Origin of the sequence: Haloarcula sp. JP-L23, assembly GCF_011602445.1 — an archaeon.
In the GTDB taxonomy this organism is placed as follows: domain Archaea; phylum Halobacteriota; class Halobacteria; order Halobacteriales; family Haloarculaceae; genus Haloarcula; species Haloarcula pellucida.
This window is the reverse complement of record NZ_CP050014.1, coordinates 1233388-1288802: the sequence shown is the minus strand read 5'-3', so window position 1 is coordinate 1288802 and position 55415 is coordinate 1233388. Positions and strand designations below refer to the sequence as shown.

At 64.8% G+C, this 55415-nt stretch carries 56 protein-coding genes, 1 tRNA gene and 3 pseudogenes (2 of these 60 only partly in view); 28 read left to right on the top strand and 32 right to left on the bottom strand.

Annotated elements, in window-relative coordinates:
* Positions 1-208, bottom strand: the beginning of a protein-coding gene (locus G9465_RS06575) for an HAD family hydrolase (RefSeq protein ID WP_166968400.1). It extends 431 nt beyond the left edge of the window; 208 of the gene's 639 nt are visible here — the first part of the coding sequence; the start codon lies at positions 206-208; its stop codon lies beyond the left edge, outside the window.
* Between the two features lie 118 nt (positions 209-326).
* A complete protein-coding gene (locus tag G9465_RS06570) occupies positions 327-575 on the bottom strand; it encodes a PRC-barrel domain containing protein (RefSeq protein WP_166968399.1) in 249 nt (82 codons plus the stop codon).
* 118 nt (positions 576-693) lie between these two features.
* On the opposite strand from G9465_RS06570, the gene G9465_RS06565 reads away from it, so the two are divergent.
* Positions 694-1353, top strand: a complete 660-nt coding sequence (locus tag G9465_RS06565) for a helix-turn-helix domain-containing protein (protein WP_166968398.1) — start codon at positions 694-696, stop codon at positions 1351-1353.
* Positions 1354-1469: 116 nt separating this feature from the next.
* On the opposite strand, the gene G9465_RS06560 is transcribed toward G9465_RS06565, so the two are convergent.
* Both G9465_RS06560 and G9465_RS06555 read right to left on the bottom strand, forming a co-directional pair.
* The gene (locus tag G9465_RS06560; RefSeq protein ID WP_227015741.1) at positions 1470-2255 is read right to left on the bottom strand and encodes a YihY/virulence factor BrkB family protein; all 786 of its coding nucleotides are present in this window, start codon (positions 2253-2255) and stop codon (positions 1470-1472) included.
* Between the two features lie 438 nt (positions 2256-2693).
* Positions 2694-3682: pseudogene (locus G9465_RS06555) on the bottom strand (aldo/keto reductase).
* 585 nt (positions 3683-4267) lie between these two features.
* Between G9465_RS06555 and G9465_RS06550 the strand changes: the two are divergent.
* The gene (locus G9465_RS06550) at positions 4268-5449 is read left to right on the top strand and encodes an alanine--glyoxylate aminotransferase family protein (protein ID WP_166968397.1); all 1182 of its coding nucleotides are present in this window, start codon (positions 4268-4270) and stop codon (positions 5447-5449) included.
* A gap of 53 nt (positions 5450-5502) precedes the next feature.
* On the top strand, positions 5503-6027 hold the full coding sequence (locus G9465_RS06545) for a GNAT family N-acetyltransferase (RefSeq protein ID WP_166968396.1): 525 nt from the start codon (positions 5503-5505) through the stop codon (positions 6025-6027).
* A gap of 217 nt (positions 6028-6244) precedes the next feature.
* Here G9465_RS06545 and G9465_RS06540 read toward each other — a convergent pair.
* Positions 6245-6318: transfer RNA gene (locus tag G9465_RS06540), tRNA-Tyr, on the bottom strand.
* Between the two features lie 124 nt (positions 6319-6442).
* On the opposite strand from G9465_RS06540, the gene G9465_RS06535 reads away from it, so the two are divergent.
* The 4 genes from G9465_RS06535 to ftsZ all read left to right on the top strand — a co-directional run bounded on the left by G9465_RS06535 (position 6443) and on the right by ftsZ (position 9012).
* Positions 6443-6661 (top strand): hypothetical protein, encoded by a 219-nt coding sequence (locus tag G9465_RS06535; RefSeq protein ID WP_166968395.1) that lies wholly within the window; start codon positions 6443-6445, stop codon positions 6659-6661.
* A gap of 83 nt (positions 6662-6744) precedes the next feature.
* Positions 6745-7374, top strand: a complete 630-nt coding sequence (locus G9465_RS06530) for a zinc ribbon domain-containing protein (protein ID WP_166968394.1) — start codon at positions 6745-6747, stop codon at positions 7372-7374.
* A gap of 217 nt (positions 7375-7591) precedes the next feature.
* Positions 7592-7780 carry a ribbon-helix-helix domain-containing protein gene (locus G9465_RS06525; protein WP_166968393.1) on the top strand — a complete coding sequence of 63 codons (189 nt, stop codon included), beginning with the start codon at positions 7592-7594 and terminating at the stop codon, positions 7778-7780.
* A 2-nt stretch (positions 7781-7782) separates the two neighbouring features.
* Positions 7783-9012: a cell division protein FtsZ gene (gene ftsZ, locus G9465_RS06520; RefSeq protein ID WP_166968392.1), complete on the top strand. Its 1230-nt coding sequence runs from the start codon at positions 7783-7785 to the stop codon at positions 9010-9012.
* A gap of 60 nt (positions 9013-9072) precedes the next feature.
* Here ftsZ and G9465_RS06515 read toward each other — a convergent pair whose 3' ends face one another.
* The 3 genes from G9465_RS06515 to G9465_RS06505 all read right to left on the bottom strand — a co-directional run bounded on the left by G9465_RS06515 (position 9073) and on the right by G9465_RS06505 (position 11883).
* Positions 9073-10068, bottom strand: coding sequence for a TIGR00269 family protein (locus tag G9465_RS06515; RefSeq protein ID WP_166968391.1), 996 nt, complete (start codon positions 10066-10068; stop codon positions 9073-9075).
* A gap of 58 nt (positions 10069-10126) precedes the next feature.
* Positions 10127-10825 carry an alpha/beta hydrolase gene (locus G9465_RS06510; RefSeq protein WP_166968390.1) on the bottom strand — a complete coding sequence of 233 codons (699 nt, stop codon included), beginning with the start codon at positions 10823-10825 and terminating at the stop codon, positions 10127-10129.
* Positions 10826-10890: 65 nt separating this feature from the next.
* Entirely contained in the window at positions 10891-11883 is a 993-nt protein-coding gene (locus G9465_RS06505) for a DUF2332 domain-containing protein (RefSeq protein WP_227015740.1), read from the bottom strand.
* A gap of 156 nt (positions 11884-12039) precedes the next feature.
* On the opposite strand from G9465_RS06505, the gene G9465_RS06500 reads away from it, so the two are divergent.
* The 3 genes from G9465_RS06500 to G9465_RS06490 are packed head-to-tail and all read left to right on the top strand — an operon-like array spanning position 12040 to position 13734.
* Positions 12040-12732 (top strand): hypothetical protein, encoded by a 693-nt coding sequence (locus tag G9465_RS06500; RefSeq protein WP_166972930.1) that lies wholly within the window; start codon positions 12040-12042, stop codon positions 12730-12732.
* A 41-nt stretch (positions 12733-12773) separates the two neighbouring features.
* The gene (locus tag G9465_RS06495; RefSeq protein ID WP_166968388.1) at positions 12774-13211 is read left to right on the top strand and encodes a CopD family protein; all 438 of its coding nucleotides are present in this window, start codon (positions 12774-12776) and stop codon (positions 13209-13211) included.
* Positions 13204-13734 carry a hypothetical protein gene (locus tag G9465_RS06490; RefSeq protein WP_166968387.1) on the top strand — a complete coding sequence of 177 codons (531 nt, stop codon included), beginning with the start codon at positions 13204-13206 and terminating at the stop codon, positions 13732-13734. Before G9465_RS06495 ends, G9465_RS06490 begins: the two co-directional genes overlap by 8 nt.
* Here the strand turns inward: G9465_RS06490 and G9465_RS06485 are convergent.
* The 4 genes from G9465_RS06485 to G9465_RS06470 all read right to left on the bottom strand — a co-directional run bounded on the left by G9465_RS06485 (position 13715) and on the right by G9465_RS06470 (position 17014).
* Complete coding sequence (locus G9465_RS06485; RefSeq protein ID WP_166972928.1) at positions 13715-14458, bottom strand: class I SAM-dependent methyltransferase; 744 nt, start codon at positions 14456-14458, stop codon at positions 13715-13717. The genes G9465_RS06490 and G9465_RS06485 overlap by 20 nt on opposite strands.
* Positions 14459-14576: 118 nt before the next feature.
* Positions 14577-15410, bottom strand: a complete 834-nt coding sequence (locus tag G9465_RS06480; RefSeq protein WP_166968386.1) for a deoxyribonuclease IV — start codon at positions 15408-15410, stop codon at positions 14577-14579.
* Between the two features lie 47 nt (positions 15411-15457).
* Entirely contained in the window at positions 15458-16252 is a 795-nt protein-coding gene (locus tag G9465_RS06475) for a biotin/lipoate A/B protein ligase family protein (RefSeq protein ID WP_166968385.1), read from the bottom strand.
* An 87-nt stretch (positions 16253-16339) separates the two neighbouring features.
* A complete protein-coding gene (locus tag G9465_RS06470) occupies positions 16340-17014 on the bottom strand; it encodes a helix-turn-helix domain-containing protein (RefSeq protein WP_166968384.1) in 675 nt (224 codons plus the stop codon).
* Between the two features lie 82 nt (positions 17015-17096).
* On the opposite strand from G9465_RS06470, the gene G9465_RS06465 reads away from it, so the two are divergent.
* Positions 17097-18740 (top strand): NADH-quinone oxidoreductase subunit D, encoded by a 1644-nt coding sequence (locus tag G9465_RS06465; RefSeq protein ID WP_166968383.1) that lies wholly within the window; start codon positions 17097-17099, stop codon positions 18738-18740.
* A 14-nt stretch (positions 18741-18754) separates the two neighbouring features.
* Here G9465_RS06465 and G9465_RS06460 read toward each other — a convergent pair whose 3' ends face one another.
* The 5 genes from G9465_RS06460 to G9465_RS25560 form a co-directional block, all read right to left on the bottom strand.
* A complete protein-coding gene (locus G9465_RS06460; RefSeq protein ID WP_166968382.1) occupies positions 18755-19303 on the bottom strand; it encodes a hypothetical protein in 549 nt (182 codons plus the stop codon).
* 21 nt (positions 19304-19324) lie between these two features.
* Positions 19325-21013 (bottom strand): b(o/a)3-type cytochrome-c oxidase subunit 1, encoded by a 1689-nt coding sequence (locus G9465_RS06455; RefSeq protein ID WP_166968381.1) that lies wholly within the window; start codon positions 21011-21013, stop codon positions 19325-19327.
* On the bottom strand, positions 21013-21540 hold the full coding sequence (locus tag G9465_RS06450; protein ID WP_166968380.1) for a cytochrome c oxidase subunit II: 528 nt from the start codon (positions 21538-21540) through the stop codon (positions 21013-21015). The genes G9465_RS06455 and G9465_RS06450 overlap by 1 nt, the downstream gene beginning before the upstream one ends.
* A gap of 6 nt (positions 21541-21546) precedes the next feature.
* Positions 21547-21927: a signal peptidase complex subunit 2 gene (locus tag G9465_RS25565; RefSeq protein ID WP_255491968.1), complete on the bottom strand. Its 381-nt coding sequence runs from the start codon at positions 21925-21927 to the stop codon at positions 21547-21549.
* 91 nt (positions 21928-22018) lie between these two features.
* Positions 22019-22741 (bottom strand): halocyanin domain-containing protein, encoded by a 723-nt coding sequence (locus tag G9465_RS25560; protein ID WP_227015737.1) that lies wholly within the window; start codon positions 22739-22741, stop codon positions 22019-22021.
* A gap of 159 nt (positions 22742-22900) precedes the next feature.
* Here G9465_RS25560 and G9465_RS06440 point away from each other — a divergent pair, with 159 nt between their 5' ends.
* The 8 genes from G9465_RS06440 to G9465_RS06405 all read left to right on the top strand — a co-directional run bounded on the left by G9465_RS06440 (position 22901) and on the right by G9465_RS06405 (position 29105).
* On the top strand, positions 22901-23077 hold the full coding sequence (locus tag G9465_RS06440) for a hypothetical protein (protein ID WP_166968379.1): 177 nt from the start codon (positions 22901-22903) through the stop codon (positions 23075-23077).
* A 1-nt stretch (position 23078) separates the two neighbouring features.
* The gene (locus G9465_RS06435; protein WP_166968378.1) at positions 23079-23852 is read left to right on the top strand and encodes a sulfite exporter TauE/SafE family protein; all 774 of its coding nucleotides are present in this window, start codon (positions 23079-23081) and stop codon (positions 23850-23852) included.
* Position 23853: 1 nt separating this feature from the next.
* The gene (locus tag G9465_RS06430) at positions 23854-26226 is read left to right on the top strand and encodes a heavy metal translocating P-type ATPase (protein WP_166968377.1); all 2373 of its coding nucleotides are present in this window, start codon (positions 23854-23856) and stop codon (positions 26224-26226) included.
* 54 nt (positions 26227-26280) lie between these two features.
* Entirely contained in the window at positions 26281-26805 is a 525-nt protein-coding gene (gene msrA, locus G9465_RS06425; protein WP_166968376.1) for a peptide-methionine (S)-S-oxide reductase MsrA, read from the top strand.
* Entirely contained in the window at positions 26802-27224 is a 423-nt protein-coding gene (locus G9465_RS06420; protein ID WP_166968375.1) for a thioesterase family protein, read from the top strand. Before msrA ends, G9465_RS06420 begins: the two co-directional genes overlap by 4 nt.
* Positions 27224-27496, top strand: coding sequence for a VOC family protein (locus G9465_RS06415; RefSeq protein WP_166968374.1), 273 nt, complete (start codon positions 27224-27226; stop codon positions 27494-27496). The genes G9465_RS06420 and G9465_RS06415 overlap by 1 nt, the downstream gene beginning before the upstream one ends.
* Entirely contained in the window at positions 27487-27627 is a 141-nt protein-coding gene (locus tag G9465_RS06410) for a hypothetical protein (RefSeq protein WP_166968373.1), read from the top strand. The genes G9465_RS06415 and G9465_RS06410 overlap by 10 nt, the downstream gene beginning before the upstream one ends.
* Positions 27628-27773: 146 nt before the next feature.
* The gene (locus G9465_RS06405; protein WP_166968372.1) at positions 27774-29105 is read left to right on the top strand and encodes a nitrous oxide reductase family maturation protein NosD; all 1332 of its coding nucleotides are present in this window, start codon (positions 27774-27776) and stop codon (positions 29103-29105) included.
* 45 nt (positions 29106-29150) lie between these two features.
* On the opposite strand, the gene G9465_RS06400 is transcribed toward G9465_RS06405, so the two are convergent.
* From G9465_RS06400 to G9465_RS06385, 4 genes are all read right to left on the bottom strand, one after another.
* Positions 29151-29297: a DUF1328 family protein gene (locus G9465_RS06400; protein ID WP_166972926.1), complete on the bottom strand. Its 147-nt coding sequence runs from the start codon at positions 29295-29297 to the stop codon at positions 29151-29153.
* Positions 29298-29536: 239 nt separating this feature from the next.
* Positions 29537-31966 carry a DUF2309 domain-containing protein gene (locus G9465_RS06395; protein WP_166968371.1) on the bottom strand — a complete coding sequence of 810 codons (2430 nt, stop codon included), beginning with the start codon at positions 31964-31966 and terminating at the stop codon, positions 29537-29539.
* Complete coding sequence (locus tag G9465_RS06390) at positions 31956-33443, bottom strand: proton-conducting transporter membrane subunit (RefSeq protein WP_166968370.1); 1488 nt, start codon at positions 33441-33443, stop codon at positions 31956-31958. The genes G9465_RS06395 and G9465_RS06390 overlap by 11 nt, the downstream gene beginning before the upstream one ends.
* A gap of 463 nt (positions 33444-33906) precedes the next feature.
* Positions 33907-34368, bottom strand: coding sequence for an Lrp/AsnC family transcriptional regulator (locus G9465_RS06385; protein WP_166968369.1), 462 nt, complete (start codon positions 34366-34368; stop codon positions 33907-33909).
* A 151-nt stretch (positions 34369-34519) separates the two neighbouring features.
* Between G9465_RS06385 and G9465_RS06380 the strand changes: the two are divergent.
* Positions 34520-35426, top strand: a pseudogene (locus tag G9465_RS06380) (serine/threonine-protein kinase RIO2).
* Between the two features lie 473 nt (positions 35427-35899).
* Here G9465_RS06380 and G9465_RS06375 read toward each other — a convergent pair.
* Genes G9465_RS06375 through G9465_RS06365 form a run of 3 tightly spaced genes read right to left on the bottom strand, consistent with a single transcriptional unit; the run spans position 35900 to position 37902 of the window.
* Positions 35900-36337, bottom strand: a complete 438-nt coding sequence (locus G9465_RS06375) for a VOC family protein (RefSeq protein ID WP_166968368.1) — start codon at positions 36335-36337, stop codon at positions 35900-35902.
* Positions 36330-37295, bottom strand: coding sequence for an NADP-dependent oxidoreductase (locus tag G9465_RS06370; RefSeq protein ID WP_166968367.1), 966 nt, complete (start codon positions 37293-37295; stop codon positions 36330-36332). The genes G9465_RS06375 and G9465_RS06370 overlap by 8 nt, the downstream gene beginning before the upstream one ends.
* A gap of 10 nt (positions 37296-37305) precedes the next feature.
* Positions 37306-37902: an NADPH-dependent FMN reductase gene (locus G9465_RS06365; protein WP_166968366.1), complete on the bottom strand. Its 597-nt coding sequence runs from the start codon at positions 37900-37902 to the stop codon at positions 37306-37308.
* Positions 37903-38076: 174 nt separating this feature from the next.
* Between G9465_RS06365 and G9465_RS06360 the strand changes: the two genes are divergently transcribed.
* From G9465_RS06360 to G9465_RS06345, 4 genes and pseudogenes are all read left to right on the top strand, one after another.
* Positions 38077-38967 (top strand): ArsR family transcriptional regulator, encoded by an 891-nt coding sequence (locus G9465_RS06360; RefSeq protein ID WP_166968365.1) that lies wholly within the window; start codon positions 38077-38079, stop codon positions 38965-38967.
* 36 nt (positions 38968-39003) lie between these two features.
* A pseudogene (locus G9465_RS06355) lies at positions 39004-39639 on the top strand (IS6 family transposase).
* Positions 39640-40840: 1201 nt separating this feature from the next.
* Positions 40841-43711: a TIM-barrel domain-containing protein gene (locus G9465_RS06350; RefSeq protein ID WP_166968364.1), complete on the top strand. Its 2871-nt coding sequence runs from the start codon at positions 40841-40843 to the stop codon at positions 43709-43711.
* 181 nt (positions 43712-43892) lie between these two features.
* Positions 43893-44213 (top strand): cupin domain-containing protein, encoded by a 321-nt coding sequence (locus G9465_RS06345; protein ID WP_166968363.1) that lies wholly within the window; start codon positions 43893-43895, stop codon positions 44211-44213.
* Between the two features lie 5 nt (positions 44214-44218).
* Here the strand turns inward: G9465_RS06345 and G9465_RS06340 are convergent, their stop codons facing one another.
* Both G9465_RS06340 and G9465_RS06335 read right to left on the bottom strand, forming a co-directional pair.
* Positions 44219-44815 (bottom strand): riboflavin synthase, encoded by a 597-nt coding sequence (locus tag G9465_RS06340; protein ID WP_166968362.1) that lies wholly within the window; start codon positions 44813-44815, stop codon positions 44219-44221.
* Between the two features lie 658 nt (positions 44816-45473).
* A complete protein-coding gene (locus G9465_RS06335; RefSeq protein ID WP_166968361.1) occupies positions 45474-45884 on the bottom strand; it encodes a hypothetical protein in 411 nt (136 codons plus the stop codon).
* 83 nt (positions 45885-45967) lie between these two features.
* Here G9465_RS06335 and G9465_RS06330 point away from each other — a divergent pair, with 83 nt between their 5' ends.
* Positions 45968-46393: an NUDIX domain-containing protein gene (locus G9465_RS06330; RefSeq protein WP_166968360.1), complete on the top strand. Its 426-nt coding sequence runs from the start codon at positions 45968-45970 to the stop codon at positions 46391-46393.
* Positions 46394-46767: 374 nt separating this feature from the next.
* On the opposite strand, the gene G9465_RS06325 is transcribed toward G9465_RS06330, so the two are convergent.
* Positions 46768-47640: a class I SAM-dependent methyltransferase gene (locus G9465_RS06325; RefSeq protein ID WP_166968359.1), complete on the bottom strand. Its 873-nt coding sequence runs from the start codon at positions 47638-47640 to the stop codon at positions 46768-46770.
* Positions 47641-48190: 550 nt separating this feature from the next.
* Between G9465_RS06325 and G9465_RS06320 the strand changes: the two genes are divergently transcribed.
* The gene (locus G9465_RS06320; protein WP_166968358.1) at positions 48191-48598 is read left to right on the top strand and encodes an ester cyclase; all 408 of its coding nucleotides are present in this window, start codon (positions 48191-48193) and stop codon (positions 48596-48598) included.
* A gap of 385 nt (positions 48599-48983) precedes the next feature.
* Here G9465_RS06320 and G9465_RS06315 read toward each other — a convergent pair whose 3' ends face one another.
* On the bottom strand, positions 48984-49991 hold the full coding sequence (locus tag G9465_RS06315; RefSeq protein ID WP_166968357.1) for a transcription initiation factor IIB family protein: 1008 nt from the start codon (positions 49989-49991) through the stop codon (positions 48984-48986).
* 110 nt (positions 49992-50101) lie between these two features.
* Positions 50102-50887 (bottom strand): helix-turn-helix domain-containing protein, encoded by a 786-nt coding sequence (locus G9465_RS06310; protein WP_166968356.1) that lies wholly within the window; start codon positions 50885-50887, stop codon positions 50102-50104.
* 94 nt (positions 50888-50981) lie between these two features.
* Between G9465_RS06310 and G9465_RS06305 the strand changes: the two genes are divergently transcribed.
* A complete protein-coding gene (locus tag G9465_RS06305) occupies positions 50982-51356 on the top strand; it encodes a hypothetical protein (RefSeq protein ID WP_166968355.1) in 375 nt (124 codons plus the stop codon).
* A 7-nt stretch (positions 51357-51363) separates the two neighbouring features.
* Here G9465_RS06305 and G9465_RS06300 read toward each other — a convergent pair whose 3' ends face one another.
* The 3 genes from G9465_RS06300 to dgoD form a co-directional block, all read right to left on the bottom strand.
* A complete protein-coding gene (locus G9465_RS06300) occupies positions 51364-52326 on the bottom strand; it encodes a C-terminal binding protein (RefSeq protein ID WP_166968354.1) in 963 nt (320 codons plus the stop codon).
* A 414-nt stretch (positions 52327-52740) separates the two neighbouring features.
* On the bottom strand, positions 52741-53772 hold the full coding sequence (locus tag G9465_RS06295) for an NAD(P)-dependent alcohol dehydrogenase (protein WP_166968353.1): 1032 nt from the start codon (positions 53770-53772) through the stop codon (positions 52741-52743).
* A 46-nt stretch (positions 53773-53818) separates the two neighbouring features.
* The gene (gene dgoD, locus G9465_RS06290) at positions 53819-54970 is read right to left on the bottom strand and encodes a galactonate dehydratase (protein ID WP_166968352.1); all 1152 of its coding nucleotides are present in this window, start codon (positions 54968-54970) and stop codon (positions 53819-53821) included.
* Positions 54971-55098: 128 nt separating this feature from the next.
* On the opposite strand from dgoD, the gene G9465_RS06285 reads away from it, so the two are divergent.
* Positions 55099-55415: the beginning of an SDR family NAD(P)-dependent oxidoreductase gene (locus tag G9465_RS06285; RefSeq protein ID WP_166968351.1), read on the top strand. It continues 457 nt past the right edge of the window; the window shows 317 of its 774 coding nt (coding positions 1-317); the start codon lies at positions 55099-55101; its stop codon lies beyond the right edge, outside the window.

Sequence of the window (55415 nt, the reverse complement as noted above, 5' to 3'; positions counted from 1 at the left end):
CGCGGCTCGCCAGCGCGAGGCGGACGTGTTCGTCCAGCGGCGCCTCCCGACCGCGCTCGTACTCGCGGTGGGAACTCCGGTAGGCGGCTTCCCAGTCGTCGGGGACGCGGACGTCCCGCGCAGCGAGGCTGTCGGCCACGGCGTCCCACGGCGCGTCGGGCCGGTCGGCGTCCACGAGCGTCCCGAACAGGTCAACGGAGAGTGCCACGTCCGTGTGGTTACTGCAATCACACTTGAACTGTGCGGTGGCGTGGAGGAGTCGACGAGCGAACCGCTGTGCTAGCGGCGTCGAAGCGCGTCGAAAACGGAGTGCACCGTAGACGGCGTTACAGGTCCGACCGCAGTCGCACCTCGTCGTCTGTGACGGTGGCTATCGACGCTTCCTGGAGCGGATAGCCCTCCTCCTCGTCGGTATCTTCCCAGCCGAGCGCCGTCTTGAGTTTGGTCGTTATTCCCGGGTCGGGGTCGACGTAGGCCGTCCCGTATCTGTAGCCGCTGACGAGGCCGACCGCGGTGCCGTCGGCGGCGACGACCTGCTTCCCGATGTCGTCGTTCGTGAGTTGGGCTGTCGACATTGCACTCGACAGGAGGAGTGCGCCGTACACCACAGTGGTGCCTGCACACGCAACTCCACCAGCGGTGACCCAGCCAACGGAAAGTTGTAAACGCCCGCCAGTCGCATATCGGCCACTGATGCCCACCATCGTATCCGGGACGGTGCCGGCCAGTGATCTGGCGCTCAACCACTCGCTGGAGGCGTTACCGGAGTTGCTGTTCGAAGTCGAGCGAATCGTGACCAGCGGCGACGACGCACTCATGCCGATGCTGTGGGTTCGGGGGAGTTCACGGGCGGAAATCGAGGCGACGCTGGAGGAAGACCCGACGGTCGACGAGGTCACGCTCCTCGGCGACTTCGACGACGAGTGTCTGTTCAGGATGGAGTGGGTCAGCCGCATCGACCTCATCATGCAGATGCTCACGAACTCCGAGGCGACTGTCCTCGACGCCGTCGGACAGGGCGATCGCTGGAAGGTTCGGGTCCTCTACCCTCGCCGGTCGCTGTTCTCGAAGACGCACGACTTCTGTACGGAACACGGCGTGGAGTTCGAGGTGTCGTCCATCCGCGAACTGGACGAAGGCCCGGCAGGTCGCTACGGGTTGACCAGCGCACAGTACGAAGTGCTCTCGGAGGCGTCGCGACAGGGATACTTCAAAGTCCCGCGGGAGGTGAGCCTCTCGGAACTCGCCGACGACCTCGACATCTCACATCAGGCGGCGTCCGAGCGTCTCAGGCGGGCGACGGACGCGCTCGTCGAGGACACGCTGTTCGTCGGGATGGCCGAACTGGAGTGAGCGCTCCGAGACGACGAGACGGGTGCCGCGAGGAGGTGCGTACTGCTTGCCAGCGCAAGTCACGAGTGGTGCTCAGTGAACGGTGTCCCGTCTCGCTCTCGGGCATGCGGCGAGCGCTACCAGTCGAGCGCGGCGTTGATCACGACGCCGAGGAGGAGCACGATGGCGGCGAGATAGAGCGCAGTGACGAACAGGAGAATCGCGCCGATGTACCCGTAGGCCGCGTACTGGCCGACAGCCCCGGCGTAGTAGCGGAACGCGACCGGAATAGTGACCCAGCCAAGGGCGGCGACGACGGTCCCGGGGAGCACGTGACGGAGGGTCGTGTCGACCGGCGGGATGACGTAGTAGATGGGGACGAACGCGACGACGAGGACCGCCAGTGCCGCGACCGCACCGACGAACAGCGGGTGGGGTATCCGGAGGTCGGCGTAGGTGAGGACGACGGCGGTCGCAGACAGGAGGCCGACGGCAGCGAGCAGCAAGCCCATCACCAACAGGCTCCGAGCCAGTCGAGCGGGGAGCGAGACGTTCGAGACGCTGCCGTACACCTCCGTGAAGGCGATGGTGAGGCCACGAAACACCTTGCTCCCGCTCCAGACGGCAGCCGCCAGTCCGAGCAGCCCGGCGGTGCTGTGACCGCGGGTGTTCGCCAGTACCTGCTCGAACACGGCCTGCCAGTGTTCCGTGAGCGCCGACCGGAGCAGGTCCAGCAGGGTCTGCGTCCCGCCGACCACCGAGAGGAGGGCCAGCGAGACGACGAGCAGCGGTACGATGGAGGCGAGGCCGTAATAGGCGATACTCGCCGCCATGAACGGGACGTTCTCCTCGCGGACCGTCCCGACGACGTCGCGCCCGGTCTCGAAGACACTCATCGTCGAGACCGGGTGGTGTCCAGACACCGGATATCGTCGCCATACGACGGCCAGACAGCGTGCATAGGTCGACGTGGATTCGTAGGGAAAAGTGCGGACGGCAGGCGCTGGCAAGCACAGGGAGCGCCCGACAGAACGGGACTGTGTCGGCCGCCGAACCGACGCGGGCCACGCCGAACTCGTCGCCGACCGAGACGGCAACGAGTCCGACGGCGACTGTGAGTACAGCCACCACTGTCGCGGGGAGCAGGACTCGACCGGCGTCCGACAAGTGTCTGTATTAGTATATAACCAAGCGGATAAACTGTCTGATTTCGTATGTATGTCCTGTCGTATACAGTCAGAATTCGTAAATGAACCACCCGACTAAGGAAGGTCTCGGGGGCGGCCCTCCAGACGAAACAGTGGTTTCTGGGCCGCGTGAATCTCTGATCTCAGAATGATACGTAAACTGATTAGAACTCGCTACCAGCGGTGGTGGACGGCGTCGAAGACGTACTCCTCGTAGACGTCGCGTACCGCCCGTGGGTCTGGTGAGGGAGTGGGTCCATTTCGCTGACAGCCGCGTTGGCCTCGATGTGCTCGGGCGTCGTCGATCCGGGGATGACCGTCGACACCGCGTCGTGGTCGAGAATCCAGCGCAGCGCCATCTGGGCCATCGACATCCGCTCGGGGACGTGGCTACGCAGTTCGTCGACGGCGTCGAACCCGTCGTCGACCGGCAGGCCCGCGAACGTCTCGCCCCGGTCGAACGCCTCGCCCTCGATGTTGAAGTTGCGGTGGTCGTTTTCCGGGAACTCCGTGTCCCGAGAGAGCTCCCCGGTCAGCAGGCCCGACGCGAGCGGGACGCGAACGATGACGCCGACGTCCCGTCGCGCTGCCTCCTCGAAGAACAGCTCCGCGGGACGCTGGCGGAACATGTTGAAGATTATTTGGACCGTCTCGACGCCGGGGTACTCGATTGCCTTTAGCGCCTGTTCGACCTTCTCGACGCTGACGCCGTAGTGGTCGATCCTCCCCTCGTCTTTGAGGCGGTCCAGCGCCTCGAACGTCTCTGGCTGGTAGTACGCCTCGGTCGGCGGGCAGTGGAGCTGGACGAGTTCCAGCGAGTCGACGCCGAGATACTCTCGCGAGCGATCGACGAACTGTGAGAGGTTTTCGTAGTTGTACCGGTCGGCGGTATGCGGGTCCAGCCGCCGTCCGGCCTTCGTCGCGACGGTCACCTCGTCGCGAACGCCACGTTCGTCGAGCACCTCGCCGATGCGCTGTTCGCTGAAGCCGTCGCCGTAGACGTCTGCGGTGTCGATGAAGTCGATACCCGCATCGAGGGCGGCCCGAACCGCCGCACGGCCGTCCTCTTCGTCGACGTCGCCCCAGTCGCCGCCGATGTTCCAGGTGCCGAAGCCGACGTCTGTCACGTCGTAGCCCGTCGTCCCGAGTTGGCGTCGATGCATATCTGGCGGTACGATTTCCGGACACTTGTGGCTGTGGCAAGCGGCACGCTAACCGTCGTACACGACCGAAAAGGGCAGTGAAGCCCGATAGCGTTGGCAGGGACGTGCCAGCGTGGACGCCGAGGGCTACTCGACCCACTTGGCCCGGCGGATGTCGTATCCACCGCAGACGGGACAGGAGTGGTGCTGGACTTCCAGTGACGCCTCACATACGATACATATGTACGGACGTCTCGTTCGCTCCCCGAGTTGGGAAACGGTGCGTGCTTTGTCAAAGACTCCCATCGACGACCACAGCCACGCTTAGACCCACACTGTCAAAAAGAGCGAGGATAGTTTACGCCGCTCGTCCGGCCGCAGTCTGGTGGTTCTCGGATTCGGGATGGTCCGGGTTTGGGCGCGTGCACTGTCTCGCTACCCGCCCGAATACGTAGAAGTATGTACACCACACCCGCACCGTTCTCCGAGCAGATATCCCACTATCCTTACACGACAGTCCACATAGTATGTGATCTGATATGTCCGACGGCGATGAGTTGGTCCCGAACCACATTGTTCATAAAAATTGGGCCGTATTCGCCGAGTATGGTGGAGAAACCAGACGTCGGAGAGTTGGTACCGCCGAACCGCACACTGATGGGCCCCGGTCCGAGCGACGTCCACCCGCGCGTGTTGCGGGCGATGAGTACGCCACTCGTCGGCCATCTGGACCCCTCGTTCATCGACATCATGAACGAGGTACAGGAACTACTGCGGTACACCTTCCGCACCGACAACCAGTGGACGATTCCCGTCTCCGGCACCGGGTCGGCGTCGATGGAGGCCGCCGTCGGCAACCTCGTCGAACCCGGCGATACGATGCTCGTCCCGACGAACGGCTACTTCGGCGACCGGATGGCCAGCATGGCCGAACGCGCCGGCGGCGAGGTCGTCACCGTCGACGCCCCGTGGGGCGAACCGCTGGACCCCGTCGCCGTCGAGACGGCCTTCGACGAGCACAGTCCCGACGTGTTCGGCTTCGTCCACGCGGAGACGAGCACCGGCGTCCTCCAGCCGTCGGTCCCGGAACTGACGAGCATCGCCCACGAGAACGACGCGCTCGTGGTTGCGGACACGGTCACCTCGCTGGGCGGCGTGGAGTTCCGCGCCGACGAGTGGGACGTCGACGTGGCCTACTCCGGCCCGCAGAAGTGCCTCTCGTGTCCACCCGGCGCGAGTCCGCTGACGCTCAACGACGCCGCGATGGACAAGGTGCTCTCTCGCGAAACCCAGCCACGCTCGTGGTACCTCGACCTCTCCCTGCTCGAAGGCTACTGGGGGGACGAACGAGCCTACCATCACACGGCACCCATCACCAACGTCTACGCGCTGCGCGAGGCGCTCCGACTGGTCGCCGAGGAGGGTATCGAGGAACGGTGGGCGCGTCACCGCTCGGTCGCGAGCGCGCTCAAGGCCGGCGTCGAAGCGATGGGACTGGAGATGAACGCCCCCGAGGACTACTGGCTCCCGAGCCTCAACACCGTTCGCGTCCCCGACGGCGTCGACGACGGTGCAGTCATCGAATACCTGCTGGAGGAGTACGACCTCGAAATCGCGAGCGGCCTCGGTGCGCTGGCGGGCGACATCTGGCGTATCGGCTGTATGGGCCACTCCGCCCGTGCGAAGAACGTCAGCTACCTCATGACCGCACTCGGCGACGCGCTCACCGAACAGGGCGCCGACGTGGACGTCGAAGCCGGGCTGGCCGCGACCAGCGACGCGCTGTGACGCCCTCGCACTGGGGTACCAGTTTTGAATAGTCGGTCGCCGTCGAGTCGCCCGTGTCAGACAGCGACGACGCCCCCGTCACCGTCCGCCGCTATCAAGCCGGCGACGGCGACCGGGTCCGCGAACTGAACGAGATTGCGATGGCAGAGACACCGGAGTACGTTCCCGAAGCGCCCGACGACGACTTACGAGCGGTCCGCGACCACTACCTAGACGGCGAGGGCGAGTTCCTCGTCGGGACGCTCGACGGAACCGTGGTCGCCACCGGTGCCTACACCACTCCATCCGAGTGGAAACGAGACCACGTCGCACTCGACGACGAGACTGCCGAACTGACGCGGATGCGCGTCGACCCCGACCGACAGGGGCGCGGCGTCGGAAGCGCCGTCTACCGTGCCCTCGAACGGCGTGCGCTGGCCGAGGGCTACCGTCGGTTCGTGTTGGACACCGGGACCGAGAACGACACCGCACGGGGATTCTACGAGTACCTCGGTTTCACCTGTGTCCGGGAAGTGCCGGTCGACTTCGGCCCAGTCACGCTGGACTTGGCGCTGTACGAGACGGCGATTGATAGATAGCGTACCGACACCAGCATCGCACCGCGTGCGGGGTCAGACGGGGACGGCCATGGTGGCCCAATTCGAACGCCCGAGACAGCCTTGTTCGGTCGCACCGCGCTCTACATCACCCGTGCGGAGACAAGCCGAGCTACGCTCGTCGGCGCGCGCTGCGACTCTCGTGTTCAAATCGTCGCGAGAACGACTCGTCACTGCCCACTAGCGTTCGCAGGAAGAGTCCGCCCTCCCCGATTTGAACGGGGGACAAGTCGATCTACAGTCGACTGCTCTACCAGTCTGAGCTAAGGGCGGGCTGTACCCGAAATTACCCCGCCGTCCAGACTTAAGGATTGTTATTCGGCGGAGGTTCGCGGAGCAGTCACACGGTCCGCCCACGCAACACGTAAACCACCGCTCGTTGTAGCTGGATGTACACGTGCTCACCGACTGCCCATACTGTGGTGACCCGCTGACCAACGAGCAACAGTCGGTGATGTGTGACCACTGCGACGAAGGGTTCCACGTCCCGTGTGCTCGTGACGCGGGTGAGTTCGCTGTCGAGGAAGAAACACACTTCCTGCGGTCGAACACCTATCGCATCGACTGTCCGAACTGCGGCGACGCTTGGAGCGTCGGGTTCGACCCCCGCGAGTAACTGTTTCGTCAGCATCGGCAGACGCCCGTCAGACACAGCGGGAAGATTGAAATACTCGGGTGACAACGTGTATGACGAGTCGGATGAGCAAGATCACGTTCCGCGCTGACGACGACCTCATCGAGCGGCTCGAGGCGTTCGACGCCTCGAAGAGTGAGGTCATGCGGGAGGCGCTCCGAGCGTACCTGAACGACGACACGGAGTCGTCAGACACCCGCTCGCCCGATGCACAACCGGTGACCGACACCGAGAGCATCGACGAACTCATCGCGGACCGTGTCGACGCCATCATCGCCGACCGACTGGAGGAGGCGGTCCCGGACCGCCGGCCACAGGACGTCAACGTAAACATCAGCCTCGATGGGGATACAGGCGCTGTATCGGCCAATCAAGGTGAGTCAGCCACCGCGTCAGACCGCGTGTCTAACGACGCGTCGGGAGACGTATCACACGACCGCGACGGTCGTAAGACAGCGGCCGGCGGACGTGAAAACGCGCCGGAAGTGGAGCCCCAACCGTGCGCCCAATGTGGCGAGAACCTGTCTCCAGACCACGTTTACTGCCCGAACTGTGGAGAGAAGGCGTCCCGGCGCGTGTTCTGTGATTGCGGGGACGAACTCCGGTCGGACTGGGGCTTCTGCCCGAGCTGTGGTCGACGGACGCCAGCCGCCGACGTCCTCGAGCAGACGCGAAGTGGTGCAAACGAACGGTAGCGGGCGTTCTAAACTCGTAAACGCGATTTTGTCATACACTCGGCGGTAGTTTTAATATCCCCCAGTCTGTGGTACCTTGTGCGTAAGACGGTCGTCTTACACAGCGGGCGTCGGGGTGGCATCCCCGTCACCGTCCGGCGGTTTCGCTGTGTAAACGGTCGTGCGGGTCGTAAACACGCCCCGTTCGGACCGTCTTACCCAAAGGGGACAACTAACCATGGAGCGTGTGACACTACGGATTCCGAAGCAGCAGATCGAAGAGGTCGAACAGATGGTCGAGACGGGGGAGTACCCCAACCGGAGCGAAGCGATCCGGTCGGCCGTCCGTGAGATGCTCGCAGAACAGGACGGTTCCGAACGTGCCTCCGAGAAGGGCAAGCGAAAGCGAACCTGGGCGAGGGCGTAACGATGCAGGACATCGTCAACGAGGCCCTCGAACGCGACGAGCAGGAACAGAAGCAACTGTCCGACGAGGACGTCGACGGATTCGGTGACCCGCGCATCGTCATCGTCGGCTGTGGTGGTGCCGGTAACAACACCGTCAATCGGCTCTACAACATCGGCGTCGAAGGTGCCGACACCGTGGCCATCAACACGGACAAGCAGCACCTGAAGATGATCGAGGCCGACACGAAGATTCTGGTCGGCAAGTCCCTCACCAACGGCCTCGGTGCCGGTGGCGACCCCTCGATGGGCGAACGCGCCACCGAGATGGCACAGGGGACCATCAAGGAGGTACTCGGCGACGCGGACCTCGTGTTCGTCACCGCCGGGATGGGTGGCGGGACCGGCACCGGTGCCGCCCCCGTCGTCTCGAAGATCGCGAAAGAACAGGGCGCAATCGTCGTCGGCATGGTGTCGACGCCGTTCAACGTCGAGCGTGCCCGCACGGTCAAGGCCGAAGAAGGGCTGGAGAAGCTCCGCAACGAAGCGGACTCCATCATCGTGCTGGACAACAACCGCCTGCTCGATTACGTCCCGAACCTGCCCATCGGCAAGGCGTTCTCGGTGATGGACCAGATCATCGCCGAGACCGTCAAGGGCATCTCGGAGACCATCACCCAACCGAGCCTCATCAACCTCGACTACGCCGACATGACCTCCATCATGAATCAGGGCGGGGTCGCGGTGATGCTCGTGGGTGAGACCCAAGACAAGAACAAGACAGAAGAGGTCGTCAAGGACGCGATGAACCACCCGCTGCTGGACGTGGACTACCGCGGTGCCAGCGGTGGGCTGGTCCACATCACCGGCGGTCCGGACCTCACCCTGAAGGAGGCAGAGGGCATCGCCCAGAACATCACCGAGCGCTTAGAGGCCTCGGCGAACGTCATCTGGGGTGCCCGGATTCAGGAAGAGTACAAAGGCAAGGTCCGCGTCATGGCCATCATGACCGGCGTCCAGTCCGCGCAGGTACTCGGTCCGACCACCCAGAAGCAGGCCAACAAGTCCCGCGAGGCTATCCAGGAGGTCGGCGACGACACCTCCTTCGACGCGAGCGACAACGTCGAGAGCTTCGACGGTGCCAGTGCCGGCGGCAGCAGTTCCGGCGGTCACACCGGCTACGGCGAGACCGACGGCGGCCGCGACCAGCGTGAGAAGAACAACGGCCTCGACGTCATCCGGACCAGCGAGTAACGTTCGGCCTCGGTTCTGTTCTCCGTTTTCTCTCCGTTCGACCGCGACGACGGCGTCGAATCAGACCGCTTCGAGCGCGTCCAGCAGATTGCACTTCCGACACAGGTCCCGCGCGGTCGGTGCGCCACACCGCTCGCACTCGCCGAAGTCGGTGTCGGCGTTCTCGCCGCCGTATGCCTCGGCCGCGAGCGCCGCGAGTTTCTCGTAGCCGGCCATGATGGAGTGGCGGGTCCCGGGGTGGTTTTCCTCCAGACCGAGCATCAACTCCTGAATCTCACCGCGATAGGCCTCCTCGGCGTGTGGGCACTCGGTGATGTGAGCCGGGAGGTCGCGGAACCGGGCGTACAGCGCGATTTCCTTCTCGGGGACGTCCCGGAGCGGTTTCGCGCGCGGGACGTGGTGGTCCTGTGCTTCGCGTGTCTGCTCGGTCGGCGCCCCGTCGTGTGCCTCGAACGGGCCCAGCGAGGCGTCGAAGTGTTTGGCTATCTGGTCGACGTCGCCTTCGAGGAAGTTCATCAGCGCCGTCTCGGCCTCGTCGTCTAGGTTGTGGCCGGTCAGCAGTTTGTCCGCACTCAGTTTCTCGGCGTACCGCGAGAGGACGTCGCGGCGGAACACCCCGCAGTACGCACAGGCGGCCATCCCTTCGGGGTCCTTCTCGACGACGTCGTCCATCTGCACGTCGAACTCGTCGGCGTAGGCGACCACCTCGTGGCGGATACCGAGGTCGTCTGTCAGTTCCTCGCAAGCCTCCAGGCTCTTATCGCGGTACCCCTCGATGCCCTCGTGGATAGAGAGCGCGACGAGTTCGATTCGGGGGTCCTGTTCGAACACGTCGTGGAGAATCTCCGTGAGGACGACGCTGTCCTTCCCACCCGAGAGGCCGATGACCCACGTCTCGGGGTCCTCGGGCGTGGCGTCGTCCGGGACCAGTCCGTCCTCGCGGATGCGTCGTCGGACGCGCTTCTCGACGGCCCGACAGAGGTGGTCCTCACAGAGGTAGAGTCCAGAGTAGGCCGCGTGCAGCACCGCGTCGTCCCCGCACTTGTCACACTCCATTGTCTGGGATATTCGTGCGGGCGGTGGTGAGAGTTTCGTCTCGGCACAGACGCCCGACTCAGAGCGCCGCCGGCCCCTCGGCGAGGGCATCGAGAACGGCGTCGACGTGTCTCGTTCTCGCACTCGAACTGAACAGTTCGTGGCCGCCGTCGTACAGACGGATGCGGTCGGCGGGCAGTCGCGCGCCGATGGCCCGCGGGTCAACGACCTCGTCGGTAAGCGTACAGAACGCGACGGCGTTCTCGCGGGCGGGCGGCAGGGTGGCGTGGGCCCGCCGAGTCGTCCGCAGGAACGCGGGCGAGGCGGCGTCGGGGCCGTCGGCTAACTGGGCGTCGGTGGCGAGGTCACCGATGGTCTCGGCCTCGATGTTGCCGGTCGGGATGCACGGCGTGCGCACGGGGAGACTCGCGATGGCGTCGACCACCGGGTCGGGCAGGGGAAAGTCGCTCCCCCACCACGGGCTCAGATACACGCGGTTCGTGACGCCGTCGAGGTCGGCGTGGGCCGTCGTCAACCCGCCGGCGCTGTGGGCCAACACCGCGAACTCGTCCAACTCGGCGGCGTACTCGCGGACCGGGTCGACCCACTCGCGCTGGACGTCGGTGATGTGGGTCGGCAGTTCGACGGCGTGGACCCGGTACCGCTCGGCGACGCGGTCGACGAGCCACTGGACGTTCTCGTGGCGACAGCGGTTCCCCCACCCGAGGACGAACAGGCAGTCCCGTTCGGCGCCGTCGTCGTAGACCCGGACCTGCATAGCCCACCGTTCAGCCGCGGACGACAAAAACGCACGTGAACGCCCGACACAGGCCACTGAGTTTCCTACGCCCGCCAGTCGACCCACGCGCCGTGGGGCTCGTAGTCGGCGAGACGCGTCCGCTCGACGCCGTTCCCTTCGGCCCGGACCCAGTCGAGCCGCACCGACTCACCGCCCGACAGCTCCGTCTCGCCGGTGAGCCAGTGGAGCGGCCGCCGGGTCATCCGTTCGGTGAGGTACGTCTCCAGTTCCGCACAGACTGCCTCGGGAACCTGATACAGGACGAGCGTGTTGACCACACAGACCGGTACGTCCTCGGGTATCTCGTCGAGGACACCGGGCAGGTCCTCCAGCAAGTCGCCCGCGACCAGCCGTGGCGGGTCCGTGCGGGCGACGGTGAGCGCGGCGTCGAGGACGGCCCGCCGGTCCTCGTGGGCGGGCCAGACGAGCGCGCGAAGCCAGTCCGCGTCGGCGTCGTCGGTCACGTCCAGCGGGTTCAGGTCGACCCCGACGCGCGAGTGGAGGGTGGGCGGGTCGGTCGGGAGCGGCGGGTCGCCGCCGCAAATCTCGCTCTCGATAGTGACAGGTGACTCCGAGGCCCCGACCACACGGTCGCCGTAGTCGTACCGATAGCGGTCGAACAGGAGGTTCAACCCGGCACTCGGGCCGAGTTCGACCAGCGCGAGGGGACCGTCGACGCGCGAGGCCACGTGCGCGATAGCCGGATACAGGACGGCGGTCCGTCGGACCGAGTTCGTCTGCGTGCGACGCCGCCGAAGGAGCGAGCGGACCTCGTCGGCGTGGTCGAGACAAAAGTCACGGAACGCCGGATAGCAGTCGTCGTCGGGGCTCCGCGCGTCGTCGGTGAGGGTCGGATAGTAGGCGGCGAGGGGATGGTCCGGAGACCGCTCGAGGAGGAAGTGGACCGCGGCGAAAAGGAGGTTCGCCGTCGCTCGGTCCTCGGGGGCCGCCTCGGCCACGGCCAGCAGGTCCGGGTCGGCGTCAGCGGCGACGCGGCGGGCGAGATGGACATAGAGCGGGTCGACCCCTCGGCCCACTCCACGAACGACCGGAACGTCTCGGCAGTGTCGGTCATACGCGTGCATCCAGTGCCCACTGTATCAGCATTTCGTCCGTGGCGACCGGACAGAAAGATTCCCCGGCCCAGAGCGTCAGCGATTTGCCCGCCCGTCCACTAGCCAGCGACGATGAGCATGGACCGCGCGGCGGCCGTCGAACGGGTCGAGGACATCGTCGCGACCGTCGAGGACGAGACGATGCCGGTTCCGGTCCGCGAGGTGTGGGTGTACGGCGACGTGGCGCTGGGACTGGACCCCATCGAGCGACTGGACGTCTACGTCACCAAGGACATCCTGTTCAAGGACGCCCCGGAGCGTGCCGAAGAGTTCCAGCGGAGCCACGGCGTCGACGGCGTCGGGAAGACGGTCCGAGCGGCGTGGGCCGACGAGTACCCAGAGTACCTCCGGGCCAACACGAACGGCCACGCCGCCCCGGAGAAGTGCCTCGCCGCCCACCTCCTGCCGGACGACGAGGACGAACCCATCCACCTCGAAGTGTGTAACGCCTCCTTCGACGACAACGTCACCCAGCGTCTGAAGGGCGCGATGGCACGCGACGACTACGAGCAGATTCTGGACCCGCGCGGGGCCTGTCTGTGGGTCGACGGTGAGTCGAGCGGACGATCCTCGTCGGACACGTCGGACGGCGGCCAGCGGTCCGAGGACGCCTTCCAGAAGTTGCGCGACGGCGAGTTCGTCCTGCCGACGCTGTCGGGCGCACTGGAGATGCTGGGGATGGACGCCGAGGGGGCCGACGAGGCGGCCGACGCGGTGCGGGCCTACCGGGAGCGTCAGGAAGGGGCGACGGTGCGCGGCGACGTCGTCTGAGTCGACCCAGCTATTTTGTGTCGGCCGTCGTAGAGCAACCGATGGCCCAACTGGTCTCCCTCGCGATACGGACCCTCCACGTCCTCGCGATAACGGTCGTCGTCGGCAGTACCGCCGCCCTCTGGTACGGCTACCGCACCGGTGTGACAGAGGGCATCGCCGCCGCTCGGCGGTACGAGTGGCTGTTCTGGGGTGCCCTCGGCGTCGTCGTCCTCACCGGCGTCGGCAACCTCGGCGCACTCGGGCCGCCCGGACCGGCAACCGACTGGGGGCGGACCCTGCTCGCGAAACTTGCCCTCGTCCTCGCCCTCGTCGTGGGGTCGGCCGTCCGGACGCTCGTGGTCGTCAGAGCCGACGACGACGATTATTCCCACGAAGGTATTACCCGGGTGCGGCGAGCGCTCGGCAAATACTACGGCGCGACGACGGGAGTATTGCTCGTCCTCGTCGTTCTCGCGGAGGTGCTGGCCCATGGCTGAGGCCGACCCCGGCGACCCTGCGCTCTCGCTCACCACGTGGGCGCTCGCGACGTTCGACGTCGCCCTGTTCGTCCTCGCCGCTCTTCTCCCGATTCACGCCGCCGGTGCGCTCGCGGACCTGCTCTCGGGGTTGAACACCCTGCTTGGCGTCGCGGTGTTCTGTTACCTGTGGGCGCTGTTCGTCCTCGCAGTGCGCTGGGTGTTGTCGGACGCGGTGCTGTCCGACCCACTGCGGTCGCTGGTCCCGCGCGGCGTCGCCGCCGGGAGCGTCGCCGGCGTCGTCTTCCTCCTCGGCGTTCTCGTCGTCGCGGCGGGGCCGGGCGTCGTCACCGGCCGCATCGAACCGCTGTCGGCGTTCCTCATCGCGCTCATCGGCGGCGCCGTCGCCGCGGTGGTCGGGAGTCTGGTCGGTCTCTTGCTGGGCGCTGTCGACGTGGCGCTCTACAAGATTGCGAGCGCCGCACTCCCGGACCCGCCGACTCGCCGCGAGGACTCGGCGTCGGCTACACCCGACCGACCGTGACGAAGAAGGGGACCGTCTCGCGGCGCTCGTAGGCCTCGTCTTGCATCTGTGCGACGACGGTCCGACCCATCTCCCGCCAGCGCTGGCGGAGCGCGTCGTACTCTTCGGGCGTCGTCTCGCCGTCGAGGATGGTCGCCCGGTCGGTCGCGAGTCCCTCGCCCGTAGCCTTCCGCCGAGCGGCCCGGACCGCCGCCTCGTCGTACGGTGGCTCGACGGTCCGGTGCTGGTCGTAGCGGCGCGTCGACACCACGTCCAACCCGGCGGCGTCGAATACGTCTGCGGCCCCGGCACCGAGCGTCACGTCGGTCCGCACCCCGTCTAAGAAGTAGCGTCTGGCACGTCGAGCGAGACGGGGTTCACTGTCGACGGTGGACTCGACGGTGACCGCGCCGTTGTCGGGTTCGACGGCGGCGACCCGGCCGCTGGCGACGCGGGCGAACTCCCGCACCGCCGCCTCGGGGTCGGGCAGGTTGATGAGGAGCGCCTGGCACACCACGAGGTCGAAGGCGTCCTCGGCGAAGGGGAGTCGGGTGGCGTCGCCCTGCGCGACGGGGCCGGGCACCGATTCGAGGAGGGCCGCGTCGGCGTCCAACCCGACGACGGTCCCGTCGGTCTCCTCGCGGAGGACGCGCGTGAGTTCGCCGGTGCCACACCCGACGTCAAGCACCCGGTCGCAGTCCTGCAGGTCGAGGTCCGCGAGCGCCTCGCGGGAGTCGGCCCACATCCCCGTGCGGGTGGCGTCGAGGTAGTCGGCGGAGAACGTTCGCACTATCGGAGACAGTCGATTCGGCGGCAAAAAGTTCGCGGTTAGCCATCGAGAGACGCTAGTCCCTCGTGGGAATCTACTCCTCGCGCAGTTCCCGGACCCGCTGGATGTTCCACTCGAAGCTCTTGCCGTTCTCGGTCGGCGTCTCCAACACGAGCGGGACGTCTTCGACGGCGTCGTGATTGACGAACGCGCGCATCCCCTCCTCGCCGATCTCGCCCTCGCCGATGTGGGCGTGTTCGTCCTTGTTCGTCCCGCAGGCGTGTTTGGAGTCGTTGAGGTGGACACACGCGAGGTCGTCCAGGCCGACCACGTCGTCGAACTCGGCGAACGTCTCGTCGACGCCCGCCGCCGTCGAGAGGTCGTAGCCTGCGGCGAACATGTGGGCGGTGTCCAGACAGAACTCGATGTCCTGGTCGGTGCGTTCCCGGACCGTCGCTAGGTGCTCGAACTGGCCGCCCAACTTCGTCCCGCTTCCGGCGTCGGACTCGACGAGGACCGTCACCCCGTCCGGGATATCGAGGTCGTCCAGCACGCTCGCGGCGTTGTCGAGGCCGCCGTCGACGCCGGCGCCGGTGTGGGCGCCCAGATGGACGTTGACGTACTCGATGTCCAACTTGGCGGCGGCGTCGACCTCCTTCTGCATGGAGTCGCGGGACTTCTCGCGGAGGTCCTCCTTCGGCGTACAGAGGTTGACGAGGTACGACGAGTGGATGACCCACGGGCCGACCCCGTTCTCTTCGCTCAGCGCGCGGAACTGTTCTGCCTCCTCGTCCTCGATGTTCGGGTCCTGCCAGACCTGTGGCGAGTGGGAGAAAATCTGGCCGCAGTTGCCGCCGTACTCGACCTGTTCGTCGACGGCGTTGTACGCGCCGCCGGCGATAGAGGTGTGTGCACCGACTCGTACCATGTCACGGGGTCGGGTTCGGGTCGGCAAAGCGGTTTCGGAGTCCGCAATCAGGGCGACCGGCGGACCCACTCGTCAGTTTGGTATTTCGACTCCGCGCGCTCGCGTGCGCGTGAAAGTTCGTCGTCAGTCCACCCGCCCGCGTCGGCGTCGACCCACTCGGCAAGCGTCTCTCGGAGCGCCTCGACGACCGTTTCGCGGTCGATATCGACGTACGCGTCGATAGCCCCGACACGCTCCCGGAAGGCCTCGGGGTCGGGCTTGCCGGTGAAACAGTCACAGTGACGCTCGGGACGGGTCGACACCGAGAGCGACCCGTGCTGGATGACCGCGTCTTTCTGGCGGTACTGGGCGTTGCCGGCGAGTTTTCGGCCGTCGGGACCGACGACGTCGTGGGCGGGGTGGAGCGCTCGGAGGTAACAGGCCGGTTGGTGGACGGCATCGCGTTCAGACTCGACGAAATCGGCGTCGACCCCGATACTCTCGAAGGCATCGAGTATCGGCTCACAGAACAGTTCGTAGCACGCCATCAGGTCCCCCGGCACGGCGTCGGCCGGCGCGACGATGCCGTAGGAGAAGTCCGCGTAGTGGTCGTGGTAGATGGCGCCGCCGCCGGTCGGCCGCCTGGTGACGCCGATACCCTCGCGCTCACAGAACGCCCAGTCGATGCTGTCGGGGTCCTGACGGTATCCCAGCGAGAGCGTGTCGGGCCACGTGTACACCCGAACCGTCGCGGGGCCTCCCTCGGCCGCCGTCTCGGCGGCTATCTCTTCGAGCGCCATCGTCAGCGGTCCGTCGTGGGACTCCTCGCCGACGACGCGCCACTCTAAGTCCGCGAGTGTCATCGACGGCGGTAGGGAGCGGTGCGCGTTAGGCGTTGCGGGCCGCGGGTGGGTATCGATTCGGTTCGCTCGTCGGCTCTCCCGACTCGTTCAGTCCGGACCGCTGTATTCCTCGACGGCGCGTGCCATCACGCGGGACTCGGCCTTCCGGAGGTGTTCGGCGGCCGTCCCCGGCGCGCAGTCCAGTCGCTCGGCGACGTCCTCGGTCGTCCCGCTTCGCGGGTCGTCGTAGTAGCCACACTCGACCGCGGCGGCGACGGCCGCGAACTGCCGGTCGGTCAGCGTCGCGGCCGCCTCGAAGCGCCGGCTGTCGTACTCGCTGACCGCTCGGACGTCCACCCCAATGCCGTCGGGGACGGCCTCGATAGCCCGCTGGACGGTCCGCCCGGGACCGACGAGCGCGAGGCGAATGGTCCCATCGGCACGGTACGCGATGGGAGAGACGACCACGAGCCCGGCCTTGATGAGCGCGTCGACGAGTTCGTGGTCTTGCTCGGACGGGTTGCCCCGCACGTAGAGGTAGAACGTCTCGTCCGGGCAGGTCGATACGGCGTACTCGACGACGTTCTCGGCGGCTTCTAGGGCTTCGCGGTAGGGTTTGACAGGGTGACCGTCGACGTGGAAGAGGAAGGTCTGTACGTCCTCGCCGAGCGCGTTGCCCCGGACGAGGTAGCTGGCGTCGTAACCGTCGTGCTCGACGACGAACTGGTGCATCGGATGGCGCAGGTCGGGTGCCATCGAGAGGGAGAGCCTGACGTACTTCACGTCGGCAGTTCGGACACTCGGTATAAATGCACCTCGCAACAGAGGCAGTAAGGCGAGGAGGGATCCGGCTGACGACTCGCGTATGTCACGGACAGTCGGTGTCAGAGAGCGCGACGCACACGCGGACCTCGTCGAACCGATACGCGAGTACGTCACCGACGAGGAGACCCACGAGAACGCACCAGCGGTCGTGATTCGCGCCGACGAGGTGCAGACGGTGCTCTCGACGCTGAAAACCGAAGCGGGGCTGGACCACTGCGCCTGCGTCACCGCACAGGAGTACGCCGACCGCTTCGAGACCATCTACCACCTCCGAAGCTACGACGACCCGACCCGCGAACTGTCGGTGGTCGTCCCCACGACGTCGGACCGCCCCTGCAGCGAGTCGGCCGCACCGGTGTACCGAACCGCCGAGTGGCACGAGCGCGAGGCCTACGACCTGCTGGGCATCGAGTACGACGACCACCCGGACCTGCGGCGCATCCTCTTGCCCGAGACGTGGCAGGGCCACCCGCTGTCCCGTGACTACGACCAGAGCCAGCCCCAAATCGTCACCTTCCGCGAACACCAACACCTGCTCGAAGACAGGCGCACCGGTCCCGATACGATGTACCTCAACATGGGGCCACACCATCCCTCGACCCACGGCGTCCTCCACCTCAACGTCGAACTCGACGGTGAGGAAGTCGCCGCCGTCGACCCGGACATCGGCTTCATCCACCGCTGTGAGGAGCAGATGTGTCAGTCCAAGACCTACCGCCACCAGATAATGCCCTATCCCGACCGGTGGGACTGGAGCGGTGCCGGCCTCCTGAACGAGTGGGCCTACGCCCGCGCCGCCGAGGACTTAGCGGATATCGACGTGCCCGAGTACGCACAGGTGATTCGGACGATGTGCGCCGAGTTCAGCCGGATGCTCGGACATCTGCTGGCCTTCGGCACCTACGCGCTGGACGTCGTCGGCGAGTTCAACGTCGTCTGGCAGTACGCGGTTCGCGACCGCGAACTCGTCCAGGGGATTCTCGAAGACCTCACCGGCCAGCGCCTGATGTTCAACTACTTCCGGTTGGGCGGCGTCGCCTGGGACCTCCCCGACCCCTGCGAGGCGTTCTTCGAGAAGATATACTCGTTCCTCGATTCGCTCCCCGAGAAGGTCCAGGAGTACCACGACCTGATGACCAACAACGAGATACTCCAGATGCGAACCGTCGATACTGGATATCTCTCACCCGAGACGGCCAAGGCCTACGGCTGTACCGGCCCGGTCGCCCGTGGCTCCGGCGTCGACTACGACCTCCGCCGCGACGACCCGTACGGCTACTACGACGAACTCGACTGGTCGGTCGCCACCGAGGACGGCGGCGACAACTTCTCCCGCCTGCTGGTCCGGATGCGCGAAGTCGAGGAGTCCGCGAAGATAATCGAGCAGTGCGTGGACCTACTGGAAGCGTGGCCCGAGGACGACCGGGAGATTCAGGCCAACGTCCCGCGCACGATTCGGCCCGATCCCGACACGGAGATTTACCGTGCCGTCGAGGCCGCGAAGGGCGAACTCGGCATCTACATTCGCTCTGACGGCACCGACACGCCGGCCCGCTTCAAGATTCGTGGCCCCTCCTTCTCACACGTCCAGACGCTCCCGGTGATGGCCGAGGGCGAGTACATCCCGGACCTCGTAGCGACCATCGGGAGCCTCGATCCGATCATGGGTGACGTCGACCGGTAGGCCGTCGACGGGCCTCAGGAGGAGACCGGGACGTCCCCGATGTCGACGGTGTACTGCTGGGCCGAGGCGGTGCCGTCGTCTGGGGTGGTCACGACGGTGACGACGACGCTGGCCGGACGCTGGCCCTTCGGGAGCATCCACGACCCGGTGACCGACCCCGTTTCGCCGGGCGCGAGTCGCCCCGTCGTGGCGTCGCTTCCCTCGACGGTCCGGCCTGCCCGTGTCGTCGCCGTCCCGAGTCGGAGTTCGTAGGTGCTGTTACCACTGTTGTCGACGGCCACCGAGAGCGTGAATCGCCAGCCGTCGTTGCCGGTGACGACCGAGGCGCTGTCGACGCGTTCGACGGCGGCCGTCTCGGGCAGTATCTCGTCGCCGGCCGTCGCCCCCTCGATGTCCGGCGTCGGTGTCGACGCCGCACCACCGTCGCCACCGCCACCGGCGACGTAGTGCCCCAGTAGTCCGCCGAACGTCACCACCTCGATGAGTATCGGGATGCCGATAGCGAGGACGATGAGTATCCGTACCCAACTCGTCTGCTCCGGACCCTCGACGTCGTCTAACATGATGGAGTAGGGAAGTCGGCCTCAGACCGGTATCGGCGGACTGCCGGGCATGGTGATACCGTCGGCGAGCATGGCCGCCAGCGGCGGCCCGTACGCGATGACGATGAGCACCAGCGCGATGGCCGTCCAGAGCTTGTAGTTGTCGAGGATGCGCGGACTGTGTTCCGGTCCGGAGAGCGGCGCCGGGAAGTCGCTGTTGACCGACAGCGTACCGCCGCGGTGGGCCACCCACGTCTCGGCCATCACCGCGAGGAACATCACGGCGCCGAGGAACAGCAGGAGGCCACCGATAGCTATCTGGAGGCGCATCTCGGCGACGGTGCCGACGAGACCTTCGAAGGCAAATTCGTCGTAGGTCGGCTCTGCGGTCCGTCGCGGGATGCCCGCGAGGCCGGCCCGGTGCATCGCGTTGGACATCAGCGCCATGCCGACGAACCAGACGTACGGCTGTGCGATGGCGACCGACCGGCGCTGTAGCTGCTTGCCCGTAATCTGGGGCACCAGCCAGTAGCTAATCGCCATCGCCGTCAGCGCGAACGCCGTGCCGACGGTGAGGTGGAAGTGGCCGGGCACCCACAGCGTGTTGTGGATGAGGTAGTTGATGTTCATCCCGGCGTTTATCATCCCCGAAAAGCCGCCGGCGGCGAACATCAGGCCGGCGAGCATACACCCCGCGAAGGCCGGTTCGCCCCACGGGAGGCTCCGCAGCCATTTGAAGTACCCCTGTCCGCCGCGCTGGCGTGCCCCGTGTTCGACGGACGCGACGACGGTAAAGGCCGTCAACAGCGACGGCAGGAGGAGGAACATCGTGTTCGTCATCGCGATGAACTTGAACCCCTCCGGGATGCCGGGGTCGACGTACTGATGGTGGAACCCGACCGGCGTCGACAGCAGGAGGAAGAGGACGAACACGACGCGGGCCAGCGGGTCGCTGAACAGGCGCCCGCCCGCGAGTTTCGGCAGGATGGTGTACCAGACGAGGTACGCGGGCATCAGCCAGAAGTAGACGACCGGGTGGCCGAAGTACCAGAACAGCGTCCGGGTCAGGAGCGGGTCGACCTGACTGATGAGCCCAAGCGACCACGGGATGAGGAAGACGACGACCTCGACGGCGACGCCGATGGTCGAGATGTACCACATCAGCATCGTCGTCACGATCATGAACGTCTTCAGCGGGATGCGCTCGTCGGGGTTCTCGGCCCGCCACCCCCACAGCGCCTTGAAGTAGGCCAGTCCCGCTATCCACGACCCGACGATGATGAGCGCCGCGCCCACGTAGAACGCCGGGTGGGCCTTCATCGGCGCGTAGAACGTAAACAGCACGTCGGCTTCGAGGTCGTGGCCGAGGATGGTCGGCGCGCCGAAGACGCCGCCGAGGATGGCGACGGCCGCCAGCACCGTCCCGGTCAGCATCAGCCAGAACGCCGACCACGCGATTCGCTGTGGCAGTTCGCGGTCGAGGCTGTTCGTGACCCCCCACGCGAACAGGCCGGCGATGAAGAACGTCGTAAAGACCAGCGCCAGCAGGACGCCGTGGCCCGTCAGGAGCGTGTAGTAGTCCGCCGAACTGACGAACCCGCGGAACATGCCGGTTCGGTGGAGCGCCTGCACGATGCCGAAGAGGGCGCCGATACCCAGCGCGACGAACGCGACGATGAACTCGCTGCGAACGAGTTTCGACGTCTCCGGATACTCGTCGACGAACACCATCAGTTGGTCACCTCCGTTGCGTTGTACTGAGATTGTGGGACGACTTCGACCGAGCCACCCATCGTGTGGTGGCCGGCGCCGCAGTACTCGTGACAGACCAGCCCGTAGGTCCCCGTCTCGTCGAAGCGGGCCGTGACCTCGGCGACCTGTCCCGGGATGACCATCGTGTTGATGTTCGTCCCCGTGATGGCGAAGCCGTGCATCACGTCGGCGCTGGTCACCTTGAACGTGACCAGCGTGTTCGCCGGGACCCGGATGGGGTTGTCACCGCTGCCCGGGACGAACTGGAACTGCTGGGCCACCACGTAGACGACGTAGTGGCTGTCGTTTTGCTTGACGACGCCGGGGTCGTCGAAGGTGGTCCCGGTCTCGCCGCTCTGGACCGCTTGCGGGTCTATCTGTCCCCCCGAGTCGTCGACCATCGCGATACCAGCACCGACTGTGCCGTACGATATCGTCGCGATGAACCCGACGATGAGGAGCAACGCTGCACCGAGCCAGACTTTCTCGAAGTTGTGAACCTGCATGGTGAATCACCCGATGACCGAGACGCGGCCGAGGAACTCGACGAAGTACATGAACACCCACAGCAGGGCGATGAGCACGAAGTAGAACGCGACAAGCGCCGCAGTCCCCGTCGGGTCGAACTCCTCGTGGCCGAGTTCGACTGCCGGGTCCGCCTCTGTCGCTTCCTCGACGGGCACCGTGCCGTCCTCGCCGACGAGGTCCTGCGGTGGCCGCGTCGACTCACGGTGACGCATCGCCGCCGTGTACAGCAGCGGCGTGAAGAACGCGAAGAGGACGGACCCGGTGAGTAGCCACCGCGGGCCGGAGACGGGAAGGCGCTGTGTCCCGCCGCCACCGCCCCCACCACCGCCACCGGGCGGCCCACCGACGACGACGGCACCTTTCATCCCGAGCGAGAGGTGTGGTTCGCAGACGTACTTGTAGATGCCCGTCTCCTCGAAGGTGTAACTGTACGTGGTCCCGGCCTCGGCGACCGGGTCACCCGAATCGAGGGGCCGTCGCCGTCGGAGACGACGTTGTGGCCGCCGCCCTCCCCGTCCACGTCCAGACGACTTCCGTGCCGGGCGAGACGCGCACCGCGGGGGGGTCGAAGGCGAACGCGCCGTTGTTGCCCTGCGCGCCGACGGCTATCTCGACGCTGTCCTGTCCGGTCCGGTCGACCGTCTCGCCGTCGTAGTTCGAGACGTCGTCGAACCAGCCACCGTAGTCGGGGTTGGCCGGCGGTCCCTGCTGGGCGGTGCCGCCGCCGCTACTGCCGCCACCGGGTCTGACGACGACGGCGCCTTTCATCCCGAGACCGGCGTGTGGTTCACAGACGTACTTGAATATGCCCTCGCTCTCGAAGGTGTAGCTGTAGGTCGTACCCTGTTCGGAGACGAGTTCGCCGGAGTCCAGCGGCCCGTCGCCGTCCGAGACGACGTTGTGGCCGCCGCCCTCGCCCGTCCACGTCCAGACGACTTCCGTGCCAGGACTGACCATCACTGCCGGCGGAGCGAAGGCGAACGCGCCGTTGTTCCCCTGTGCCCCGACGGCGATCTCGACGGTGTCCTGGCCCCGTTTGTCGACGGTGCCGTCGTAGTTCGAGACGTCGTCGAACCACCCGCCGTAGTCGGCTTCTTCCTGTGCTGTCACCGTTCCGGCCGCGCCCAGCGCGGCCCCCGCGACCGCCGTCTGGACGAACTCGCGGCGTCTCAGCGCCATCGGTGACCCTCCCCGGGCGTAACCGACGGCGTCCGTCCGGTATCAGTTCCACTACCCATGTTCGTGGCGACAGTAGAACAGGGTAAAAAGCACGTACCGGCTTTTCAGCGGGTAAGAACTGGCGACGGTTTTTATGCACCCTCTATCGTACGGCAGACCATGTCCACGTCCAGCCCGCGACTGGTCACGGTGCTCGCCCTCCTCGGGCTCGCACCCGTGGCCTACTACTTGCTCGGAACCGGCCGGACAATCGTGGCGCTCTCGCTTGTCAGCGTCGTCCTCATCGCCGGGAGCCTCCTGCTGATGACCGGCCCGCACGAGGGACAGACAGCCTGAGATGGGTCCCGCGACGGCCGGCCTGACCGCTGGCGAGACGGCCGGACTGGCTGCTTTCGTCGGCCTCGGCCTCCTCGGGAGCGTCCACTGTCTGGGGATGTGTGGCCCCCTCGTGACGACCTACGCCGAGCGCCTCGACTCGGGTGGCCCCGTCTCGGGCCACGAGATTCGCCAGCAGGCGCTGTTCAACGTCGGCCGCGCCGTGAGTTACACACTGCTGGGTGCCGCGTTCGGTGCCGCTGGGGGGCTGCTGTACGACGTCGCCGGCCTCGCGCAACTGGCGACCACCGTCCGTGGCGTCGTCGGCGTCCTCGTCGGCCTGTTCGTCCTCGCCGTCGGGATAGGCTACCTGACGCGGGGGCAGGCCGTCGACGTGGCGGCCTCCCTGCCGGTCGTCGGCGGCCTGTTCCAGCGCGTCTCGGCGACGCTGGTCGCGCGACTCGACGACCTCGTCGATGGCCCCGGGATGGCCGCGCTGGGTGCGATGCACGGCCTGTTGCCCTGCCCGCTGCTGTATCCGGCGTTCCTCTACGCCTTCGCGACGGGGTCGGCCGTGACCGGCGCGCTCTCGCTTTCGGCACTGGGCGTCGGCACGGTTCCGCTGGTGTTCGCCTACGGCACCGCGTTCGGGTCGCTGTCGCCGGGCCGCCGGTCGTCGCTCCACCGCGCCCTCGGCGCCGTCTTCCTCGTCCTCGCGCTGGTACCGCTCGCCAACGGACTGGCGGCGTTCGGCGTCGCTGTCCCGAAACCGCCCCTGCCGATGCCGTGGACCTGACATGACCGACTGCACGCTCTGTGGCCTGCCCGCCGACGCGCCCGTCACCGACAGCGCCGTCGACGGCGCGTTCTGCTGTCGGGGCTGTCTGGAGGTCGCTCGGACGCTGGATGACCCCGCCGAGAAAGACGTCGACACCGTCGACAGCGGCCCCGACCCCGAGACGGTCGACGGCGAGACGGCCTTCCTCGCGGTCGACGGGATGCACTGTGCGACCTGCGAGACGTTCCTCGAAGCCCGGGCCACCGACCACGAGGGCGTCCGGGCGGCGGCGGCCAGTTACGCCACCGGGACGATGAAACTCACCTACGACCCCGAAGCGGTCACCGAGGACGACCTGCCCGAGGTGGTGGCCGGCACCGGCTACGAGGCGGGGTTCCAGACCACCGACCGCGAGGACGACTACGAACTAGAAGGTCGCCTCGTCGTCGGCGGGTTCTTCGGCATGATGACGATGCTGTGGTACGTCCTCTTCCTCTACCCGGCCTACCTCGGCGTCGACCCGGGACTGCTGTTGCTCGACCCGACCGGGCCGGCCGGCGACTACCTGCTGTGGAACATGGCGGTGATGACCGCCGTCGTCGTCGGCTACACAGGGTGGCCGCTCCTGCGCGGCGCCTACGTCAGTCTGCGGGCCGGCCGGCCGAACATGGACTTACTGGTGGCGATGGCCGCGACGACGGCCTTCACCTACAGCGTCGTCGCCGTCGGCCTCGGCGAGACGGAGGTGTACTTCGACGTGGCGACGGTCATCGTCCTCGCGGTGTCGGTCGGCGACTACTATCGGGACCGGGTCCGGCGGGCGGCGGCCGGGCGGTTGACCGACCTCACGGCCCAGCGCGCCGACTCGGCCCGCCGCCGGACCGAATCGGGCACCGAGACGGTCGACCTCGCGGCGCTCGACCCCGGCGACGAGGTGATCGTCAAGTCCGGCGAACGGGTGCCGGTCGACGGCAGCGTCGTCGAGGGGACCGGTGCCGTCGACGAGTCGCTGGTCACCGGGGAGTCCCTGCCCGTCCGCAAGACCGAGGGCGACGAGGTCGTCGGCGGCGCGATGGTCACCGAAGGCGCACTCGTCGTCGAAGTCGGCCCCGACGTCCGGAGCACGGTCGACCGCCTCACCGAACTGCTGTGGACCGTCCAGAGCGACCGCGGCGGCGTCCAGCGACTCGTCGACCGCATCGCGGCCGTCTTCGTCCCGCTGGTGGTCGCGCTGGCCGGACTGGCTGCTGTCGGACACCTCCTCGCGGGCGCGGGCGCGACCGACGCGCTGCTGACTGGCCTCGCGGTGCTGGTCGTCTCCTGTCCCTGCGCGCTGGGGCTGGCGACGCCGCTCGCCACGGCGGCAGGGGTCAAGACGGCACTGGAGGAGGGCATCGTCGTCACCGACGGCGCGGTGTTCGAGACGGCCACCGACGTCGACGTGGTCGCCTTCGACAAGACGGGGACGCTGACGACTGGCGAGATGACGCTCGTCTCCCGACCCGACGACGAAGTGATGCGTCGGGCCGCGGCCGTCGAACAGTTCGCGGACCACCCGCTGGCCACGGCCGTGTCCGAGGCCGCGCCGCCGCCGGACGCCGCCGTCGACGCGTTCGAGCGCCACCCCGGCCGCGGGGTCAGCGCCAGCGTCGGTGGGGAGCGCGTCGTGGTCGGCACGCCGTCGCTCCTCGGCGACAGCGGCCTCTCGGTGCCCGAGGACCTGCGAACGCGCTGTGCCGAGGCGCGAGCGAACGGCCACGTCCCCGCACTCGTCGGGTGGGGCGGGTGCGCCCGCGGCGTCGTCGTCGGCGGGGACCGCCCCCGCGACTCGTGGGCGTCGGTCGTGACCCAGCTCTCGGCCGACCACGAAGTCGTCGTCGTCACGGGCGACAGCCCCGAGGCCGCCGCGCCGTTCCGCGACCACGAGGCCGTCGACGAGGTGTTCGCCGGCGTCCCGCCCGAGGCGAAAGCCGAAGTCGTCGAGCGCTTGCAGTCGAGGGGGGCCGTGGCGATGGTCGGCGACGGCACCAACGACGCCCCGGCGCTGGGGTCGGCCGACCTCGGTATCTCGCTGGCCTCGGGCACGAAACTCGCCGCCGACGCGGCCGACGCCGTCGTGACGACCGACGACCTCCGGGCGGTGCCCCGCGTGTTCGACCTGACCGCGGCGACCCGCCGACGCATCCGAGAGAACCTCGCGTGGGCGTTCTGCTACAACGCCGTCGCGCTCCCGCTTGCACTGCTGGGCCTGCTGAACCCGCTGTTCGCCGCGCTGGCGATGACCGCAAGCAGTCTGCTCGTCGTCGGGAACTCCGCCCGGTCGCTCGGAGGCGAGCGGGCGGTGGGACCGGACGTCGGACCGACCGACGCAGTGGCCGTCGACGCCGACTGAGCGGCCTCGCAACCGTCCGTCTGCTTTTGTGCGTGCCGCGCCTACAGCGGGACGATGACCGAACAAGCGACCTTCGCCGGTGGCTGTTTCTGGTGTACCGAGTCCGTCTTCAAGCAGGTGCAGGGGGTCGAAGACGTGGTGTCGGGCTACGCCGGCGGCCACGTCGAGAACCCCTCCTACGAAGCGGTCTGTCGCGAGGAGACGGGCCACGCCGAGTGCGTCCAGCTAACGTTCGACCCCGACGTCGTGAGCTACGAGGACCTCCTCGCGGTGTTCTTCACGACCCACAATCCGACGACGCTGAACCGGCAGGGCAACGACGTGGGCACCCAGTACCGCTCGGCGGTGTTCTACCACGACGACGCCCAGCGGGAGACCGTCGAGGCGTTCATCGAGGAGATACGACCCGGCTACGACGACGACATCGTCACGGAAGTCGAACCGCTGGAGACGTTCTACCCCGCCGAGGAGTACCATCAGGACTACTTCGAGAAGAACCCGAACCAGGCCTACTGTCAGATGACCATCCCGCCGAAGCTAGAGAAGTTGAAACAGAAGCACGCGGAGTTGCTGGCATGAGCTTCGAGTTCACGACGACGGTGGACGTCCGCTACGACGATTTGGACACCTACGGCCACGTCAACAACGTCCGCTACGGGACCTACCTCGAAGAGGCCCGCATCGACTACCTCGCTGAGGTCGTCGCCCGCGGCGACCGGTCGTACCTCTCGGCAGAGGGTGAGGGGACCGGCATCGTCATCGCGAACCTCGAACTCGACTACGAACGCCCCGTTCGGTCGGCCGAGGCGGTCACCGTCGGCGTCCGGGTCCCCCACCTCGGCACCAAGAGCTTCCCGTTCGAGTACGAGGTCCGTGACGGCGACGCCGTCGCGGCCACGGGCGAGACGACCGTCGTCACCTACGACCGCGACGCCGGGGCCCCGCAGGAGATCCCCGACGACTGGCGCGAGGCCATCACTCAGTTCGAAGGCCTCTGATGCGCTCGGACACGCCGGGCGTCCACCACGTCTCGGCCATCGGCGGCGACCCACAGCGCAACGCGGAGTTCTACGTCGCGGGGTCGGGGCTCCGGCCGCTGGTGCAGAGGGTCGACGTCGAGGACGAGTTCACCCACCACCTCTACTACGGCGACGACGCGGGCCGGACCCTCTCGCCGACGCCGCCGAATCGGGGTCGCTCGCGAGGACGTCTGTCTTCGTCGGGTGTGGCGACGAGGACCCGAACGTCTCGCCGGACCGCGTGCGCGTGACGGCCGCGGCGTTCCGGGAACTGGACGCGACCGTGACCGAACGGGTGTACGAGGAGCTGGGCCACGCCACCAACGACGACGAGATAGCGGTCGTCGACGCCCTCGTCGCGGCCGTCGCCGACGGGTCATAGCCCCGCGACGCTGATGGCCGCGCCCAGCGAGACTATCGCCATCACGACCTCCGTCGACATCTGCGGCCCGTTCCTCCGCTTAATCCTGTTTTAACCACTCTATATAATAGATAGTTACAGTCCCGCGAGTAGTTGTCACAAAGGACATGAAACTACGCACACCAGTACTGCTCGCCATTCTCGTCCTCGCCCCGGTGGCCGCGACGCCGGTGGTCGACGCACAGGCACAGGCCTCCGGTCCGACCGCGATAACCGAGTGTCGGACCATCACCGACTCCGGTCGCTACGTCCTCACGCGGAACCTCTCCAGAGAGGAACTCACCGACGAACCGTGTCTCCGCGTGCGGGCGAGCGACGTCGTCCTCGACGGCCAGGGACACACCATCGAGGGTCCCCGTTTGGCGACCCCTGTCAGCGTCGGGGCCGAGGACCGGCGGCTCTCGAACGTGACCGTTCGTAACCTCAGCGCCGACAGCTACTACGAGACGTCGGCGATTGCTATCGACGGCGTCGACGGTGTCACCGTCGCGAACGTCACGCTGTCGGACAACCAGGTCGGCATCTCGGCGGTCGACTCGACAGCCGTCCGTATCGAAGACAGCGCCGTCTACGGCGGCGGTGGCTTCGGGGCGACGACGACGCCGTCTAGCTACGGGGTCGCCCTCGCGAACACCACCGACTCGGTGGTCACCGACAACAGGTTCGGCAGGTTCACTCGTGGGACCGCGCTCAACGTCGACGACGGGGCGCGGAACACGACGGTCGCGAACAACAGCATCCGTGGCTGTGTCGAGTGCGACGAGTCCTTCGAGTTCGAGTGGAACGCATCGTTACAGGACTTCGGGACGGGGATAGAGATAGCCCGTGCCACCGGGACAGTGGTCGTGAACAACAGCGTCTCGTACCACACCGACGGCGTCGTGGTCGAGGGAGATTCGTCCGACACGGAGATTCGGCAGAACCGAATCACTCACACCAAACAGGGCGTTCTGGTCGCGACGACCGGGCCGACCGGTACCGACGACACCGACCGGCAGACCCTCGTCGCAAACAACACGCTCCGGGAGAACGCCGTCGGCCTCGAGACGACAGCGACGCACGTCCCGCTCGTGATTCGGCACAACGACGTTGCTGGGAACGACCTCGGACTCTACCTCCCGGAGAGCGGCGTCTGTCCGCCCGGAGTCGTCGGGACAGAGCGAATCGACGTCAGTCGGAACGCCATCGTGAACAGCACGCTCTGGGCCGTCAACAACGAGCGCTCGGCGACGCTGAACGCGACGGCGAACTACTGGGGTGCCGCTAGTGGGCCGTCGAGTGCGAACGACACGGACGCCCCGTTCGCCGACCCGGTGACCGGGACGCTCGCGGACGGGCAGGGTGGTGCCGTGTCCGAGTCACCGACGACGGCGGGCGAGTCCAACGTCCGCTTCGACCCGTGGCTGAACGAGTCGGTGGCCGAGGCCGGCGCGCCGTAGCGCCCGCCCCGCACGCGACCACCGGTCCCGTCTCCGCACGCCGCCTCACAACAGGAGCGACAGCACCGCCAGTACGAGGAACGCGAGGACGAGCCACTTCGCGATAGTCATCGACATGCCCGCGACGCCGCCAGCACCGAAGACGCCGGCGACGATGGCGAGGACGAAGAACCCGACAGCGAGTTCGAGTATCGCCACGTCACCACCACCTCGCGTCGGGTCGCTGTCTGGTGAGGCGGTTCGGGACAGGGTCGGAACTGGTCGACGGTGGGTTAGTCATGCGACACCCGTCGTACGCCGCGGGCCGCCGAATCGGCTCGCGTTGCAAATGCAAGGATAGACGGCCGTGCCGTCGGTGAGGGCGTACCGCCAGCCCCGATGGTCGTTCCGAGACAGTCAGACGGCGTCCGTCCGGGCCGGTTCGTGTCGGCTCAGTCGTCTGCGACCGTCGGCGCGGTCTGCTCCGCCGCGTCGACGTGGGTCCTCTCGGACGCTGGTTCCCACGTCAGGTCGCCGTCGTAGTGGACGGCGGCGTGTTCCTGTTCGGGGTCGACGACGGTCAGCGAGAGCCAGCCGTTGTCGAGCAGGTCGGTGAGTCCCTCGTGGTCGGCCAGCACGTCGGTGACGCGGTCGACGGGCGCGTGAATCACCGTCGAGAGGCGCAGGGGCTGGTGATGCGGGTCGTCGTCGGCGGCCATCACGGACTGGAGTGGGAGACCAGTCATCAGGTCGCCGCCGTTGCCCTGATAGACGCCGACGTTGCCGACGGGGTTGTGGGTGACCTTCGACCCGCTCCCGAAGACGGCGGTGTCGACGGTGGCGAAGTAGTACTGGCTGTTTATCCACTGGGTGACGACCATCGGGCCGGCCATGATGGCCGCCAGCGCGTCGCCGTCGGGGTCGGTCGTCCAGTCGTAGGAGTGGAGGAACGCGCGCCCGTCGAGGTCGAGGCCCTCGGTCAGGTCACGGGGCCCGACGACGAACCCAGCGTTACCGGCGAGACCCCACTCGGGGCGCGTCTCCGCCCAGTCGGCGGCGCGGCGCTCCGTCTCGCGGACGCCCGCGCCCTCGGCACCCATCGAGTCGGCGCGTTCGGCGGCCGCCCCCTCGCGGGCCGTATCGAGGTCCGCGCGGAGTTGTTCGAGGTCGTCGTGGTGGCTCTCGGGAACGTGGTCGGCGTAGAGGGTCACCTCGTCGGTCGTCGTGTTGTGCTCGCCGGCGAGGAAGACGGTGTCCTCGGGGACGTCGAACCCGCGCTCGCGGAGTTCCTCGACGACCGCCTCGTCGTTACAGATGGCGGCGAGGACGCGCGCGCTCGGTCCGCCGGGGTTGCCGGCACAGGCGCCGCAGTCCAGACTCGAACCGAACGGGTTGTTCGCCGTCTCGCTGGCGTGGCCGGTGAACACGACGAGGCGGGCGAACGCCTCCCACCCCATCAGGTCGAAGGCCGTCTCGGCGTACTCGACTTTCTCGTCGAGGGTGAGCCCTTCGCGGAGTTCGTGGACGCCGTCCGGGTTGTAGTCCACGCTGGGCGCGCAGAACTCGTGGTCGTCGGGGGTGCGGTCGTCGGCGGCGTCGAGGAGGCCGGCGGCGCGGGCCGGCGCGAGCGTGCGGGCCGCCAGCGCGGCGCCGTAGCCGCTCCCGGTCGTCTCGACGAAACTGAACGCCGTCGCGGCGTTCTTCTTGAGCGCCGCGAGGAGTTTGCCGCCGGCGTCGAGCGTCGCCGACCAGCGGTCGTAGTCGGCCTGTGCGTCGTCGGCGCCCTTCGTCGGACGGTCGGCGACGTGGTGCTGGGCGTCGACGATGGGCGGGCAGGCGTCGACGGCCACGTCGGCGTCGTACCCCTCGTAGCGCATCGGGACGCCGAAGAAGCCGGCGTAGCCGTGCGTGTCGTAGTCACCCGTGGCTTCGAGGTGGCGGCGGAGTATCTCCGAGCGGGTGTCGATACAGAAGACGAGTTGGGCGTCCGGACGGTCGCCCTCGTCGGCCTCGGCGCGGGACTCGCTCGCGTCGCTGACGGCGCCGACCAGTTCCTCGCGATAGCTGGTCTCCCACGCGGTCAGCCAGCACTCGCGCAACGGGACGTCTTCGGTCTCGCCGACCGGGTCGACGGTGCGGGTGGTGCCCGGGGCGTCGAGGGGGTCGATGGGAGCGCCGAGCAGATCGGCGAGCGTCAGGCGGGCCGCCAGATACCCCGCGAGCGTGACGGGGTAGGCGGACTGCCAGTCGCTGCCGTCGGCCGCGCGTTGCTTGACGTAGCCCGTCCAGCCCGGAAGCGCCGTCAGGTGGTGTTCGAAGACGTCCGGCAGGCGGTCGACCGGGTGGTCCGCGAGGAGGTGTTCGAGTGCGTCGACCGGGTCGTCGGGCAGGTCGGCGATAGCCCCGGCGTTCGGAATCTCGCCGTCGTGGCGGGCCACGGCGTGGAACGCGCCGTAGAACCCCTGCTCGCGGTTCGGCATCGACCACTCGGCCTGCCCCTGGTCGAGGAACGACGCCAGCCACTTCGTCAGGAGGCGGTCGACCTCGGCCTCGACGCTCTGCCCGTCGTCCGTGTCGGTCGACGCCGCGCCCATGCGCTCCAGCGACGTTTCCGGGTCCGTGTCGTACCCGTGGTCGGCCAGTTCCGAACGGAGGACGCCGGGGTCTATCTTCCCGGCCTCCCAGGCCCGGCGGAACACCTCGGTGCTCGGGTAGCCGTCGGCGTCGAACAGTTCTTCGGCCTCCGAGACGGCCTCGTGGAACGGCTGGTCTTCGAAGCCCGAGAGCGGGTTGGCCGTCACGAACGAGTGGAGCGGCCAGACGTCTCCGACCGCGGTCGCGGCCTGTTCGATGCTGTCGCGAATCTGGGTCTCAGTACTCATTGTAGTCCTCCTTGGCAGTCAGGACGGTGTCAGAGGGGGGTTGGCTCAGGTTCAGGAGCGCCACGTACAGGCGCTGGCTGTGCTCGTACGCGCCACGCTCGATAGCGATGTAGACGGCGAGGAAGGCGGCCGCGACGACGCCGTGGACGAGCGTCAGGTCGGCGGGCGCCGTGACGACCGGCACGTCCACCAGCAGGGCGTGGACGAGGTTGTAGGCGAGGGCGTAGACGGCTATCGCCGGCAGAAACACGAGCGGCACGGCCCCGAACCGGACCGCGGCGGGCAGGTCCGTCTGCGCGACGGCCGTGCGGGTGGCGTGTAGCGTCGTCAGCACCACCAGTCCCGCCAGCAGGAGGCCGCTGTCTAAGTGCGTCCCCTTGCCGGTGAGGGCGGCGAAGACGGCACCACCCGCGAGCGCGGACAGGAAGGCGACGGCGGTGCCGAGGACGCCGGCCGATTTCGAGTCGCCCTCGCCCGGCGCCGTCTGTTCGACCTGCCCCCCCGCCGAGAGGAACTGGTAGGCCTTGTAGAACCCGTGCAGGACGAGGTGCGTGAGCGCCGCGCCGAAGAAGCCGAGGCCGGCTTGCATGATCATGAAGCCCATCTGGCCGACCGTCGAGCAGCCCAGTTGGCGCTTCACGTCGGACTGGACCGTCTTGAGGAGTTTCCCCAGCAGGGCGCTCGTCGCGCCGACGGCCAGCAGCAGGAGCATGAACTGCGCGTCGGCGGTGACCACCGGAGCGAAGCGGACCAGCAGGACGCCGCCCGCGTTGACGAAGCCGGCGTGCATGAGCGCCGACGCCGGCGTGGGGGCGGTCATCGAGGAGAGCAGCCACGTGTGGAACGGCACCAGCGCGGACTGTATCATCGCCGCCAGCAGGAGCGCCCCCGCCGCGACCAGCCACGCCGTCTGCGGGACGGTGTCGGCGGCGGCGACGATACCGGAGACGGTTGTCGCCCCCGTCGCGACCCACAGCGTCACGAGCGCGACGGTCAGCAGGGCGCCGCTCGCGAGGAAGTAGCGGCGAGCGAGTGTGGCCGCGGCCGCTGCCTGTGGCCAGCCACGGACATGGCCTATCAGGTCGGCCATCACGAGCCCCATCGCCACCCACGCGGCGGCAAAGAGCGCGACGTGGTCGGCCGCGACCAGCACCATCACGGCCAGCGTGAACGCGAACACGCCGCCGAAGAAGCGGTCGATGGTCCGGCTCCCGGCCATGTAGCGGCGCGAGTAGCTGTGGACGATACCGCTGAAGAAGGTGACGACCACCCACATGACGGCGGTGAGTCCGTCTACGGCGGCCACGCCGGGGAGCGTCCACGCGCCGTCGACGACGAATCGGGCGACGAGAACGCCGAGGCTGGCGACACACAGCGCCCACACGACGCGTGTGAACACTCGGGGCGCCAGCGATGTCGACTCCGTCCCCGTGTTCGGAAGCTGTCCGACCGCCGTCGTCTGCTGTTGTTCTGTCATCGTTTGTTCCGTGCCGACCGGTCACCGCCACCGCGGGCGTCTCGGGCCCGTGACGGTTACCGGTCGCATTCATCCACCTATACGAACAAACCGTTTGTTAAATCCTTCTATTCTACCAAAATGTTCTCGATATTGCTTATTATAGAACATTATGATTATGTGGCGAGGAACGACGTCGGCTGGGTTCCGGTCACGGTGGAGACGAGAAGGAAAAATGTCGGTGGCGACGCCGAGATGCGGACGTAGCCGGCGAGTGCCGGCAGTCCGGGACATATCCAGCGGTGTCAGTTGCGAGGCGCTCGGGTGGCCCCCCGTGCGAAGGGTGAGCCACCGACGCCGGGATGGCCTCCACGAGCGGGTGGGGCGCACTGGGTACGCGGAGAACGAACTGGTCGGATTAGTGGCTTATTTCGACCGGACTGTGAACTGCCGGCCGTGGTCGAGACGAAGTGGACGCCGCGGACTACTCGGACGTGAACTCGCCGAACGGCGTCGTCTCGTGGCTGCGGACGAGCACTTCGTCGGCGACGGTCAGCCCCATGTCGAGCAGTTTCTGTGCGACGGGCGTGATGTCGCTGTCCGTCTCGCCGACGACGGTGACGAGCAAGTTCTGCTCGCCCGTGACCAGTTCCTGTACGGAGACGACGCCGTCTATGTCGAGAATCTCGGGGATGAGTTCGCCTCGCTCGGGTATCGAGGCGGTACAGAACAGCAGCATCCGGAGGGGATACCCCGACTGCTGGTAGTCGACCTCGGCGCTGTATCCCTTGATGATTCCGTCGGATTCGAGGCGCTGGATTCGCTTGCGAACCGTACTGTCGGACGTGCCGGTCCGGTCAGCGATGTCGCCCGACGACGTGTTTCGAGCGTCCTCCTGAAGCGCGTGGAGGATTTCTTGGTCCACTTCGTCAATGTCGTCGCCCATACAGATTCGTCCCGCGTCGCCGACAAAGGTACTTCGGCTCTCGGCGTCCCCCGTGGCGGCGCAGGACGATTCGATATAGCGGTATCTGATTTATTCTCGCGAGACACTCGACGCGCCGAGTTTTTACGAGTCGGACGATTATGGGCAGCTAATGGTCCAGAACGTCGCCTCTGTGATGCCGGAGCTGGAGCCGGAGGACTTCCACTTGCTCTCCGGCGTCGAACAGGGGATGCGGTTCTCCGAGTACGTCAACCGCGAGAAACTCACGGAGTTCTCCCGCCTGTCCGCCGAGAACGTCGACTACCGGCTGGACCGCTGTGAGGACCGGGAGCTCGTAGAGCGCAAGACCATCCAATACGAGGGGTTCAAACTCACCTTCGAGGGGTACGACGCGCTCGCGTTGCACACCTTCGTCGAGCGAGACACCATCGAAGGCTTCGGCGCGCCGCTGGGCGTCGGCAAGGAAAGTGACGTCTACGAAGTGCAGTCCTACAAGCCGATGGCCCTGAAGTACCACCGCGAGGGGTACACCAACTTCCGGGAAGTGATGCGAGAACGGGACTACACGTCCGACCGAGACCACGTCTCGTGGCTCTACACCGCCCGGAAGGCCGCCGAGCGAGAGTACGAGGCGCTGGAGACGCTGTATCCCGATGTCTCGGTCCCCCAGCCCATCGATACGAACCGGCACGCCATCGTGATGGAGAAAGTCGACGGCGTCGAACTCTCCCGGACCGGGCTCGAACCCGAACAGGTCGTCCCGTGCTAGAACTGATTCTAGACGAGATGCAGACGGCCTACGGGAGGGATTCGTCCACGCGGACATGAGCGAGTACAACGTCTTCGTCACGACGCAGGGGGTCGTCGTCTTCGACTGGCCCCAGGCGGTGCCGACCGACCACGAGAATGCACGTGAGCTGTTGACTCGTGACGTTGACAACATCGTGAGCTACTTCCAGCGGAAGTACCCCGCCCGCGTCGGCGACGTGGACGTCGACGGCGTCGTCGAGGCGCTCACGTCGGCGTCCTTCGACGCGCTGGCCGACCACACCGACTGACTCCGATTTTCGCGTTTCGAGGGCCCTAAAGCGGTGAGCCGATGATCTGAGCGGCGACCTTCGACCGCCGGATGAAGTGAATACCGCTATATCAAATCGGAATGCGCCACAACACCACAGGTTCGGAAGGTAGTAACCTACAAACCATAAGATATCACATACTTATCGGAATCACAAAACCCGTTAAACCCGGTCAAACGTCCTACTGGCAGGGATATTAGTAATCTGTGCCGGGGCGGTGACGGGACTTGAGAATTCGTGGCACCAGGCCGTAACTGAGTCTCGGCACTACACCTACTAATGTATCGTCTCACATCCTACTTGGCACGAAGTACTTATCGGTGGCCGTGCTGAATACAGGGGGTGTATTGCACACGTGCATCAGCTCCGTTCATGAGCGACGTACATATCCAGTACTACGAGGGTGAGAGAGTCGCCACGTCATCTGGCGTTGTGAGATACATTGGACAATACTAGCGCTGGTCCAATTTCTTGCTGACGAATTCGTAGTCATAGGTGGTGACCTCGAAAGAGTGACCATATGGATCGGAAAAGAATACCGAATACGCACGTCCGAAGTCAGTCACGTTTCGTTGTCCCCGCGCGTCGATGTTTGGAATCCCCTCCGAGCGCTCCCGGAACCGCAGGAAGTTCTCCCCTGACGTTTCGAAGGCTACGCGTTGAAATCCGCCACTCCCGTTCGAAGGAGTTCCTTTGAACAGGGCAAGCATCGTGTTGCCGTCGTCGCTGGATATCATCAGCGGATACGCACTCAGGTCTGCCCAGTGTTCGAACTCCTCGACGATCTCGAATCCCAGCGCCTCGTTGTACCAGTCTGCCGCCTCATAGCGGTCGGGTACCGACAGTTCGACGTGATCAATACTACCAACCTGGAATCCATCGTCAGTCATCGGTTCCCTCCGTGAGATCAACCACGAGTTTGCCACGAACGTGACCGTCCGCGTTCCTGTCTAGCGCATCCTGTACCTCGAATAGTGGATACGTGTCACCAACCCGGGGTGCAACGACTCCGGATTCGGCGTGGGCGGCGACCTGCCGGAGCGTCACTGGATCCGAATCGATAATGACGTCGAAAAAGCGGACGTCAACAGTGTACTCGTCGTGGTATCGTTCGACTGCCTTCTCCGAGGGCGGTTCCGGGAGCGTGACGACGACGCCCCCAGACTGGACGACCTCGACCGACCGTTCGAGGACATCACCGCCAACAGCATCGAGGACGAGGTCAACGTCGTCCAGTACGTCTTCGAATCGTTCTTCTTGGTAGTTGATGAATTCGTCGACCCCCAGTTCGTGGAGGAACTCCTCGTTGCGGCCGGAGGCGGTTCCGATTACGTGAGCCCCCGTATTCGCCGCGAACTGGACGGCCATATGACCGACGCCACCAGCCGCTGCGTGGATGAGAACGTGTTGTCCGGAATCAAGGTCCCCTTCCTCATAGAGTGCGTGGAAGGCAGTCTGTCCTGCCATGGGGACGCCCGCAGCTTCAAGATGGGAGAGCGACTCAGGCTTGGCCGTGATTTCGTCACTTGTCATCGTGATGTACTCGGCGAACGCACCCCCGGAACCGGGAAGGCGTGCCATTCCGCAGACGACATCGCCAGGAGCAAACTCGGTTACGTTGTTCCCAACCGATTCGACAACGCCCGACACGTCCCAACCGGGAGTCCACGGTACCTCGCTGTCAAGCAAGTGTGGGAGCAGCCCGCGGCATATGAGCCAGTCGATGGGATTGATTCCGGCCGCGTGTACCCGAATGAGTAGTTCGTCCCGTTCTGGTTCGGGACGAGGGACATCGTCGTAGGCCAGTGACTCGATACCATCGGTTTCTTGGAGTTGAATCGCTTTCATATGTTCTGGGTCATTGGTTGGTTGTACTGTCAGTTGCTACGGCAGTCCGTGGAACCTTCTCCGGATATTCCGCTACACCAGCGTACAATGCGAGTTCGCGCCCGAGTCGGTGTGTCCGCTCGGAGATGCCCGAATCTTTGATTCGATTCTCGTCCACAACCGAGGATGAATCGGGAATTGCGACCTCGTTTGGTAGCGCCCACGCGCGTAATGTCCGGCTGACTGTCCGGAGGTGAATGAGGGCTGACCCGGGAAACTCCCCAGCAGCGACCTCTAGAAGGCCGACAGTTGTTCCCTCGAACTCATCTCGACTGCAGTAATCGAGTGCGTTCTTCAATGCTCCCGAATAGGACCCGTGGTAATTTGGGGTGCCGAGTAGGACGCTATCGGCCTGGTCAACGGTCTCCCGTAGCTTCTTGGCGTCCGGCACGTCTGTATCCACGGCGTTCAGACTCGGCAACTCATAGTTCCGAAGGTCAACAAGTTCGGTCGTTGCACCGGCTTCTTCAGACGCTGCTAGCGCCTCCTTCAGCGCGATCCGTGTCCGACTACTGTCACGCAAACTTCCACAGATTGCGACCACCCCTGGTTCAATTCGGTTTGACATTACTCGTGCGCACGTTTAGACACTACAAAAAATCTCGCCAAATTGATATTTTGTAACGGTGCTTGCAAAAATTAGTTTTGGGAAGTAGAGCGGAATACCGGCTTCACCTATCATACCTATTTCAAAAATGAAATCAAGGGAGGATTTTAGCACGTCTGGAAACAAACATAAGATATGGACAGGCTGGAGGCAATGGAACTCGCCAAAGAATCGGAACACTGTCTCAGGCCAGCCAAGGCGTTTTCATTGATTAGCAATGAGATTCGCGTAGAAATTCTGGAGGCCCTTTGGCACGCCGACGAGCAGCCAGTCGGTTTTACGACGCTCTACGAGAAAGCCAAGGCGGACAACAGTGCTCAGTTTAATTACCATCTGGGTCAATTGACCGGCCACTTCGTTCGCAAAACGAACGACGGGTACGAACTCCGGACGGCCGGAGAGAGCGTTATTCGGGCAGCCGTCGAAGGTTCATTCAATGCCCACCCTGATCTCGACCCGATCAAAACTGGCGACGACTGTACGCAATGTGGCGATCCGCTGGTTGCGACGTACAGCGACGAAAAGCTCGCCATTGGGTGCCCCGCGTGTGGCCGTACACACGGCCAGTACTCGTTTCCTCCGGGTGGGTTAATCGGTCGTGATGAGGAGGAAACTCTCTCAGCATTCAACCAACGAGTCCGGCATCTCCACAGTCTCGCTAAGGAGGGCGTCTGTCCGGAGTGCAGTGGCCAGATGCAGACGGAAATTGTTCGGGGTGAGGACTGTTGTCTTGATGCTGACCTTCGTGTCGAGTACATATGCCACCAATGTCACCATAGCCTCTGCTCGACGATTGGTCTAGCCCTGATCAACCAGTCACCGGTCGTCTCATTCTACCGTGAGCACGGTATTGATCTCCGGACGACTCCCTACTGGCGACTGAACTGGTGTGTAAGTGACGAATGTACCACCATAGAGACGACTGACCCATGGAGAATCGAGGTGTCGATCATCGAAGGCGACGACACACTCACCGTTACCCTTGATGAAAATCTCTCAGTCGTTACTACGAACCGCCGTGTTTAGTTAAGCGTGAAAAGTGAGCGGGCGGATTTGGTGTCTATGCCAGAAATCAGCCGCCTCAGCGGGTGTAGTGACTGGGTCGATTTGGTTTTTGTGGAGCGCGAGCGGACACCCCAGCGAGCGATGAAGCTCGGTATGCAGATGCACATGGCGGGATTATCACTTCGAATACCATCACTGTTCTTGATAATTTGGGTGTCGAGCGGTCCCGTAAAGCGGTCCACGATTGGGTACAGAAGGCAGATTTACAGCCAGTCAGCGGTAAATCACCGAATCAGGTCGCGGTCGACGAAACGGTGATTCGCATCAACGACCAGCAATTCTGGCTGTACGCCGCTGCGAATCCGAAGACGAACGATATCCACCATCTGCGGCTGTTTTCAACCACTACAACCGCTCTTACCCAGATCCTTCTCAAAGAACTGCGGCAAAAACACGATGTCGAAACCGCCGTATCTCTCGTAGATGGTGCGAAACACCTCGAGGCTGCACTTCAACGAACAGGGCTCCGATTTCAGACAGAACGCCACGGAAATCGGAACGCTGTCGAACGTATCTTCCGTGGAAGTAAAACGACGAACCTCTTCGTTTTCAAACTGTTTCAGCCACGTCGAACCGAAGACAGCTGAAAATTGGCTCCAGAGTTTCGCTTGCTGGCACAATGCTCCAAACTAAACACGACCTCCCAAGAGCGGGAAACATTATTCTATTCCCGCAGAGCCCGATTCGGCCGTTCGCGCCGCGCAAACGCGGGTTTGAGCGAACACCGGCTTTTTTACCCCTCTCTGGAAGGAACAGATCTGGTCGACATCGACCCCGAGACGCTGTTCAACGGTGCGGCGGCGGTCGTCGCCGCCGTCGGGCGTCCTCGCAGGCGATGTTGTAACCCTTCTCCGGGCGCTCGACGAATCGATTACTACGGAACTTTCCTATGGTGACATCGTCGAAATTGGCGTTCAATCGACATCAGAGATCACTGGCCCAACAAACGGGTGGCGTAGAACACGATGCGATTTCGGCGTCATTGCCAGCGCACGTCCCTGATATCGGAGCCGTGACCAGGAGGAGGAAACAAAAGCCATGCATGAAATTCTATCCTCCGAGGTTGTGTACAAGACTACAGGTTCGGGTCGTGGTGCGTGCCTTCGTGTCACTCCGAGTGGGGCTGAGTAGGCTCTCGTCCGATGATTTCCGAACGCACCCATAGAATGTATCAGGAACGTTTCGTAGTGAGAGGTAACGCAATAGCCCGATCTATGTCACAGCTATTTGCGACGAACAACAGACATCAGTTCCATGGAGCGTCGTACCTCGCTTATCCTCCTCCGGCACGTCCCGCTGATCGTTCATAGCGACGCTCGACGACCGAGTTGGGCTGTGCCGAGAAGAACGCACTGATCGATAAGGCGCGACGCCGTCGTTGCGTACTTGCCGCTCACGAAGGACCCTCGAGCATCGCTATCCGTATTGGGGCATTCGAGAAGCCCGAACGTCACGGTTGGTTCGAGAGAGCTACTCCTTCGGCACTCCGAGGTCGTCGCCGGTCGCTCCACCCCTCCCTCGAGTAACACCTGTCGGACGTGTGTTCCCACCAACGTCAATTATAGACATTGATAATTTTATATATGTGGCATAATTGATTTTATTGATATAATAACGGCCATAAGATTATTATCTGCCGGCCGAATGTTCGAAATTGCAGCGTATGATGAAAATGTTCTTCCAAAATAATGGATGACGACTGCAATTAGCCCCTCGACGAATCGAGCGTACAGAGCCCCCCAACAGGGTCATGGGGCCTGTGCCACGGGTCGTTCCGAATCCCGGTTCGTCGAATCGCCTTGTGAACGTACACTACTCATCACCTACAACCCCAATGTCTGATAAGAATTCACGCGACTCCGACTTCCTTCAGGTCGGACGGCGCACACTGTTGAAATCCACAGCCGCCCTTCTGGCGGGAAGTGCCTTCGCCTCGACCCCCGCATCGGCAGACCACTACGGTTCGAAGATCCACTACGAACCGCAGGTGAACGAGAACGACCTCATGGAGTTGTCCGTCGAGGGTCACGAAGTCCTCGACGACGGAGTGAAACTCGACCTCGGTACCCACGAAGGATACATTCGGCTGTTCAGCGACACCATGGCGCGCGTTGCCGTCGTGGAACCGGGCGAGAAAGAATACGAATCCCGAGGTATCCAGAACGGGCTCAACGAGTGGGATGCGCCGAATTTCAGCGTCGATGCGAGCCCCGATAAGATCGCCATCGAGACCGATACGATTACTGTCGAAATCAACACGGAGCTCTTCGGTGTACGGTTCCTCGACGAGGACGGGACGGTCATCAACGAGGATTACCTGGAGAAGGGGTCGTCAGGATACGTCCAATCTCCCGAGAGAGGCGGTGAAGAGAGCGAATCATCGCCACCGGAGTCGTGCTCCTACGGGTCTACAAACGACGAGAGCGATCCGGAGACTGGGTCATCAGGGTACGACTCGGCTACGAAGGAAGACGTCGGGATGACCGATCCGACGCCCAACGAGCCGTTACCGTACGTCTACAAGAAGGCTGACGAAGACGAAGCCTTCTATGGCTTCGGCGAACAGCCCGAACTCACTCTCGACCAACGCGGGAAGAAACTCGAGAACTGGAACACGGACCAGTACGGGTACATGTACGAGAGTGACTACGTCTACACCTCGGTTCCGTTCTTCGTCGGCCTGAAGGACGCCGGTGCGTACGGGATCTTCTTCGACAATCCCCATCACACCGTGTTCCACACACCCGAGGTGGCAAATCCCGAAGGCGTCGAAGAAACCTACGACACCGACGCGGGTGAGGACTACTACTACTTCGTCGGCGATGGTGGCCAGTTGACGTACTACTTCTCGTACGGCCCGGAAATCGACGATGTCCTCGAGAGCTATACGGACCTGACCGGGACGATCAACCTGCCACCGAAGTGGGCGATCGGGTTCCACCAGAGCAAGTGGGAGTACAGCCCCGAGGAACTCGTCGAGGTACCCCACCAGTACCGCGAAGAAGAGATTCCGATAGACGCGATGCACTTCGACATCGGCTACATGAACAACTATCGCGTCTTCAGCATCAAAGACGAACACCGGGAGGCTCTCCAAACGCTGAACGAGGAGATGCCAGAACTCAAGACGGTCGCCGTCAACGACCCGGGTGTCGCGGTAGACGAGGAAATAGACGTCGACGGCGACGGGGACCTCGAACCGTACGACCCCTATCTCGAAGGAACTGCCAACGATTACTGGACCAAGGATGCGAACGGTGATACGTTCAAAGCGAGGGTTTGGCCCGACGTCGCGGTGTGGCCCGACTTCTCGCGCTCGGAGGTCCGCAGTTGGTGGGCCGAAAAACACGACGTGTTGTTCGATGTCGGCTTCGATGGGATCAAAAACGACATGGGTGAACCGGCGGTGTTCCAGGAAAACGCAAGCTACGACTGGACGATGCCGGTGGACAACGTCCACGGGACGGGTGACGACACGATGTTGCACGAGGCGTATCACAACATGTACGGGTTCGACTACGCCCGGGCATCTCGTGAGTCCTACGACATCTACAAGCCCGACGAACGACCCTTCCTGTTGAACCGGAACCTCTATGCCGGCGGTCAGCGGTACGCGGCAATCTGGACCGGCGACTGCTTGAGCAACTGGTCCCACCTTCGGTTGCAGATTCCGATGATGATGAACATGGGACTCTCCGGGCTCGCGTTCTGTGGTCACGACGTCGGCGGGTTCGTCGGACGGCCCACTCCCGAACTATTCAAGCGCTGGATAGAGATGGGGGCGTTCATTCCTTACTTCCGGAACCACACCGACACGCACAGGAAACAAGACCCCGACCTCCCGCGCAATCAACACCCCTGGACGTACGATGAGGAGGCCGTGGATATCACGAAGAAGTACACTGAACTCCGCTACAAACTGCTCCCGTACCTCTACAACGAATTCCAGGAGTCGTCCGAGAACGGGAAGCCGATCTTCCAGCCACTGGTCTACCAGTTCCAGGACGACGACGAAGTCACCAACATCGCCGACCAGTTCCTCTTTGGCGACGACGTACTCGTCGCACCAGTCGTCGAAAAAGGTGCGACGGAACGCGACGTCTACCTGCCGGAGGGCGAGGTCTGGGTCGACTTCTGGACGCACGACGTCTACGACGGCGGGCAGTGGATGACCGTCGACGCTCCGGTCGACCACCTGCCGATGTACGTGCGCAAAGACTCGATCATCCCGATGCGCGAGGTACAGCAGTACACGGGCGAAAAGCCACTCACGACGCTTCAGTTGACCACCTACCTCGACGACGAAGCCTCGTACTCGTTCTACGAGGACGATGGCGCGACCAACGACTTCGAGGACGGCGAGTACAACGTGACGGACTTCACCATCACGGAGACGGAGGGCGGCGTAGTCACCTTCGACTCCGAGATAACGGTCCAGAACTACGACGACTCACAGCTCTCGTCGTACCTGTTGCGACTCGACCGCTCGGAAGCGCCGAGGAAAGTCCAGGCCGGCCCGACCAAGTACGAAGAGGTCGCTGCCGACGCGGTCGAAGCGACGCCGAACTCGTTCGCCTACAGCGAGGACGAGGACGTGGTGCTCGCCCACATTCCCGCCGACGAAGAGCGCAAAGTGAAGCTCTTTTTCAACGGTCGCGGCGACGGCAACGGACAGAGTAACGGTCGAGGAGTCGAACAGCAGTAGGCGGCCCACCCTACTGCGCGTTTCGTTGCTGCGGTGCTTGTAGACCTGCGAACGTTCACGGCGCTCTCGGCCGTCCGCTCGGGAAACGTCGGACGGGTTGAGGGACCTCCCTCGCGCCGGTTCTCGGCGGAGAGGCTGGAGAGAGCCAACGGCTAAGTTGGCGTGGACCGACAGTCGGGCCATGGCACTCGAACTGCTCGGCGACTTCGACGCCGACCCAGCGGCGGGAGAGGTCGTCGACGGCGAACTGGCGGTGACCGACGACGTACTCGTCAAGGCGTTCGCACTCGGCCCGGACGGGCGTATCGAACCGCACGAACACGACGGCGCGACCAACGTCTTCCACGTCGTCGAGGGGACGGTGACCGTCCAACGAGACGACGAGTCCGAGACGGTGACCGCACCCGGTGTCGTCCTCAACGAACGGGGACAGGTCCACGGCGCGCACAACGAGAGCGACGAGCGAGCGGTGTTGACCGCGAGTCTCTGTCCGCTTCCCTGACCGGTTCAGACCTCGCCGTGGGTCAGGGCCGACTGGCGCTCGGCGTACTTCGCTAACAGGTCGGCCTCGAAGTGAAGGGGGTCACCGACCGTCTTTTCCGAGAGCGTCGTCACGTCGTAGGTCGTCGGGACGACGGCGACGGAGAACGTCTCCGTCGATAGCTCACAGACGGTCAGACTCGCACCGTCCAGTGCGACGGCCCCCTTCTCCACGAGGTACTGCTCGTACCCGTCGGGAATATCGACGGTGAACCGCCAGTCCTCGCCGAGGTCGGTGACGGCGACGACTTCGGTCGTCGCGTCCACGGTGCCTTTCACCAAGTGCCCGTCGAACCGGTCGGCGGCGGCCATCGGCCGCTCTACGTTGACAGCAGTCCCGGAGTCGAGGGCGGCGAGATAGGTTCGGTCGACCGTCTCGGCGGACAGAAACGTCCGGAACCAGCCGTCGCCGACGGCTTCGACCGTGAGACAGACGCCGCTGATTCCGATGCTGTCCTCGGGTTCCAGTCCGTCAGTGTCGGTGGCTACCTCGATGCGACACCCGCTGTCGAGTCGGTCGATACGTCGAACGGTGCCCGTCGTCTCCACGACGCCAGTGTACATGACGCTCGGAACCACCGAGTGGGCACACAAATTCGTTACCCTTTCCATATTTGTTACGGCATGGGCGATACCCCGAGCGCGTCTGTTATCGCACCGTCGGAAATCCGTCGAAACCGGCCGAGCGGACGGTAGGCCGCCACACGCCGTCGAGACGGTCGACAGAGAACCCCGCCAGACTGCGGGGCGTAAACGGCTGAGCGCGATATAGAATCGCGCTACCCGGCCGGTTGCTGGCCCATCTCCGCGGGGTTCTGCATCCCCTCTTTGACGCCGACACGGACCAGCGCGAGGTTGACGGGGAACGCGGCGAGGAATCCCAGCGACAACGAGAACACCAGCGCGAGCCAGACAGCACGTCGGTGATATGGGCCTCGGAGGCGACGGGGAGGTCCGCGCCGATTGTGACGACCTCCATGACAGTGATAGAGGGGGCTCGCTGTACAGCGCGTCGCGCATGGCCGTCCAGAAGTCGACGTCGTCTCTTGAGACGGACGACTCTATGCCGTTGCGGTTAGGGTTCCAAAGGACGGCCGACAGCGCGGGTCGTCAATCGCGAGGGGAGACGTCCTGAGCGGGACGCAGCATCCGGAGTCGGACGGGTACGCAGTCCAAACCGCCCGTCTGTCGTCCGGCTACCGAGGAACGTTTCGACGGCGGGTCAGCCCCCGGCCATCTCCTGGGCGTCTGCGTAGAGGTCGGCCACGACGTGGACGTACAGCGTGACGCCGACGACGAGCGCCCAGTATGGGGCCGACGCCAGCCACAGGGCGGTGACGAGGGCACCGGCGATGAGGACGTGGCTGAGCAGTCGCTGGGCCTTAGAGAGGTCGGCCTCCTCGAAGATGTCGTCCTGCCCGGTGACGACGACTCGGGGGTCCCGGAGGACCCGCCGCGTGCTCTTGGCCGACCCGGTGTTGAGATAGGCGACGAGAAAGTGGTCGAAGTCGATGCCGACGCCGAGGGCGACGGCGACGACGACGACCGCGGCCGGATGGACGGGCGGCGTCGTGACGGCGACGAGGACGAGGCCAGCGAGGACGGAGAGAATCGCGTGGTCCCGAGAGTACATTCGTCGGTAGTTCACCCCCCAGCGTAATGAACGCTGGCCGTGGCAACCGGTACACTGACACTACCGTCTCGCAATCGAGGCGTATGGACGAACAGTTCCTCGAAGCGACGGTGAGCGTCCGCGGCGTCGTCTGTCGACCAGACGACCGGGTTCTCGTCCTCCGCCGGGCGAGCAACGGCGGGTGGGAACTGCCGGGCGGACGGATTCGGGACGGCGAACGCGTGACAGACTGCCTCCGCCGGGAGGGCAGCGAGGAGACGGGGCTGTCTGTTACAGTCCACCACCCTGTCCACGCCGTCTCGTGGCACAACGAGGCCGGCCACGGCCGACTCGCGGTGTACTACCACTGCACGACGGAACGTGCAGACGTCACGTTGAGCCACGAACACACCGACTTCGAGTGGGTGTCGGAGGCGGCGGCCCGTGAGCGACTGAGCGACCCGCAGACGACGGCGACCTGTCGGGCGCTCGACCGGAGTGTGTCGGCGCCCGCCGAGCGGACCGACTAGTCTCGGGTCGCCGACCGAGTGCCGGCCCGAACAGGCGAACGACGACGAGTACCAGGTCGGCCGGGAGGTCGTCTCCCGATGCCGACCCCGAAACGGTCGTACCGGTGTCTCTGGGTGGTGAGATTAAAAAGAGCGCGGGCGTCGGTATGAGGGTCCTCCCCGCTTGCTCGCAGGTCGCTATCGCTCACTTGACTCTGTTGAAGTGGCGTTCTCTCAGTACAGAGGATGAGTTCAGCATGACAACGTTGTTTCTATCAGACCGAAGCCATTGAATATTCCACCCATTGAGCGTGCGTGTTCAGCATCAAGCATAGGTTAAATCCCCTCAACGACGACACGAAGCGACCAGTTGCTCCGGATGGCAGGGATGGAGTTCAAGGCTGATTCACACGGTCGTACACGCCCTGAACGACGGTGATTCGTTCTTCCTCAAGGTTCTGGACAACGTTCGCCGCTTTGATCGGCGTCTCCGCGCCCATCAGAAGGTTGAGTCCAAGCGGTTGCGGTGCATCCGCTGGCCGCGAATGCATCGACTCCACCACGTTCCGGAACCATTCGAGGCTTAAGTCTGTGACGTCCGTCCATGCGACCTCATCGAAGCCACAGTCGAGGATGATCTCTCGGAGTCGCCTAGGTGAGTCGAGGTAGCTGAGGGACCCATCCCATGCCCAGGGGACCGGGAACACGGGGTCGCCTCCGGGTCCGGCACAAATTTCGTACAGCGCGAGTGTTCCCGTGGGTTTGAGGACCCGGGCCGCTTCCTCAAGCGCCACTCCCTTGGCTTCGATGTTCAGCAGCATGTGTTCGAACCAAACAACATCAAACGTCTCGTCCTCGAAGGGCAAGTTGAGGGCGTTCCCGTGTTGGAAGCAGACCTTGTCGGTCAATCCAACACGGTCGGTAAATAGCGTCGCTGCTCGGCAATACTCCTCGACAATGTCGATTCCGACGACATCGCAACCGAATTCGGAAGCGAGGGTGCGGGCAGGCCCACCGATTCCACAACCAACGTCGAGGACGCGAGAGAGGTCTTCGACCGCTGCGAGGGCGGCAAGTTCTTGGGTGGCCTCGAGGCCGCGGATGTGAAACTCGTCGAACGACGCGATATCGTCCCGAGTGAGCGAGTCGACGTCTTTCCCGGCGGCTTCGAGAGCGGCGAGAAGTTCGTCACCGAGGTTCGGTACCCCGTAATGTTCGTTCAATGCCGACTCGTAGTCGGCGTCTGTATTCGGCTTATCAGGTGACATGCCTCACCCTCCGTTGACAGTCGGTGTCATAGCAGCCGGCTACCGCTCTGTTCTCCTTGTATCTCACGTTGGCAATCATCGTTGGTGCGTGAGCACGACATCGACCGAGTTCCGTGAGTTCACGTGGCAGGGTATCTTGATTTCCCATGGCAGTCATTTCGAGTGATAACTCGATTACAGAAATCTACGGTTCCGGGCGCGATAGAGTTTGTGTGTTAATCTCTAACTCATCCTCAGTTTCATCTCAGCACAGTATGCTCTGCGAAATACACCCTCTGTATGCATCAGGCCGTTACTGGCAGATACTGAGTGGTTCAAAACGGCACTGTAGCATACAGTACGCGAATACAGCATGCACGCCTCACTTTATTGCAGCTGATAGGGTCTGAACCACTCCAGCAACTACAGCGGAAGTACCTGAACTCATACGAGAGTAACGTGAAAATAGTGTTAACAATCCTCACGGGAGATAACACGCTAGGCGTTCTCTGTATGGAGTATGGGGGAAGCGTTGGCGAGGTGAAAGGGACGCCACAAACGGATACGTCCAATGAGTACGACAGTTGACCAGAACCCTAGGATTGCGCGAGCGGTAGAAAAGTTCAACGACCACGACCTCGATGGCTTTATCGCAGAATTCGCCGACGATTCAAGGTTCACCGATCCGGTCGAAGAGGGGTTGACCAAGGCCGAAACCCAAGCGTATATGGAAGAACTAGTAGAGGCCTTTCCGGATGTCCGTGTCGAGCCAGAGCGGGTCATAGCATCAGGGAACGAAACGGCGATGGAATGTACGTTCCATGGCACTCAGGAGGGAGAATTCAACGGGATTCCTCCAACCGGAGAGACGGTTGACGACACCTTCGTCTCCCTCATTACAGTATCCGACGACGGTATCACGTCGTGGACGGATTACTGGGACCGGATGTCACTCGCAGAGCAACTTGGCGTCGAGTGAAATCAGCGAATCAATTTCCCGCCGTATTTCATTTCGGGGTTTCGGTAGATGTAGCCCGGACGCGGTATCTCGTTCCTCTGTCTCTACCGATTCTATCGAAGCTCTCTTACAGTAAATACGGTGACATATATGCACTGTGTATACAGCACGACTTCACGGATGTTAGTGTCCTCGATGTAATTCTCGGCGGTAACTACGCATCGGCACTCTATCAGCTAAATCAGCACCTAAAGCGTGAATTACACCAGCTCTGTTTGCTGACTACATTCCCTGTATTCAGCACGCGGTTTCTATCAGTAGCTAAGGATTTCAACGGAGCCGCTCACTTGCAAACGGGGAACCGACCCGTTCGTCACTCCGAGGGCCGGCCAAAGCGCGCCCCTCGCTATGCACTCGCGTTCGACCCGCCCGCAGCGCTCGCCTCGACGGGATCGCGGTCGGCCTCGGCTTCGAGGAGTTCGCGGTAGCGGTCCCGAATAGTGACCGTGCTGACGTCGGTGGCGTCGCTGATGGTCTCCTGCGTGAGTTCCTCGTTGACCAGCAGGCCCGCCGCGTAGATGGCTGCGGCCGCGAGTCCGACGGGGCTCTTGCCGCTGTGGACGTTCGCGGCTTTGCCGTTCTCGATGAGGTCGTGGGCCCGCATCGCCAGTTCGTCGCTGGCGTCGAGTTCGGAGACGAACTTCGAGAGGTAGTCGGCCGGGTCCGGCGGGCCGATCTCCAGCGAGAGTTCGCGGTTGATGTAGCGGTAGGCGCGGGTGAACTCCTGTTCGTCGACACGGCTGACGACCACCATGTCGTCGATGGTCTGCGGGAGGTTCGTCTGCCGGACGGCGGCGTACAGCGACGCCGTGGCAACGCCCTCGATAGAGCGGCCCGGAAGCAGGCCTTCATCGAGCGCCCGACGGTAGACGACGCCGGCCGTCTCGCGGGCGCTCTTGGGGACGCCAAGTGCGCTCCCCATCCGGTCTATCTCGCCCAGCGCCTGCTTGAGGTTGCGCTCGCTGTGGTCCCGGGTTCGGAACCGTTCGTTCCACGTCCGCAGACGCTGCATCTTCTCGCGCTGACTGGACGACAGCGAGTTCCCGTTGGCGTCCTTGTTCTGCCAGCCGATGTTGGTCGAGAGCCCGTCGTCGTGCATCAGTTTCGTCGTCGGCGCGCCGACGCGGGACTTCTTGTCTCGCTCGGCGGAGTCGAACGCGCGCCACTCCGGCCCGCGGTCGATGGCGTTCTCGTCGACGACCAGCCCACAGTCCGCACAGACGGTCTCGCCGCGAGATGCGTCGTGGGTGAGATGGCCGCCGCAGTCGGGGCAGACGTGGTCCTCACCCGCCGTTGTCTCCTCGTCGACGGTGCTGGCCCGTTCCTCGGCGTCGTGTGTGCTGAGTGTGGTCATGATAGGTGAAGGGCGAGCGGTGACGCCACCACCCGCGTGCGTACCACAGTAGAAACGTGCTACCAGTATCAGCACTAGTTCGGCGTATGCCAAAGGTGGCTGGTAGTCGTTCACACACCCGAGCGGCCGACCCGCAGACGGGTCCCCTCCGCGACCGATTCGTCGGCGTCGACCGGTCCCATCGACCGCGTGACGAACGAACGGACGATCCACGCCTCGGCCCGCTGGAGGCGGTACTGCAGGGTCGACCGGGAGACGTCGAGTTTCTCGGCGAGGTCGGTCAGCGAGATGTCTCTCGGGGTTCGGTAGTAGCCGTATTCGACCGCCGCTTCGACGGCGGCCTGCTGTTCCGGCGGGAGTTCGGCCAGCGTCACCGACTCGTCGGTCCAGTAGGACGGCTCGCCCAACTGCCGGAACTCGACGGTCAGACCAGGGCGAAGTTCCGTCTCCAGCGCGCCGAACAGGTCGTCGACGCCCTCGTCGCTACACAGCAGCAGGCGCCACTCACAGCGGCTGCCGCGGCGCTCCGTCTCACAGAGGACGCCGTTGCCGACGTGTTCGATGGCCAGTCGCGGGATAGAGTGACAGTCACCGGCCTCCGAGCGGTAGCTGTAGACGGTGCGGCGCCCCTGCTCCGAGGCGATGACCTTGTAGTGCCACTCGGTATCACAGTCCCGGGTGCCGATGCACTCCGTGCACTGGACGGGGCCGTCGAAGACCTCGTCGAGTCTATCGAGCGCCGCCTCCGTGCCGGCGACCCGTTCCAACCGCCACATCCCGTCGTTCGTGACGTTACAGGCGATCGTCCGGGAGTGAGTCTCCGGGTAGTCGATGAACACGTCCATCAGGGGGTCGACCCCGCGTTCGTAGTCGATGGTGAAGATGAACTCGCGCATTGGCGCTCCTACTCCGCGGAGCGGCTTATATCCACGGACGGTTTCGGCGTGTGCCGAACGGGCAGTCATACCGATGGACCCCTTCCAATAGCGTATGTCGTGCGAACCATCGAAACCGCCCCGACGGGAGCGCGAATCGCCGGCGAGTGACGCGTCCCGGGGTCGGTTGCCGGCCCACAATTGGCGCCCCACCGTCGTCCACGGCGCCATCCTGTGGACGCTCCTTCTCGGGGCGGCGCTGGTCGTTCCCGCAGGGCATCCGTTAGAACTCGGCGTCGCCGTCGCCGGCGTGTTCGTCCTCCCTACCCTGCCCGTCGCGCTGTGCTGTGACTACCGACAGGCCAGACGCGCCGGAGCCTGCGACCCCGGCGTCGAGGCCTACCTCCGTAACCTCGCATACGACGTCCGGACGACGCTCATCCGCGGCGACTCACTGGGGAGCGAGCGCCGGGCGTTCGACTCGTGCTGACCGACGCTCAGAGCCAGTCGGTGTCCGGGTCGATGTAGTCCGGCGGCGTCTCGCCGGCCAGTGCCGCCCGGACGTTGGCGGCGACGGTGGCGTTCAGTTCCTCGCGGGCCTCCTCGGAGTACCACGCCGCGTGAGGCGTGACGATACAGTTGTCCAGTCCGGCCAGTGGGTGGTCGGGTTCCGGCGGTTCCTGACAGAGGACGTCCAGTCCGGCGGCCGCGATGGCCTCGTTCCGAAGGGCGTCGAGCAGGGCTTCCTCGTCGATCAGGCCGCCACGGCCGGTGTTGACGAGGACGGCGTGGTCCTGCATCGCCTCGAGCGCCCCGGTGTCGACCATCCCGCGGGTGTCGTCGGTCAGCGGTGCGTGCAGGGAGACGTAGTCCGCGCGCTCGTACAGGTCGTCCAGCGTGACCTTCTCGACGTCGGCCTCGGCCATGTCAGTCTCGTCGACGTAGGGGTCGTAGGCGACTACGTCGAGGTCGAATCCACGGACTTGCTCGCGGACGCGGCGGGCGATGGGACCGAAAGAGACCAGTCCGAGCGTCCGGCCGCGCACCCGGTGGACCGGACGGGTGCGTTCCCAACCCCAGTTGCCGTTCCGGACGTCCCGGTCGTAGGCGGCGACGGTGCGGATACAGTCGAGCAGCAGCGTCACCGTGTGGGTCGCCACCTCGTCGGTGCAGTACTCGGGGACGTTGGTGACCTGCACGCCGTTCTCGGCTGCCGCGCCCACGTCGACGTTGTCGATGCCGACCCCCGCGCGGGCGACGATTCGCAGGTCGTCGAGTTCGTCGAGAACCGCCGCCGTCACGGGCGTGTTCACGTCGACGACGAGCGCGTCGGCCCCCTCGGCCGCCGCAGCCAGTGCGGCCTCGTCGTCCGTCTCGGCGGCGACTACCTCGGCGTCCAGTTTCTCGCGGAGCAACGCGGTGTCTATCATCGGATCGTCGCTGGCGACCACTCGTGGCATATCCGGACGGACGAACGCCCCATATATAACGGGCCGGCGACGTTCCCAGCGGACAAGAATCCGACGACAGCGATGCGGTCTGTCCGGTCGACGGGTCGTTCCGACAAAGACTCGCTCGCGGAGTCGCATACGTCGGTTCGGGAGCGACTGACAGCAGCCGACGGGCGAAACGTCGCCACACGCCATCCGAGCGCCATCGCAGGTATCCCGGAAGCGCCTCGGACGTCACGGGCACATATCGAGGCGATACGTCACGAGAGGACCCGAAGTTTTGCCCACATATAACAACAATTCCCGGTGTTGTGAATCCACAATTCGAGTTTTTCGTCTTCGGTAGGCCCCTATCCATGGTTCTGGTTCTAAAAATTTCTTTTTGTGGTTGTTTGTCGCCTCCATGCGTCTATCGGGATGCTTTCAGGACTCGAACGTGATCATGCCCTTGACGACGGCTGGCTCCATCGCCCGTTGGAAGGCGTCGTCGATGGCGTCGAGCGAGGACTCGAAGTCGATGATGCCCTCCACGTCGACGACGCCGTCGGCGAGCAAATCCACGGCCGCGTCGTAGGTGTTCTTATAGCGAAACGACCCGTGGACGTCTATCTCGTTGTCGATGACTTCGAGCACGTCGAACGGAACGGTGGCCTCGTCTGCCAGTCCGACGAGGACGACGGTGCCGCCCCGCCGGACGGCGTCGAGCGTCGACCTGATAGAGGGTTCGGCCCCCGACGCTTCGACGACGACGTCCGCACCGACGCCGTCGGTGTACTCCTCGACGGCCGATTCGAGGTCCGTCTCGGTGACGTCGACGGTTAAGTCCGCCCCGCGCTCGGCTGCGAGCGACAGTTTCTCGGCGACCACGTCGGTGACGATGACGTCCGTCGCGCCCGCGGCGCGTGCGGCCTCCATCACTAGTAAGCCGATGGGGCCGGCACCGGTGACCAGCACAGTATCGCCCGTCCCGACGTCCCCGCGGCGGCAGGCGTGGATACCGACCGAGAGAGGCTCACAGAGCGCTCCCTCGGCGGTGGAGACGGAATCGGGCAGTTCGTAGGCGAAGTCCGCCGGCCACGAGACGTACTCGGCGAACGCGCCGTCGTGTGGCGGTGTCGCCATGAACGTAACGTCCTCACAGAGGTGATAGTCGCCGCGCTTGCAGTGGGCACAGCGGCGACAGGGGACGCCCGGTTCGAGGGCGACCCGGTCGCCCGCTTCCAGTCCGGTGACGTTCTCGCCGACCGCGACCACTTCGCCGGCACTCTCGTGGCCGAGAACGAGGGGGTCCTCGACGACGTAGTCGCCGATGCGGCCGTGCTCGTAGTAGTGGACGTCCGACCCGCAGATGCCGACGTCTCTGATGGCGACGAGGACGTCGTCGGGGCCGGGTGACGGTCGCGGACGGTCTTCGAGTTCGAACTCCGTAGGCTCGGCTAACACTGCGGTGCGCATGTGTGCGGATTCGTCGCACGCCTACTAAAAGTCCAGGGGTCGCCGCTCACCACTCGGCGAGGCTGCCGTCCTCGTGGTGCCACACCGGGTTGTACCAGTTGACCTCCGTCTGTGCCTTCTCCCGGACGTATGCCTCGTCGACGTCGATGCCGAGGCCGGGTCCAGTCGGGCGCTCGACGTAGCCGTTCTCGAACTCGAACGTCTCGGGGTCCTCGAGCAGGGCGAGGCGCTGGCTCGACTCCGGGTCGTCGATGTCGAGGTCCTGCTCCTGCAGGACGACCCCCTGGGAACTGAAACCGACCTGGAGGCTCGCAGCGAAGGCGACGGGACCGAGTGGACAGTGAGGGACCACGGCGACGTCGAAGGCCTCGGCCATCGAGACGAGTTTCCGCATCTCGCTGATACCGCCGACGTGGGAGACGTTCGGCTGGATGACCGACACCGAGTCGTCGGCGAGCATCTGCTTGAAGTCGTATCGGGAGTAGAAGCGCTCGCCGGTCGATATTGGGACGGTGGTCTGGTTGTTGAGTCGGCGGAGGACCTCCGAGTGTTCGGGCAGCACGGGCTGGTCGACGAAGGCGAGGTTGTACGGTTCGAGTCGGCGGACGAGTTCGAACGCCATCGATTTCGAGACGCGGCCGTGGAAGTCCACCCCGAGCAGGCAGTCGTCGCCGACGGCCTCCCGGAGGGTGGCGACCCGGTCGATGGCCCTGTCCCGCTTCGCCGTGGTCTCCAGGGGCCGGAACTCACGGCAGACGTTGGACTTGAACGCGCGGTACCCCCGTTCGTACCCCTGCCGAGCGGACTCGGCGATGTCGTCGGGGTCGTCGCCGCCGACCCACTGGTAGACGAGCAGCCGGTCGCGGACGTGGCCGCCCAGCAACTCGTGGACCGGGACGTCGTGGTGCTTGCCCTTGATGTCCCAGAGCGCCTGGTCGATGCCGGCCAGCGCGCTCATCAGGACCGGGCCGTTCCGGAAGTAGCCGCTCTGGTAGAGCTTTCGCCAGTTGTACTCCGTCCGGCGCGGGTCCCCTCCGAGGAGGTACCCCTCGACGAGTTCGGCGACGGTGGCCCGGACCGACTCCAGTCGCCCCGGAATAATCGGCTCACCCCAACCGACGATGCCCGTGTCTGTCTCCAACTTGAGCAGTAGCCACCGGGGCGGAACGGCGAACAGTTCGTAGTCGGTTATTTGCATGGGTGGCACATAGTGAGGTGTCCACTTGAAACGAAAGGTCGGAACAGCACCGTCGCGGAGTGACGGCGTGCGCACGCCTGCGAAGGTATAATTTTATCACCGTGGAAACCATTCGCATGGCTGTTAGCATGAGTGTCATCGACAGTTTCTCCCTCGACGGAGAGACGGCTATCGTCACCGGCTCGGCACAGGGACTCGGGAAACAGATGGCGAGCGGTCTCGCGGAGATGGGCGCCGACGTCGCCATCGCCGACGTGAACCTGGAGAAGGCCGAACGGACCGCCGAGGAACTCGACGGCGAGACAGACGTCGTCGCCACCGAGGTCGACGTCACCGACGAGGCGTCGGTCGAGGCGATGGTCGAGGACGTGACGGACCGACTCGGACCGATAGACGTCCTCGTCAACAACGCGGGCATCGTCGAGAACTCGCCGGCGGAGGAGAC

Excerpts from the sequence above, each read along its gene's own strand:
- G9465_RS06570 (WP_166968399.1), bottom strand. The coding sequence starts at position 575 with ATGTCGACAGCCCAACTCACGAACGACGACATCGGGAAGCAGGTCGTC.
- G9465_RS06565 (WP_166968398.1), top strand. The coding sequence starts at position 694 with ATGCCCACCATCGTATCCGGGACGGTGCCGGCCAGTGATCTGGCGCTC.
- G9465_RS06550 (WP_166968397.1), top strand. The coding sequence starts at position 4,268 with ATGGTGGAGAAACCAGACGTCGGAGAGTTGGTACCGCCGAACCGCACA.
- G9465_RS06530 (WP_166968394.1), top strand. The coding sequence starts at position 6,745 with ATGAGCAAGATCACGTTCCGCGCTGACGACGACCTCATCGAGCGGCTC.
- G9465_RS06525 (WP_166968393.1), top strand. The coding sequence starts at position 7,592 with ATGGAGCGTGTGACACTACGGATTCCGAAGCAGCAGATCGAAGAGGTC.
- ftsZ (WP_166968392.1), top strand. The coding sequence starts at position 7,783 with ATGCAGGACATCGTCAACGAGGCCCTCGAACGCGACGAGCAGGAACAG.
- G9465_RS06515 (WP_166968391.1), bottom strand. The coding sequence starts at position 10,068 with ATGGAGTGTGACAAGTGCGGGGACGACGCGGTGCTGCACGCGGCCTAC.
- G9465_RS06510 (WP_166968390.1), bottom strand. The coding sequence starts at position 10,825 with ATGCAGGTCCGGGTCTACGACGACGGCGCCGAACGGGACTGCCTGTTC.
- G9465_RS06500 (WP_166972930.1), top strand. The coding sequence starts at position 12,040 with ATGGACCGCGCGGCGGCCGTCGAACGGGTCGAGGACATCGTCGCGACC.
- G9465_RS06495 (WP_166968388.1), top strand. The coding sequence starts at position 12,774 with ATGGCCCAACTGGTCTCCCTCGCGATACGGACCCTCCACGTCCTCGCG.
- G9465_RS06490 (WP_166968387.1), top strand. The coding sequence starts at position 13,204 with ATGGCTGAGGCCGACCCCGGCGACCCTGCGCTCTCGCTCACCACGTGG.
- G9465_RS06485 (WP_166972928.1), bottom strand. The coding sequence starts at position 14,458 with ATGTGGGCCGACTCCCGCGAGGCGCTCGCGGACCTCGACCTGCAGGAC.
- G9465_RS06480 (WP_166968386.1), bottom strand. The coding sequence starts at position 15,410 with ATGGTACGAGTCGGTGCACACACCTCTATCGCCGGCGGCGCGTACAAC.
- G9465_RS06475 (WP_166968385.1), bottom strand. The coding sequence starts at position 16,252 with ATGACACTCGCGGACTTAGAGTGGCGCGTCGTCGGCGAGGAGTCCCAC.
- G9465_RS06465 (WP_166968383.1), top strand. The coding sequence starts at position 17,097 with ATGTCACGGACAGTCGGTGTCAGAGAGCGCGACGCACACGCGGACCTC.
- G9465_RS06460 (WP_166968382.1), bottom strand. The coding sequence starts at position 19,303 with ATGTTAGACGACGTCGAGGGTCCGGAGCAGACGAGTTGGGTACGGATA.
- G9465_RS06455 (WP_166968381.1), bottom strand. The coding sequence starts at position 21,013 with ATGGTGTTCGTCGACGAGTATCCGGAGACGTCGAAACTCGTTCGCAGC.
- G9465_RS06450 (WP_166968380.1), bottom strand. The coding sequence starts at position 21,540 with ATGCAGGTTCACAACTTCGAGAAAGTCTGGCTCGGTGCAGCGTTGCTC.
- G9465_RS25565 (WP_255491968.1), bottom strand. The coding sequence starts at position 21,927 with ATGAAAGGTGCCGTCGTCGTCGGTGGGCCGCCCGGTGGCGGTGGTGGG.
- G9465_RS25560 (WP_227015737.1), bottom strand. The coding sequence starts at position 22,741 with ATGGCGCTGAGACGCCGCGAGTTCGTCCAGACGGCGGTCGCGGGGGCC.
- G9465_RS06440 (WP_166968379.1), top strand. The coding sequence starts at position 22,901 with ATGTCCACGTCCAGCCCGCGACTGGTCACGGTGCTCGCCCTCCTCGGG.
- G9465_RS06435 (WP_166968378.1), top strand. The coding sequence starts at position 23,079 with ATGGGTCCCGCGACGGCCGGCCTGACCGCTGGCGAGACGGCCGGACTG.
- G9465_RS06430 (WP_166968377.1), top strand. The coding sequence starts at position 23,854 with ATGACCGACTGCACGCTCTGTGGCCTGCCCGCCGACGCGCCCGTCACC.
- msrA (WP_166968376.1), top strand. The coding sequence starts at position 26,281 with ATGACCGAACAAGCGACCTTCGCCGGTGGCTGTTTCTGGTGTACCGAG.
- G9465_RS06420 (WP_166968375.1), top strand. The coding sequence starts at position 26,802 with ATGAGCTTCGAGTTCACGACGACGGTGGACGTCCGCTACGACGATTTG.
- G9465_RS06415 (WP_166968374.1), top strand. The coding sequence starts at position 27,224 with ATGCGCTCGGACACGCCGGGCGTCCACCACGTCTCGGCCATCGGCGGC.
- G9465_RS06405 (WP_166968372.1), top strand. The coding sequence starts at position 27,774 with ATGAAACTACGCACACCAGTACTGCTCGCCATTCTCGTCCTCGCCCCG.
- G9465_RS06395 (WP_166968371.1), bottom strand. The coding sequence starts at position 31,966 with ATGAGTACTGAGACCCAGATTCGCGACAGCATCGAACAGGCCGCGACC.
- G9465_RS06390 (WP_166968370.1), bottom strand. The coding sequence starts at position 33,443 with ATGACAGAACAACAGCAGACGACGGCGGTCGGACAGCTTCCGAACACG.
- G9465_RS06385 (WP_166968369.1), bottom strand. The coding sequence starts at position 34,368 with ATGGGCGACGACATTGACGAAGTGGACCAAGAAATCCTCCACGCGCTT.
- G9465_RS06375 (WP_166968368.1), bottom strand. The coding sequence starts at position 36,337 with ATGACTGACGATGGATTCCAGGTTGGTAGTATTGATCACGTCGAACTG.
- G9465_RS06370 (WP_166968367.1), bottom strand. The coding sequence starts at position 37,295 with ATGAAAGCGATTCAACTCCAAGAAACCGATGGTATCGAGTCACTGGCC.
- G9465_RS06365 (WP_166968366.1), bottom strand. The coding sequence starts at position 37,902 with ATGTCAAACCGAATTGAACCAGGGGTGGTCGCAATCTGTGGAAGTTTG.
- G9465_RS06360 (WP_166968365.1), top strand. The coding sequence starts at position 38,077 with ATGGACAGGCTGGAGGCAATGGAACTCGCCAAAGAATCGGAACACTGT.
- G9465_RS06350 (WP_166968364.1), top strand. The coding sequence starts at position 40,841 with ATGTCTGATAAGAATTCACGCGACTCCGACTTCCTTCAGGTCGGACGG.
- G9465_RS06345 (WP_166968363.1), top strand. The coding sequence starts at position 43,893 with ATGGCACTCGAACTGCTCGGCGACTTCGACGCCGACCCAGCGGCGGGA.
- G9465_RS06340 (WP_166968362.1), bottom strand. The coding sequence starts at position 44,815 with ATGTACACTGGCGTCGTGGAGACGACGGGCACCGTTCGACGTATCGAC.
- G9465_RS06335 (WP_166968361.1), bottom strand. The coding sequence starts at position 45,884 with ATGTACTCTCGGGACCACGCGATTCTCTCCGTCCTCGCTGGCCTCGTC.
- G9465_RS06330 (WP_166968360.1), top strand. The coding sequence starts at position 45,968 with ATGGACGAACAGTTCCTCGAAGCGACGGTGAGCGTCCGCGGCGTCGTC.
- G9465_RS06325 (WP_166968359.1), bottom strand. The coding sequence starts at position 47,640 with ATGTCACCTGATAAGCCGAATACAGACGCCGACTACGAGTCGGCATTG.
- G9465_RS06320 (WP_166968358.1), top strand. The coding sequence starts at position 48,191 with ATGAGTACGACAGTTGACCAGAACCCTAGGATTGCGCGAGCGGTAGAA.
- G9465_RS06315 (WP_166968357.1), bottom strand. The coding sequence starts at position 49,991 with ATGACCACACTCAGCACACACGACGCCGAGGAACGGGCCAGCACCGTC.
- G9465_RS06310 (WP_166968356.1), bottom strand. The coding sequence starts at position 50,887 with ATGCGCGAGTTCATCTTCACCATCGACTACGAACGCGGGGTCGACCCC.
- G9465_RS06305 (WP_166968355.1), top strand. The coding sequence starts at position 50,982 with ATGTCGTGCGAACCATCGAAACCGCCCCGACGGGAGCGCGAATCGCCG.
- G9465_RS06300 (WP_166968354.1), bottom strand. The coding sequence starts at position 52,326 with ATGCCACGAGTGGTCGCCAGCGACGATCCGATGATAGACACCGCGTTG.
- G9465_RS06295 (WP_166968353.1), bottom strand. The coding sequence starts at position 53,772 with ATGCGCACCGCAGTGTTAGCCGAGCCTACGGAGTTCGAACTCGAAGAC.
- dgoD (WP_166968352.1), bottom strand. The coding sequence starts at position 54,970 with ATGCAAATAACCGACTACGAACTGTTCGCCGTTCCGCCCCGGTGGCTA.